Annotated in this window: 44 protein-coding genes and 1 pseudogene; 24 read left to right on the top strand and 21 right to left on the bottom strand. The window is 72.5% G+C overall.

The window, feature by feature from the left end; genetic code table 11:
- Positions 1-45: 45 nt before the first annotated feature.
- Together ACIBEC_RS29720 and ACIBEC_RS29715 are read right to left on the bottom strand one after the other, a co-directional pair.
- A complete protein-coding gene (locus ACIBEC_RS29720) occupies positions 46-1,608 on the bottom strand; it encodes a 4-hydroxyphenylacetate 3-hydroxylase N-terminal domain-containing protein (protein WP_360506284.1) in 1,563 nt (520 codons plus the stop codon).
- A 38-nt stretch (positions 1,609-1,646) separates the two neighbouring features.
- Positions 1,647-2,309 carry an NAD(P)H-dependent oxidoreductase gene (locus tag ACIBEC_RS29715; protein WP_360506286.1) on the bottom strand — a complete coding sequence of 221 codons (663 nt, stop codon included), beginning with the start codon at positions 2,307-2,309 and terminating at the stop codon, positions 1,647-1,649.
- Between the two features lie 323 nt (positions 2,310-2,632).
- Between ACIBEC_RS29715 and ACIBEC_RS29710 the strand changes: the two genes are divergently transcribed.
- The 3 genes from ACIBEC_RS29710 to ACIBEC_RS29700 are packed head-to-tail and all read left to right on the top strand — an operon-like array spanning position 2,633 to position 4,784.
- The gene (locus ACIBEC_RS29710; protein WP_360506289.1) at positions 2,633-3,916 is read left to right on the top strand and encodes a Rieske 2Fe-2S domain-containing protein; all 1,284 of its coding nucleotides are present in this window, start codon (positions 2,633-2,635) and stop codon (positions 3,914-3,916) included.
- Between the two features lie 35 nt (positions 3,917-3,951).
- A complete protein-coding gene (locus ACIBEC_RS29705) occupies positions 3,952-4,437 on the top strand; it encodes a nuclear transport factor 2 family protein (RefSeq protein WP_360506292.1) in 486 nt (161 codons plus the stop codon).
- On the top strand, positions 4,437-4,784 hold the full coding sequence (locus tag ACIBEC_RS29700) for a ferredoxin (RefSeq protein WP_360506295.1): 348 nt from the start codon (positions 4,437-4,439) through the stop codon (positions 4,782-4,784). Before ACIBEC_RS29705 ends, ACIBEC_RS29700 begins: the two co-directional genes overlap by 1 nt.
- A gap of 62 nt (positions 4,785-4,846) precedes the next feature.
- On the opposite strand, the gene ACIBEC_RS29695 is transcribed toward ACIBEC_RS29700, so the two are convergent.
- Positions 4,847-5,902 (bottom strand): alpha/beta hydrolase, encoded by a 1,056-nt coding sequence (locus ACIBEC_RS29695; protein ID WP_360506298.1) that lies wholly within the window; start codon positions 5,900-5,902, stop codon positions 4,847-4,849.
- A 457-nt stretch (positions 5,903-6,359) separates the two neighbouring features.
- Here ACIBEC_RS29695 and ACIBEC_RS29690 point away from each other — a divergent pair, with 457 nt between their 5' ends.
- The 3 genes from ACIBEC_RS29690 (at position 6,360) to ACIBEC_RS29680 (ending at position 8,961) form a co-directional block, all read left to right on the top strand.
- Positions 6,360-7,109, top strand: a complete 750-nt coding sequence (locus tag ACIBEC_RS29690; protein ID WP_360506301.1) for a maleylpyruvate isomerase family mycothiol-dependent enzyme — start codon at positions 6,360-6,362, stop codon at positions 7,107-7,109.
- A 210-nt stretch (positions 7,110-7,319) separates the two neighbouring features.
- Positions 7,320-8,006, top strand: a complete 687-nt coding sequence (locus ACIBEC_RS29685; protein WP_396289272.1) for an AAA family ATPase — start codon at positions 7,320-7,322, stop codon at positions 8,004-8,006.
- Between the two features lie 43 nt (positions 8,007-8,049).
- Positions 8,050-8,961 carry an NAD-dependent protein deacetylase gene (locus tag ACIBEC_RS29680; RefSeq protein ID WP_360506306.1) on the top strand — a complete coding sequence of 304 codons (912 nt, stop codon included), beginning with the start codon at positions 8,050-8,052 and terminating at the stop codon, positions 8,959-8,961.
- 32 nt (positions 8,962-8,993) lie between these two features.
- Here ACIBEC_RS29680 and ACIBEC_RS29675 read toward each other — a convergent pair whose 3' ends face one another.
- Entirely contained in the window at positions 8,994-9,689 is a 696-nt protein-coding gene (locus ACIBEC_RS29675; RefSeq protein WP_360506309.1) for a hypothetical protein, read from the bottom strand.
- A gap of 462 nt (positions 9,690-10,151) precedes the next feature.
- Entirely contained in the window at positions 10,152-10,568 is a 417-nt protein-coding gene (locus tag ACIBEC_RS29670; RefSeq protein ID WP_360506312.1) for a DUF3291 domain-containing protein, read from the bottom strand.
- 133 nt (positions 10,569-10,701) lie between these two features.
- Between ACIBEC_RS29670 and ACIBEC_RS29665 the strand changes: the two genes are divergently transcribed.
- The gene (locus ACIBEC_RS29665) at positions 10,702-11,319 is read left to right on the top strand and encodes a MerR family transcriptional regulator (RefSeq protein ID WP_360506315.1); all 618 of its coding nucleotides are present in this window, start codon (positions 10,702-10,704) and stop codon (positions 11,317-11,319) included.
- Between the two features lie 154 nt (positions 11,320-11,473).
- Positions 11,474-12,316, top strand: coding sequence for a hypothetical protein (locus tag ACIBEC_RS29660; protein WP_360506318.1), 843 nt, complete (start codon positions 11,474-11,476; stop codon positions 12,314-12,316).
- Between the two features lie 128 nt (positions 12,317-12,444).
- Here ACIBEC_RS29660 and ACIBEC_RS29655 read toward each other — a convergent pair whose 3' ends face one another.
- The 4 genes from ACIBEC_RS29655 to ACIBEC_RS29640 form a co-directional block, all read right to left on the bottom strand.
- Complete coding sequence (locus ACIBEC_RS29655; protein ID WP_360506321.1) at positions 12,445-12,642, bottom strand: hypothetical protein; 198 nt, start codon at positions 12,640-12,642, stop codon at positions 12,445-12,447.
- The gene (locus ACIBEC_RS29650; protein WP_360506324.1) at positions 12,639-13,088 is read right to left on the bottom strand and encodes a hypothetical protein; all 450 of its coding nucleotides are present in this window, start codon (positions 13,086-13,088) and stop codon (positions 12,639-12,641) included. The genes ACIBEC_RS29655 and ACIBEC_RS29650 overlap by 4 nt, the downstream gene beginning before the upstream one ends.
- A gap of 212 nt (positions 13,089-13,300) precedes the next feature.
- On the bottom strand, positions 13,301-14,788 hold the full coding sequence (locus ACIBEC_RS29645) for a HAMP domain-containing sensor histidine kinase (protein ID WP_360506327.1): 1,488 nt from the start codon (positions 14,786-14,788) through the stop codon (positions 13,301-13,303).
- An 8-nt stretch (positions 14,789-14,796) separates the two neighbouring features.
- Positions 14,797-15,546, bottom strand: a complete 750-nt coding sequence (locus tag ACIBEC_RS29640) for a response regulator transcription factor (protein WP_360506329.1) — start codon at positions 15,544-15,546, stop codon at positions 14,797-14,799.
- A gap of 186 nt (positions 15,547-15,732) precedes the next feature.
- Between ACIBEC_RS29640 and ACIBEC_RS29635 the strand changes: the two genes are divergently transcribed.
- Positions 15,733-16,167 (top strand): SRPBCC family protein, encoded by a 435-nt coding sequence (locus tag ACIBEC_RS29635; RefSeq protein ID WP_360506332.1) that lies wholly within the window; start codon positions 15,733-15,735, stop codon positions 16,165-16,167.
- A 319-nt stretch (positions 16,168-16,486) separates the two neighbouring features.
- On the top strand, positions 16,487-16,882 hold the full coding sequence (locus ACIBEC_RS29630) for an SsgA family sporulation/cell division regulator (protein ID WP_360506334.1): 396 nt from the start codon (positions 16,487-16,489) through the stop codon (positions 16,880-16,882).
- Between the two features lie 11 nt (positions 16,883-16,893).
- Here ACIBEC_RS29630 and ACIBEC_RS29625 read toward each other — a convergent pair whose 3' ends face one another.
- The gene (locus ACIBEC_RS29625; RefSeq protein WP_360506337.1) at positions 16,894-17,778 is read right to left on the bottom strand and encodes a winged helix-turn-helix transcriptional regulator; all 885 of its coding nucleotides are present in this window, start codon (positions 17,776-17,778) and stop codon (positions 16,894-16,896) included.
- A gap of 109 nt (positions 17,779-17,887) precedes the next feature.
- Between ACIBEC_RS29625 and ACIBEC_RS29620 the strand changes: the two genes are divergently transcribed.
- Positions 17,888-19,165: an MFS transporter gene (locus tag ACIBEC_RS29620; RefSeq protein ID WP_360506340.1), complete on the top strand. Its 1,278-nt coding sequence runs from the start codon at positions 17,888-17,890 to the stop codon at positions 19,163-19,165.
- 151 nt (positions 19,166-19,316) lie between these two features.
- Here ACIBEC_RS29620 and ACIBEC_RS29615 read toward each other — a convergent pair whose 3' ends face one another.
- On the bottom strand, positions 19,317-19,898 hold the full coding sequence (locus tag ACIBEC_RS29615) for a response regulator transcription factor (protein WP_360506343.1): 582 nt from the start codon (positions 19,896-19,898) through the stop codon (positions 19,317-19,319).
- Between ACIBEC_RS29615 and ACIBEC_RS29610 the strand changes: the two genes are divergently transcribed.
- Positions 19,845-21,512 carry a hypothetical protein gene (locus ACIBEC_RS29610; RefSeq protein ID WP_360506346.1) on the top strand — a complete coding sequence of 556 codons (1,668 nt, stop codon included), beginning with the start codon at positions 19,845-19,847 and terminating at the stop codon, positions 21,510-21,512. The two genes, ACIBEC_RS29615 and ACIBEC_RS29610, sit on opposite strands and share 54 nt — an antisense overlap.
- 168 nt (positions 21,513-21,680) lie before the next feature.
- Here ACIBEC_RS29610 and ACIBEC_RS29605 read toward each other — a convergent pair whose 3' ends face one another.
- The 5 genes from ACIBEC_RS29605 to ACIBEC_RS29585 all read right to left on the bottom strand — a co-directional run bounded on the left by ACIBEC_RS29605 (position 21,681) and on the right by ACIBEC_RS29585 (position 26,034).
- Positions 21,681-21,968 (bottom strand): SHOCT domain-containing protein, encoded by a 288-nt coding sequence (locus tag ACIBEC_RS29605; RefSeq protein ID WP_360506349.1) that lies wholly within the window; start codon positions 21,966-21,968, stop codon positions 21,681-21,683.
- Positions 21,969-22,023: 55 nt separating this feature from the next.
- Positions 22,024-22,488, bottom strand: coding sequence for a DUF6325 family protein (locus ACIBEC_RS29600; protein ID WP_360506352.1), 465 nt, complete (start codon positions 22,486-22,488; stop codon positions 22,024-22,026).
- A gap of 108 nt (positions 22,489-22,596) precedes the next feature.
- Positions 22,597-24,174, bottom strand: a complete 1,578-nt coding sequence (locus tag ACIBEC_RS29595) for an MFS transporter (RefSeq protein WP_360506355.1) — start codon at positions 24,172-24,174, stop codon at positions 22,597-22,599.
- An 80-nt stretch (positions 24,175-24,254) separates the two neighbouring features.
- Positions 24,255-25,592: a DUF2252 domain-containing protein gene (locus tag ACIBEC_RS29590; protein ID WP_360506412.1), complete on the bottom strand. Its 1,338-nt coding sequence runs from the start codon at positions 25,590-25,592 to the stop codon at positions 24,255-24,257.
- An 88-nt stretch (positions 25,593-25,680) separates the two neighbouring features.
- Positions 25,681-26,034: a hypothetical protein gene (locus tag ACIBEC_RS29585; protein ID WP_360506358.1), complete on the bottom strand. Its 354-nt coding sequence runs from the start codon at positions 26,032-26,034 to the stop codon at positions 25,681-25,683.
- 328 nt (positions 26,035-26,362) lie between these two features.
- On the opposite strand from ACIBEC_RS29585, the gene ACIBEC_RS29580 reads away from it, so the two are divergent.
- Entirely contained in the window at positions 26,363-26,695 is a 333-nt protein-coding gene (locus tag ACIBEC_RS29580; protein ID WP_360506361.1) for an STAS domain-containing protein, read from the top strand.
- Positions 26,696-26,847: 152 nt separating this feature from the next.
- On the opposite strand, the gene ACIBEC_RS29575 is transcribed toward ACIBEC_RS29580, so the two are convergent.
- Complete coding sequence (locus ACIBEC_RS29575; RefSeq protein ID WP_360506364.1) at positions 26,848-27,675, bottom strand: YhjD/YihY/BrkB family envelope integrity protein; 828 nt, start codon at positions 27,673-27,675, stop codon at positions 26,848-26,850.
- A 387-nt stretch (positions 27,676-28,062) separates the two neighbouring features.
- On the opposite strand from ACIBEC_RS29575, the gene ACIBEC_RS29570 reads away from it, so the two are divergent.
- The 7 genes from ACIBEC_RS29570 to ACIBEC_RS29540 all read left to right on the top strand — a co-directional run bounded on the left by ACIBEC_RS29570 (position 28,063) and on the right by ACIBEC_RS29540 (position 35,247).
- Positions 28,063-29,376, top strand: a complete 1,314-nt coding sequence (locus ACIBEC_RS29570; RefSeq protein ID WP_360506366.1) for a hypothetical protein — start codon at positions 28,063-28,065, stop codon at positions 29,374-29,376.
- Entirely contained in the window at positions 29,369-30,676 is a 1,308-nt protein-coding gene (locus tag ACIBEC_RS29565) for a cation:proton antiporter (protein ID WP_360506369.1), read from the top strand. Before ACIBEC_RS29570 ends, ACIBEC_RS29565 begins: the two co-directional genes overlap by 8 nt.
- Positions 30,677-30,801: 125 nt before the next feature.
- The gene (locus ACIBEC_RS29560) at positions 30,802-32,412 is read left to right on the top strand and encodes a sulfatase-like hydrolase/transferase (protein ID WP_360506372.1); all 1,611 of its coding nucleotides are present in this window, start codon (positions 30,802-30,804) and stop codon (positions 32,410-32,412) included.
- A gap of 34 nt (positions 32,413-32,446) precedes the next feature.
- The gene (locus ACIBEC_RS29555; RefSeq protein WP_360506375.1) at positions 32,447-32,896 is read left to right on the top strand and encodes an SHOCT domain-containing protein; all 450 of its coding nucleotides are present in this window, start codon (positions 32,447-32,449) and stop codon (positions 32,894-32,896) included.
- A 255-nt stretch (positions 32,897-33,151) separates the two neighbouring features.
- Positions 33,152-33,829: a response regulator transcription factor gene (locus tag ACIBEC_RS29550; protein WP_360506378.1), complete on the top strand. Its 678-nt coding sequence runs from the start codon at positions 33,152-33,154 to the stop codon at positions 33,827-33,829.
- A gap of 124 nt (positions 33,830-33,953) precedes the next feature.
- Positions 33,954-34,238, top strand: coding sequence for an SHOCT domain-containing protein (locus ACIBEC_RS29545; protein ID WP_360506381.1), 285 nt, complete (start codon positions 33,954-33,956; stop codon positions 34,236-34,238).
- 16 nt (positions 34,239-34,254) lie between these two features.
- Positions 34,255-35,247, top strand: a complete 993-nt coding sequence (locus tag ACIBEC_RS29540) for an Acg family FMN-binding oxidoreductase (protein ID WP_360506384.1) — start codon at positions 34,255-34,257, stop codon at positions 35,245-35,247.
- Between the two features lie 146 nt (positions 35,248-35,393).
- Here ACIBEC_RS29540 and ACIBEC_RS29535 read toward each other — a convergent pair whose 3' ends face one another.
- From ACIBEC_RS29535 to ACIBEC_RS29520, 4 genes and pseudogenes are all read right to left on the bottom strand, one after another.
- Positions 35,394-37,175, bottom strand: coding sequence for a GAF domain-containing protein (locus ACIBEC_RS29535; RefSeq protein ID WP_360506386.1), 1,782 nt, complete (start codon positions 37,173-37,175; stop codon positions 35,394-35,396).
- A gap of 990 nt (positions 37,176-38,165) precedes the next feature.
- Positions 38,166-39,353 (bottom strand): NAD(P)/FAD-dependent oxidoreductase, encoded by a 1,188-nt coding sequence (locus ACIBEC_RS29530; protein WP_360506392.1) that lies wholly within the window; start codon positions 39,351-39,353, stop codon positions 38,166-38,168.
- A 41-nt stretch (positions 39,354-39,394) separates the two neighbouring features.
- Positions 39,395-39,466 (bottom strand): annotated as a pseudogene (locus ACIBEC_RS29525) (hypothetical protein); the annotation flags it as partial.
- Between the two features lie 473 nt (positions 39,467-39,939).
- A complete protein-coding gene (locus ACIBEC_RS29520; RefSeq protein WP_360506395.1) occupies positions 39,940-40,938 on the bottom strand; it encodes an alpha/beta hydrolase in 999 nt (332 codons plus the stop codon).
- A 211-nt stretch (positions 40,939-41,149) separates the two neighbouring features.
- Between ACIBEC_RS29520 and ACIBEC_RS29515 the strand changes: the two genes are divergently transcribed.
- The 4 genes from ACIBEC_RS29515 to ACIBEC_RS29500 all read left to right on the top strand — a co-directional run bounded on the left by ACIBEC_RS29515 (position 41,150) and on the right by ACIBEC_RS29500 (position 45,523).
- Positions 41,150-41,911 (top strand): helix-turn-helix domain-containing protein, encoded by a 762-nt coding sequence (locus ACIBEC_RS29515; protein WP_360506398.1) that lies wholly within the window; start codon positions 41,150-41,152, stop codon positions 41,909-41,911.
- Between the two features lie 737 nt (positions 41,912-42,648).
- On the top strand, positions 42,649-44,064 hold the full coding sequence (locus ACIBEC_RS29510) for a glycoside hydrolase family 16 protein (protein WP_360506401.1): 1,416 nt from the start codon (positions 42,649-42,651) through the stop codon (positions 44,062-44,064).
- Between the two features lie 341 nt (positions 44,065-44,405).
- Complete coding sequence (locus ACIBEC_RS29505) at positions 44,406-44,732, top strand: hypothetical protein (RefSeq protein ID WP_360506404.1); 327 nt, start codon at positions 44,406-44,408, stop codon at positions 44,730-44,732.
- A complete protein-coding gene (locus tag ACIBEC_RS29500; RefSeq protein ID WP_360506407.1) occupies positions 44,729-45,523 on the top strand; it encodes a hypothetical protein in 795 nt (264 codons plus the stop codon). The genes ACIBEC_RS29505 and ACIBEC_RS29500 overlap by 4 nt, the downstream gene beginning before the upstream one ends.
- Positions 45,524-46,029: the final 506 nt, after the last annotated feature.

Here is a 46,029-nt window from a genome sequence, read left to right as displayed (position 1 = left end):
GGTGTGCGAGTGGGGAGATTCCCCGCTCGCACACCGCCACGGCCGCTACGACGACGGCTGGCTCTTTGCCGGGTACATCCCGGTGAGCGGCTTGGTCGGCGCGGGAGGGGGCGCCATGTGAAGCACCTCCGGCGAGAGCGGGATGTCCAGGCTCCGGTCCGAGCCGGCCAGCGCCCGCTCGACCGTGCGGTGGATCTCCGTCTTGTCCGAGCCCAGGTAGAGCCCGGCGGTCAGCCGCACCGGGTCGCCGCTGTAGTAGTTCACGTACTGCATGAGCCGCTGGCCGAACCCGTCGCCGGCCACGTCCCAGGCGAGCTTGAACAGCCGGACCCGCTCCTCGGCCGAGACGCCCGGGCGACCCCGCACGAACCGGTCGATGAGCGGGCGCAGTTCCTCGTTGGCGAAGTCCCCGCCGGACGGCGCGTAGAAGAAGTTGCCCGCCGCCAGGATCTGGATGACCTCGACCATCCGGCGGTGCGTCGGCGCGGTCTGCATGAGGAACGCCATCATCCCCGGCAGGTACGGCACCCAGGTGCCGTCCGGCAGCGGGGCGGCCAGGGCCTCGGCGCCGTAGAACAGGGTCCGCAGGGTGTCGAGCCGGGAGATGAGGTCGCCGAGCTTCTCCTGGACGTGCAGGAACTCGTCGATCCCGGTCGCGTCGGCGACCTTCGTCGCGATGCCGCACAGCAGTTCCATCGAGGCCAGGCTCCGAGCGCCGTTGACCACCAGGACGCTCGGGTCGTTGCCGAGCACCCGGTTGACCAGGTCGCGGCTGCCGGGCCGGCCGTCGACGACGACCCGGTCCCACGGGACCAGCACGTCGTCGAAGACGGCGATGCAGTCCATCTCCTCGAACCGGCTGCTGAGCGGGTGGTCGAACTCCGTCCGGCCGGCCGGTGCCACCGGCTCGCGGCAGATGAACTTCAACCCCGGTGTGTCGGTGGGGATCGCGAACACCACCGCGTAGTCGTCGTCTCCCGGGGCGATGCCCCCGAAGGGGACGACCACGAGCTCCTCCGCGAACGGCGCCATGGTGCTGAGCATCTTCGCGCCACGGACGACGATGCCCTCGTCGGTCTCGCGCACCTTCCCCAGGTGCAGGAACGGGTCCTCCTGCTGGGACGAGGTCTTCGACCGGTCGATCGCCGGGTTGATCAGGACGTGCGTCAGGAAGAGGTCGTTGTCCCGTACGTGCTCGTAGTACCGGCGGGCGTTCCGGCCGAAGCGCTCGTCCAGTTCGCCGAACACCGGGGCGTTGGTGTTCCAGCCCAGGACGAACGCGTTCATGAAGTCCGGCGACCGGCCCATCATCCCGAAGGTGTGGTCGGCGCGGAGCTTGAAGTGCCGCCGCTTGGCGACCAGGTCCTCCTTGCTCCGGCACGGCTGGAACGAGCGCGACAGCCGTTCACCCGTCGTGGGGTCCGCGTAGGTGCAGATGTCGACGTACCGCGGGTCCAGTTGGAGGTCGTACTGCTCCGCGACGGTCCGCAGCGGGCCGGCGAAGACCGGCTCCTCGGTGACGTGGGTGATGCGGCGGCCGTTGAGGTAGATCTCGGGCTGGAGCGACGTCAGGTTGTCCAGGTACTGCTTCCCGGTGCGTGCGGGCACGGTGTCCTCCTTGTCGGGCGGTGGGCGGGAGTTGAGGCTCAGCCGAGGACGGCGCTCTCGCGCCGGGCGAGGTCCCGGCCCGCCGCGCGGGCCTGTTCCTCGGCGGCGATCCGGGTGCGCGCGGCCAGCTCGGTGAACCGGTCCAGTGCCGGATCGATCCCAACGAGGGTCAACTCCCGTTCCACTACGGTGAGTTGTAGCTTCCACACATCGTCGAACATGCGACGCATCCAGCCGATGGCGTGGTCCCAGCCGTCCCGCGGCGTCCCCGGCCCGTAGGTGCCGCCCCGGGCGGTCACCAGCACCGCCGGCTTGCCCGCCAGCGGTCTCTCCCCGCCCGGGGCCATCCGCGGATCGGTGAGGACGAGGTCCACCCAGGCCTTCAGGTGCTGGGAGACACCGAAGTTGTAGAGCGGCGCCGCGACGATCACGGCGTCGGCGGCGACCAGTTCGTCGGTCAGCGACGAGGCCAGTGCCAGGGCGTCCCGCTGCTCGGACGTGTGCCGCTCCGGGGGAGTGAACCGGGTCGCCACCGCGGCGGCCCAGGCGGTCGGCGGCAACGGGGCCTCGCCGAGGTGGCGCCGGACCACCACCGGCGCGTCCGGGGTCGCGGCGCGCCACTCCCGCTCCACGAGGTCGGCGAGCACGGCGGTGCTGGATCGGGGGCCGAGGATGCTGGTGTCCAGCCGTAGGAGAGTCATCACGAACTCCGGAGGTGGGGTGGGGTGGGGGCGGCGCCGGGAGCATCAGCGCCCCCGTGTGCGGCGTCCTCGAACGGCCGGAGGCGGCTGGTCGGCGTTTTCCTGCGCGGGTCGATGCCCCGTCCGAGGGTCATCGGGAATCCGCCGCCTGTCAATGACGCGGGGAAAGGTTCCGGGGGTTTGTCCGACTGGGGATTCTCCCCAGTCGGACAAGGGCGCCGGCGCCGCGCTGATCGTTGACGATGAACTCGCTCGGTTGTCACAATCGTCGCGAATCTTGAGCGGGCAGGGCGGCGTTCGCGTGCCCCTAGGGAGGTTGCCCCATGAAGTTGAGCCCGGATTTCGGCACCGATCTCGCCACCGGGGTGGTGGACCGGGAAATCTACACCAGCGAGAAGATCTTCGCACTGGAACAGGAAAGGATATTCACCCGGACCTGGCACTACGCCTGCCTGACTCGCGATCTGAAGAAGCCGGGTGATTACTTCACGGTTTCCATCGCCAACCAGCCGGTGCTCGTGGTGCGGGGCAACGACGGTGAGATCCGCGCGTTCCACAATGCCTGCACCCACCGCGGCGCGATCCTGACCGGCGAGCGGTGCGGCAACCAGGGCCAGGTCCTCAAGTGCATGTACCACGCCTGGGCGTTCAACCTGAAGGGTGAGCTCACCGGCGTGCCCTACGAGGAGGGCTACGGACCGGACTTCGACCGCGGCGCCCTCGGCCTGAAGCCGGTGCACTGCGACACCTTCCACGACCTGGTCTTCGTCGCGATCCGGCCGACGGTGCCGTCGCTCACCGACTTCCTCGGCGAGATGACCGACCACCTCGCGCCGTACGTGCAGGGCATCGAGCCGATCGGCCGCAACAGCTGGATCTACGAGGGCAACTGGAAGTTCTGGCACGAGAACTTCCGGGACGACTACCACGCCGAGTTCACCCACCGCAGCATCCGCGACCTGCTGGTCGGCACCGCCGCACGGGGCTGGAACTGGGGCGCGGCGCCCGGGCATTCGGTCCTCCAGTGGGCCTTCCCTCCGCTCGACCCGCCGAAGTACGCCCGCGCCCTCCAGCGCTTCAGCGGGGTGGACTTCTCGGACGGCACCATGCCGGTCGGCTGGAACAGCATGCTCGCCCAGGGACCGCCCGGCCCGCCGGACGGCTTCGAGGGCTTCGGGGGCGGCGAACCACCGGAGATCCGGCAGGAAGTGCTCGCGCTCTTCCCCAACCTCGACATCCAGCCCGGCCCCAAGGACACCCCGCGCGGCATGAAAGCGGGGTACATCCAGACGGTCACCCCGCTCGGCGTCGATCGGGCCCGGGTCGACATCACCGTCTACTCGGACGTCGAGGACGACGAGGCCGCGCGGCAGGAGGTGCTGGAGAACCTCGCCGACACCCAGGGCTCGTGGGGCAAGATCAGCTGCGACGACACCGAGGCCGCCGCCCGCTGCCAGATCGGCGTGCGCGGCGAGGGCGGCCGGTACAACCTCTTCACCCGCGGGACCGAGCCCGGCCGGGGCGGCGAGGACGCCGACGTCCGGGACGAGTACTCGCAGCGCGAGTTCTTCCGGGTCTACCAGCAGTACCTCCAGGACGAGTCGTGAGCGGCCCGACGACGGAAGGAAGGCGCGACACCGCCATGTCCACAGTGGTCATGACCTCTCCCGGCCTGCGCAGCGAGGTCGAGGACCATTACGTGTCCTACGCCCTGGCGATGGACGACAAGCGCCCCAACGCCTGGGTCGACCTGTTCCTCGACACCGGTCTGTACGCGGTCGGCACGCACAACAACGTCTCGACGACCGGCATGTGGTGGTACACCGACCGGGGCCTCGGCGCACTGAAGGAGCGCGCCGCCTACATGAACGGCTATCTGCGCCACAACCCGACCCGGACCCTGCACACCGTCACCAACGTGCGCGCCCGGGAGACCGAGGACGGCCGGATCAAGGCCGAGGCGTACGTCGTCCTGTACATCGCCGACCGCGTCGAACCGTCCCGCTTCCACGTCTGCGGCCGCTACGACGACATCCTCACGCGGACGGCCGGCGGGCTGCGCTTCGTCGAGCACCGCGTCGTCCTCGACGCCGAGACCATGCCCGGCAACATGGGCGTCCTGCTCTGATGCCGCTGCGGCAGGAGCGGGGCGGGAAGGCCCGGGTGGCGCGCGTCGAGGTGGACCTGACCCGCTGCGCCGGCTACGGCCACTGCGTGGACGCCGCTCCCGCGGTCTTCCGGATGAGCGACGTCGCGGAGGTCGCCGAGGTGCTGCTTCCCGAGCCCGGACCCGAACTGGCCGACTCCGTACGCGAAGCGGCGCGGGTCTGCCCGGCCAACGCCGTGTTCCTGTTCAAGGACCGGTCGCCGGGCCCGGACGGGGTCACGCCGAACGCGGTCGCGTCGGACGGGGTCGCGTCGGACGGGGTGGAGCCGGGCGGAGACGAGCCGGGCGGAGGCGGGCCGGCCGCTTGAGCGGGTGACGTCACGTCGTGCCCGATGGCACCCTCACGGGGCCATCGGGCACTCGTGTGCCGTCAGCAGTGTCCGACCACCCGGTTCAGCCAGGCCGCGGCCGCCGTGTGGAGGACCCCGGTGTTCGGCGCCAGGTTCAGGCCGTGCCCGGCGTTCGGGAGCAGCAGCACGTCGAAGCTGGGCGCGGAGCTCCAGAACGGCGCCTCCTGGGCGCGCAGGGCCGCCGCCGACGTGCAGTCCTCGTAGCCGGCACCGCACATCAGCGGGTCGTGGTCGCCGAGGGCGAACATGACCGGGACATTGATCGCCTTGCTGACCGAGGGATCGGTGATGAGCGGGTCGCTCGCCTCCATGAAGACGTCGACGTCCTTGGTGAGTTCGTCCATCAGGAGCACGCCCGGGTCCATCGGCTGGTCGGCGTAGAAGACGGTCGCCCGGCTGCCCGGCCTGGTGGTGGCGTAGCCGGCGTCGTACGGGTACCGGCCCCCGGTCACCGGGTCGGTGTTCGGGTCCTGCCCGTTCGCGATGATCGCCTGCGTGCCCGCCGGGTTGTTGTAGTGGCCCAGGGCGGTGACCAGCAGCGCGTCGACGTCGTGGTACGTCGACGCCTCGATCTCCGACACCGCGGACCCGAGGGAGTAGCCGGCCAGCACCACCTTGTGGAAGCCGGTGCCCCCTATTCGGCCGGCCCGCAGGTCCTGTACGACCTTGTGGATGTGGCCGGCCTCGACGGCCAGGGTCAGCTGGGAGCTCGGCGGGACGGTGCTGTTGCCGGTGCCGAGCCGGTCGACGACGAAGGTGGCGTACCCGGCCCGGTTCAGCATCCGGCTGAACGAGTAGGTGTCCGGCTCGTACGGGAAGTCCCAGTAGTTGTGGTTGTAGGTCGCGCCGTGCACCATCGTCACCACGGTGCTCGGCGAGGACCCGGCCGGACGGCACAGCTCGCCCCACAGCCGGCCGGTGCCCGAGCCCAGCGGGACGTCGACGGTGGTGGCCTGGCAGATCGGGGTGGTGAGGTCGGCGGCGGGAGCGGAACCCGCGACGCCGACCGACAGGAGCGTCGCCGCGGCGCACATCGCCGCGAGGCGCCGTAATGCGGAAACGGTCCGATTCTTCATCACGTTCGTCCTCACTTCGTCGAATCTGTCGCGACTGGTGGCCGGGCACCGATCGGATCGATCGGGCCATTGCCGTTATCGCTGTCCCGTATTCGGAGAAATGGAGGGGGCGCCCGGAATTCCGGATCCGGTGGCGTCCGTGGCGTGGCTCGGCGCCGGCGCGAAATCCCCGTCGTGCTGCGCGGAACCGCGTGCGAGCAGGAACGGGTGAAGGGGCCGCGCGCGTTGATCCCCCCTGGGTCAGCCGCGATCGGGCAGGTGATACTGCGCGAGCATAACCGCCCGATGTCGTACCGGTACACCCTTCCCCGCGACCGTTGTCCGGCCGCCGGGAACGCGCTGACTTTCCGTCAACCGGAGGCGAGTGGTTCGGCCACGCCGCCGCCGGCGAGAATCCGCGCATGGTTCCGAGCCCACGCCCAGGGGGTGGGCTCGGTCGGCCGTAGAGTACGTGCCCGTGACCCACACCGCCGACCCCGCCGGCGCCCGACCGGCCGTCCTGCTCGCCGATGTCCGCGACTCCGCCGAGCGCCTCGTGGCCGACCTGGGTGGCCTGACCGACCGGCAGGCCCGTGAACCGTCCGCGCTGCCCGGCTGGAGCCGCGCCCACGTCATCACCCACCTCGCGCGCAGCGCCGACGTGTACCGCTGGCTGCTGGCGCTCGCCCGCACCGGCACCGAGCCCGGCCCGCGGGCCGACGCGACCGCGCTGGACCGCGCGCTGCGCGAAGGGGCCGAGCGCGGTGCGGCCGACCTCGTCACGGACCTGCGGCGCAGTCTGGACGGGCTGTTCGACGAGGCGGCGGCGATGCCGGTCGAGCGCTGGCCCGCGCTGGTGCCGGCCCTCGCGGGGTGGCGCCACCCCGCCTGGTTCACCCTCCACCGCGCCCGGCGCGAACTCGAGACCCACCACGTCGACCTCAACCTCGGCCGCACCAGCGCCGATTGGCCCACCGGCTACGTCACCTGGGCGCTCGACACGACCGCCGCCACCCTGGCCGCGCGGGACTTCCCCGTCGCCCGGCTGGAGGCCACCGACCTCGGCCGCACCTGGACCCTCGCCGCCACCGGCCCCGCCGTCAGCGGCCCCGGGCATGTCCTGCTCGCCTGGCTCGTCGGCCGCGGCCCGGCCCCGGAGACCCCCGCCGGCGGCCCGCTGCCGACCCCGCCGGCGTGGCCGCTGCCGCCGGTGCCCGGCTGGGGCTGAGAGCGGGGGCCGGCTCGGGGGGTGCTTCGAGGCCGCCGGTCGGCTGTACACCGGCGGCGCGGTTTCGTACACCGGCGGTCCCTCCGAGTACACCTCGATGTCGGGCGGTGACAGCTGGGAGAAGGTCGACCGGACCGACCCACCATCGGCCGTCCGTCACCCACCGGGGAGGTGGCGGACGGCGGCGGCCCGGGCGCAGAATCCGGTGGCATGACCTCACGCGGCACGACCCGACGTCCGACCCTGGTTGTCGTCAGCGGCCCGCCCGGGGCGGGCAAGACCACACTGGCGCACGCCCTGGCGGACGCGCTCGGCTGGCCGGTGGTCTGCCGGGACGAGCTCAAGGAGCGCATGGCCGCAGGCGGCGCCGATCCCGGCAAAGCCGCTGATCCCGGCAAAGCCGCTGATCCCGGCAAAGCCGCTGATCCCGGGAACGTCGCTGATCCCGGGAACGTCGCTGATCCCGGGAACGTCGCTGATCCCGGGAACGTCGCTGATCCCGGGAACGACCTGGACCTGAGGACGCTGGAGGCGTTCTTCCGCGCGATCGGTGCACTCGTCGCGGCCGGGACGAGCCTGGTGGCGGAGGCGGCCTTCCAGGACCGCCTGTGGCGTCCGGGCCTGGAGCCGCTCGCCGACCTTGCCGGCATCCGCGTCGTGCGCTGCGTCGTCGACCCGGAGCTCGCCCGCCGGCGCATCGCGCGCCGTGCCGCCGACCTGCCCTCGCGGGCCGTGCACGCGGACGCCGCACTCCTGCGCCGCATCGAGGCGGGGGAGCGGCCGATCGAGTCGTGGGCGCCGATCGCGCTCGACGTCCCCTGCCTGCTCGTGGACACCGCCGACGGCTGGCAGCCGTCCCTCGCGCGGATCGTCGCGTTCGCCACGGGGGACGCATAGCCGCCCGGCGAAGTTGCCCGGCGGCGGGGTTACCCTCGGCGGTATGGACGCGTCGGAAGCCACCGCACCGCAACCGCCGGAGAGCTCGGCGGGTCCGGCGGGTTCGACCGTCCTCGCGGGTCCGACGGTTCTCACGGGCCTCACGGGCCTCGTCCGGCTGCTGGACCGGCGCGGTGCGGTCGTGCTCAGCGGCGCCGGACTGTCCACCGAGTCCGGCATCCCCGACTACCGCGGCGCCACCGGCCGCCGCCGCACCGGCACCCCGATGACCTACCAGGAGTTCACCGGCAGCGAGGCCGCTCGGCGCCGCTACTGGGCCCGCAGCCACACCGGCTGGCCCGCCTTCGCCCGGGCCCGGCCCAACGCCGGCCACCGCGCGGTGGAACGGCTGCGCCGCTCGGGTCACGTCGCGGCGGTCATCACCCAGAACGTCGACGGCCTCCACCACGCGGCCGGCACCCGCGAGGCCGTGGAACTGCACGGCGGCCTCGACCGGGTGGTCTGCCTCGACTGCCGGCGCACCAGCTCCCGGGCCGAACTCGACCAGCGCCTGGACGAGTTGAACCGGGGCTTCCGCCGCCCAGGCGCCACGCTGCGCCCGGACGGCGACGCGCAGCTGCCGCAGGAGCTGGTGGAGGGATTCCGCGTGGCGCCCTGCGCGGACTGCGGCGGCGTGCTCAAGCCGGACGTGGTCTTCTTCGGCGAGAACGTGCCCGCCGCCCGGGTCGACCACTGCTACGAACTGGTCGACACCGCACGCTCGTTGGTGGTCCTCGGCTCCTCGCTCGCGGTCCTGTCGGGCCTGCGCTTCGTGCGGCGCGCCGCCCGTGCGCAGCTGCCCGTCGCCATCGTCAACCAGGGCCCCACCCGTGGCGACGACCTCGCCGAGCTGCGCCTCGACCTCGCCCTCGGCCCGGCCATGACCGAGGCCGCCCGACTCCTGGGCGCTTCCTGACCCGGTCGGCGCCCAGGAGTCGGGCGGCCTCGTCAGCCCGCCGGCTGCCAGGGCCGCCCCGGCACCCACAGCGGTACGGGTCCGCCGCGCGGCATGGCGCGTGCCGCGTCCTCCTCCAGCCACCGGCACACCCGCTCCGGATCGGCATCGCACAGCTCGACCAGCGCGGCCGCGGCGATCCGGGTGCAGCCCAGTACCAGCGCGAGGGTGTCCTGGCGGCGGTGCCGCTCCCGTACGTACGCCTCGATCCGCTCGTCCATGCGTTCCGCGCTGCGCCTGCCGTGGTACGGCGTGTCCGGTTCATCTGGTCCATCCGGTTCGTCCCCGGTGGCCAGGGCCTGGACGCCGTGCCAGACCAGGGTCAGCGCGCAGGGCTCGGCCGGGTGCGACACGTCGTCCCGCCGCGCCTGCTCGCGGGCCTCCGCCGACCGCTGCCCCAGCCATTCCAGGGCCGTCGGCTCGTCCCCCGCGCAGGACTCGACGACCAGCTTCGCCGCTCGTTCGGCGACCGCCCGCAGCACCGCCGTGGCCGGCGCCCGTAGCCCGGGCGCCGCCGGGTCGCCGAACGCCAGCCAGGCGTCCGCGAAGGAGGCCGCCCGCAGGCCGCCCACCCAGGCCGGTGCCACGCCCGCCCTGCCCAGCCACTCCTGCGCGCCCAGTCGGACCAGTCCGACGGCGACCAGGTACGCCGCGTCCCCGTCGAGCCCTGACAGTCGTCCGTTGCGCATCACACACACCACCCCCACCAGCGGTCATCACCCCGTGACGGCACATCCCATCACACCGGGACGGGAACGAACTAGACAGGGCCACGTCACAAAATGGGGTTGGTGCGGACCGCCGGGACGCGCCCGACCGTGCGGGCGGGGCGACCGACCGGGGGATGTAGCCGTGGATGCGACGGTCGATCGGGGGTGACGCGCGGTCAGGGGTGTTCTGCTGGCGGGCAGGCGACCGTCGCCGCCCCGTCGATCAAGTCGATCAAGTCGATCAAGGAGAGACCATGTCCCGCCTGCTCCGGCCAGCCCGCCGCTCGCCCGGCTCGCCCCGAACACCCCGCACACCCCGCACGGGCAGGGCCGCCGGCCTCGTCCCCGCGGCCTACCGGCCTACCGGCCAGCCGAGCGGCCGAGCGGCCGGACGCCCGCCGCCGCACCCGCGTGCGGCGGCGGGCGGTGTCACGCCGGCAGTCAGATGGCATCCGAGGCCGCGGCCCCGGCGCGCTCGGCATCGAGGCGGGCGTGGGCGTCGGCCCAGGGGATCGGGAGCTGCTCGACGGGCGTCGGCCAGAAGGTGAAGGTGGCCTCCTTCGTGGTGTCGCGCAGGCCCCTCATGACCGAGCGGTGGGGCTCGGCGGCCGCGAACGCGTTGAGGGCCTCGCGGCTCTCCCAGGCGGACAGCGTGTAGAAGGTCCGCCGCAGCGGCCGGGCGATCAGGGAGGCGCCGAGGGCGCCGGGGGCGCGGCGCAGCTGTCGCCAGACGGCCAGCGACTTGACGAAAAAGCGCGGCACGTCGGCGAGCGACCGCACCTCGAAGCGGGAGGCCATGACGACCGCCGAGGTGCCGGGGGTGGCCGGGTTCGGGGTGATCCAGGGCAGCGTGGGCATGGCTGACACTCCTCGTCGGGGAAACGGCGTCCGGGACGGCGCGGGGACGGCGCCGTATTGGGTAGTGGCACTATCTATGTTAGACAGTGCTGGTATCCAATTGCCAGACCCAGCGAGAAGGAAAGCGGGAGCAGTGCGCATCTCCGAACTGAGCCGCCGCAGCGGGGTCCCCACCGCGACGATCAAGTACTACCTGCGCGAGGGACTGCTGCAGCCCGGCCGCGCCACCGCCGCCACCCAGGCCGACTACGACGAGACCCACCTGCGCCGCCTGCGCCTGGTCCGCGCACTGATCGGCGTCCGGGGCCTCAGCGTCAGCGCCACCAAGGAGGTCCTCGGCGCGGTCGCCGCCCACGCCGGAGAACGCCACCAGGTCCTCGGACTGGTCCTCGGCGCCCGCCCGGTCGACGACGACACCGAACCGACCCCCGTACCCGGCGGCGCCGAAGTCGACGCCCTGATCGGCGAACTCGGCTGGCAGGTCTCCGAACACGCCCCATCCCGCGCCGTCCTCGGCGAGACCCTCGAGACCCTCCGCTCCCTCGGCGAGGAGATCTCCCACGACGCCCTCCTCGGCTACGCCGCCCTCGCCGAGCGCACCGCCGTCCTCGACCTCGACCAGCTCGACCCGCACGCCGACCCCGTCGACCAGGCCGAGAGCGCCCTCCTCCGCACCGTCCTGCTCGAACCCGCCCTCCTCGCCCTGCGCCGCCTGGCCCAGGAACACGAGTCCGCCCGCCGCAACACCTGAGCCCGCGGGCTCGGGGACGGCCCGGCTGCCCTCCCCCGGCCCGGGCCGGTTGCGGCGCTTCGTCCTGGCCCCGGCCGCGGTCGTCCGTAGGTCGGGCCGGGGCCGGCGGCGTGCCAGGCGATCGCGCGGGGGCCGGGGGTCGTACCGTCGGGCCATGCTCATCGGCCTGCTGTCCGCCCTTCTGGCCGCGCTGCTCACCGGGTCGGCCACCGTGCTGCAGGCGGTCGGCGCCCGGCGTGCCGCCGGCGCGGGCTCACCGGCGGGGGAGGCCGCCGCGTTGGCCGGGGCGCTGCGCGAGTGGCCGTTCCTGGTGGGCGTGGGGATGGACATGTGCGGCTTCGCCGCCGAACTCGTCGCCCTGGAGCGGCTGCCGCTCTACGTGGTCGAGGCGGCGCTGGCCTCCGCGCTCGCCGTGACGGCCGTCGGGGCGGCCCGCGTGCTGCGGGTGCGGCTGCGGCGCAGCGAGTGGGCCGGGGTGGTGGCGGTCTGCGCGGGGCTGTTGCTGCTGGCGCTCACCGCCGGGCGGGACGGCCACGGCACGGGCGACGACGCGCTGCGGCTGGGGGTGCTGCTGGTCGCGGTGGCCCTGCTCGGCGCGGGCTGGGCGGCAGTGCGGTACGGCGGTGCCCGTCGGGCCCCGCTGCTGGGGTTGGTGGCGGGCCTTCAGTTCGGGGTGGTCGGGGTGGCGGTGCGGGTGCTGCCGGAACCACGGCTGCCGCAGCTGCTGGCCGAACCCTCGGCGTACGCGGTCGCGGTGGCGGGGATCGGCGGGTTCGCCGCGCTGACCTGGGCGATGCAGCACGGATCGGTGACCTCCGCGACGGCCGCGATGGTGCTGGGGGAGACGCTCGGCCCGGCCCTGGTCGGGGTGCTCGCCCTCGGCGACCGTACCCGGCACGACCTGACCCCGGTCGCCGTCATCGGCTTCCTGGCCGCCGTGGTCGGCGCTCTGACCCTGGCCCGCTTCGGCGACGCCGAACAGCCCGCCGCCGGCTGAGGACGGGCCCAGGAGGCGGCGGCCCGCCGGGGGACGATCACGCCCAGGACGCTTGGCGTCGAGCGGTGGTTCGGCACCGGCGGGCGAGCGGACACCGCTCGCTGAGCAGGTCGGCGAGCGGTGGCGCGTCAGTTGTCGTCGGCTGCCGCGTCGCTGTCGGCTTGGGCGGCCGCGCTCTCGGCAGCGTCGAGCTTGTGCTGCATGTCCTGGACCTGGCTGGTGTCCGCGGCTCCGGGAGCCGGGTGCCCGGTGGGGCCGCAGGCGGTGAGGAGGGCGACCCCGGCGAGGAGCAGGGCGGCGAGGACGGCGGGCGGGCGGCGGGTCACTTGGAGGCGCCCTGGTTGTGGGCGGTGCACCAGGTGGCGACGGAAGTGAGGTCGTTCTGCCGGGTCTGCAGGGTAGTGACCAGGCCCTTGCGGGCGGTGAGGCGGTCGTTGAGGAGCGTCTCGATCTCGGTGTGGCCGGCGGCCTTGGCGTTGCCGGCCCGCTGCTGCAGGCGGGCGACCGACCCGGACACGGTGGCGTCGCCGTTCAGCCGGGTGAGCGCCTTGGTGACGCGCTGCTCGGTCTTCGGCAGTCGCTTGCAGATGGCCTTCGCGCCGTCGCCCGTGGGCGTGGACCCGGCGGACGGGGCGGCGGAGGGAGAGCCGGCCGCACCGTCCGCCTGGGCGGGGACGGTGGCGAGCAGCGAGCCGGCGAGGGCGAGCGCGCCGAGGGCGGCGGCCCGGCGGCTGACGACCCTGCGGCGGACGGACGTGCGGTTGGCGGACATGGGCGTCCCTTTCTGCCGTGGACGGTGTCGAAACCGGGCCGGTGGGTGCGGGCCCGGTCCGGCCCGGTTGCCGGGAGCGTAGGACGACTTCTTGTGGATTCCCTGTGGAACGCGGAGCTGTGGAACGGAGAGCCGTGGAACGGAGAGCTGCGCAACGGCGAGTCGCGGAGCGGAGAGCTGCGGAGCGCGAGCCGGGGGCCGGCGCTCGGCGCTCAGCGTTCCTCGCCCGCGATCCAGTCCCGCCGCGCCGGGAGCCGTAGGGTCGGCGCGTCGGCGTCGGGCAGCGGCAGGCGGACCTCCACCCGGCACCCGGTTCCGCCGGGCGGCTCGGTGATCCGGACGGTGCCCCGGTGCAGCGCGGCCTGCTGGGCGACGAGGGTGAGCCCGAGCCCCGAGCCGGGGCTGTCGCGTCGGCGGTGGAAGCGGTGGAAGACCGCCTCGCGTTCGCCCGGCGCGACACCGGGCCCGGCGTCGTCGACGGTGAGCAGCGCGACCCCACCGGCCGGGGCGAGCCGGACCGTCACCCGGGCCGGTTCGGTCCGTGCCGTCCCGCCGCGCCCGTGCACGGCGGCGTTGACCAGCAGGTTGACGAGCATGATCCGCAGCCCGGGCTCCCACCCGAACACCCTGAGTTCCGGCGGGAGTTCGACGGTGATGTCGGCCGCGGGGTGCCGGCGCCGGGCGTCGGCGGCGGCCGCGTCGGCGAGTTCGGCGAGGTCGACCGGGCCGAAGGAGTCGACCTCGACGAGGTCGCCGCGCGCGAGCGTGCCGAGCGCGGTGAGCAGATCCAGCAGCCGGGCGTGGTCGTCGCGCAACTCGGCGACGATCTCCGCCCGTTCGCCGGGCGGGAGGTCCTGGTGGGCGGCCAGCACGTCCAGGTTGGTGCGCAGACTCATCAGCGGTGTCCGCAGCTCGTGCGAGGCGGCGGACGAGAACGATCGTGCGGTCTCCAGGGCTTGGGCGGTGCGCAGCGCCTGCTCGTCGTAGCGGGAGAGCAACAGGGCCAGGGCGGCGGCGAGTTCGTCCACCTCGGCGGTGCCGCTACGCTCCGCCGCGAAGGGGGTGCCGCGCTCGGTGCCGGGGGACGGCGGGGCCGCCGGGTCGAGTTCCGCGGCGCGCCGGCTGAGCCGGCGCAGCGGTGCGGTGGCGCGCTCGGCGAGGGCGAAGCCGATCAGGGCGGAGAGCGGTGCGGCGACCGCCGCCACGAGCAGGACCCGGCGGCGTACCGCCGCCGTCTGGCTGCCGGCCAGGCCGCCGGGCTCGGTGACCCAGAGCGTGCCGCTGCCGCCGTTCGCCCCGCTGCCGGCGACGTGGACGGTCAGCACCCGCCAGGCCGCGCCGTGGTCGCGGACGGTGGCCGGCCCGCCCGGTGCGGCGGGGAAGGCCTGGTCGTCAGCGGGCTGCGGCCCGACCGACAGCAGCACCGTGCCGTCCTCGGCGGTGACCCGCACGCCCGAGTCCAGGGCGGCGTCCAGCACCTTGCGCTGCTGGTTCTGCTCGACCTTGGGACGGCCCCGGGTGTCGGCCGCCACCAGCGCGCGCACGCTCGGCAGGACGGCGGACGCCCGGTCGGCCAGCCGGGCGTCCTGCTGGTGCCGCAGGTCCCGGCCGACCAGCGGCAGCAGGAGCAGCCCGGCCAGCACCACCAGCAGCGGCACCACGGCGGCGGCCCACAGGGCGATCCGGGTGGAGAGTCTCACGGCGGCCGCTACCCGTTCCCGCCGGGCAGCCGCAGCACGAAGCCCACGCCCCGGACGGTGTGGATCAGCCGGGGCCGGCCGTCGGCCTCCAGCTTGCGCCGCAGGTAGCTGACGAAGGTGTCCACGGCGTCGCTGCGCACCTCGAAGTCGTACCCCCAGACCCGTTCCAGCAGCAGCTCGCGGGAGAGCACGATGCCGGTGTTCCTGGCGAGTTGCGTGAGCAGCTCGAACTCCCGCCGGGTGAGCCGCAGTTCACGGCCGTCGAGGTGGGCCTGCCGGGTCGCCGGGTCGATCGCCAGCGGTCCCGCCAGGATGCGGTCGGTGGGCTGAGGCGGGCGGCGGCGCAGCAGGGCGCGCAGCCGCAGCACCAACTCCTCCAGGGCGAACGGCTTCACCAGGTAGTCGTCCGCCCCGGCCTGCAGGCCGGCCACCCGGTCGGCGGGCTCGTCCAGCGCCGAGAGCATCAGGACCGGGAGGTCGTCGCCCCGGGCGCGCAGGGTCCGGCAGACCTCGGCGCCGCTGATTCCGGGCATCGAGACGTCGAGCACCAGGACGTCCGTCGCGGCCGGCGGCAGGGCGTCCGGGGTGGCGGGCAGCAGACGGGCGAGCGCCGTCTCGCCGTCCTCGGCCAGCGCGACGGTGAACCCGCTCAGCCGCAGACCGCGTTCCAGGGTGCGCCGGATCGCCGCGTCGTCGTCCACCACCAGGACCCGGCCGCCGCCGGGGCCGTCCGCGCCCGCGGGCCCGTTCCCGTGCATCGGCTTCTCCTCGTGTTCGGGCCGCCGACTCTCTCACACCATCGTTCTCCGGCCGCCGCAGGGGGTGCCGTGAAGGCGCCGCGGGGGATGTCGTGCAGGGTCGGTGCATACAGGACGGGGATCGGGGCACGCGGACAGCACGGGCCGCCGCCGGGCGTGGCGGGGCCCGGGAGACGAGGAGGAACGATGGGAAGGATCGAGGAGTCGGTCGAGGTGTCGGCCCCGCTCGACACGGTGTACGAGCAGTGGGTGCGGTGCGAGGAGTTCCCGCGGTTCATGCGCGGCGTGGTGAGCGTCGACCGGGACGGTCCTGGCAGCAGCGCCTGGGTCGTGCGGACCGCGGGCGGCCGGCGCGAGTTCGAGGCCGTGACCACGGAGGTGGTCGAGGGCGAGCGGGTGGCCTGGGACGGCGGGGACGGGCCGGTGCGGCACTCCGGGGTGGTGACCTTCCACCACGTGGACGACCGGACCACCAGGGTCATGCTCCAGCTGGAGCTCGAACCGCACGGGCTCTGGGAGCATTTGGCCGAGGCGCTCGGCTTCGTCGACCGCCGGGTCATCGACGACCTGGGCGACTTCAAGCGCCACGTCGAGGAGGTGACGGGACCGCTGGATGGCTGAGTCACCGTCAGAGTTGCTGTGGCGCAACCGACATGCGGACGGATTGGCCTCTCCGCCCACCGGAACGGCAGACTCACAGCGGCAGACGCCGCGGACGACCGCGCACCGCCGAACGCGCACCAGCGAACGAGCACCGCCGAACGAGCACCGCCGAACGAGCACCGCCGAACGAGCACCAGCGAACGCGCACCGCCGAACGCGCACCGCCGAACGAGCACCAGCGAACGAGCACCGCCGAACGAGCACCGCCGAACGAGCACCGCCGAACGAGCACCAGCGAACTCCCGAGGAAGAACTCCCGAGAAAGGGGACCCGCTCGATGGAAAGTCTCACCACCCGGATCGCCATGCGGCTGATGACCGGCGACGAACACAGCCGGGACCTGGACGTCGCCTGGTCCTACCGGCCCGACGACCCCTACGCGATAGACCTCGACTTCAGCGACTTCCAGGCCGACGCGGTGTGGACGATCTCACGCGACCTGCTGACGGCCGGTATCCACACGCCCGTGGGCGAGGGCGACGTCCACGTCGCGCCGTTCGACGACACCCGGCTGCTCATCGCGCTCGCCGGCAACGAAGGCGTCGCCCTGCTCGCGACCTCCGCCGCGGAGGTCGACCGGTTCGTCGCCGCCACCACCGAACTCGTCCCGGCCGGCTCGGAGCACACCCGGATCGACTGGGGTGGCGGTCTGGAGGACCTGCTGGCCTCCTGACCACCTTGCGGTCAGTCCGTCGTGAGCCGGTCGATGAGGGTGAGGGCGTCCTCGACGGAGCCGGCCGGGTCGACGACCGGGTAGAGCACGCCCCGTACGGTGCGGGTGGCATCGAGGACGAGGGTGAGCCGCTTGAGCCGGTCGACGCCGGCGGCCCGGAAGGTGGGCAGGCGCAGCGTGGCGGCCAGCTGCAGGTCGGCGTCGGAGAGCAGCGGGAACAGGATGCGCGCGTGCTCGGCGAACGCGGCCAGCTGGTCCGGGCGTTGGGTGCTGATGCCGTAGACGTGGGCGTCGCGGGCGGCGAACTCGGCCATCCGGTCGCGGTAGGTGCTGGACTCCAGGGTGCAGCCGGCGGCGCCCGGGATGGTGCCCCAGCCGGGCGGGTAGTCCTGGCCGCCGGGCGGGTACGCGCCGGGGTAGCAGTAGAGCACCGTCCACGCGGAGCCGGCCGCGACCGGGTCGGTGCGGTGGCCGGCGGCGGAGGTGAGCTCCAGTGGCGGCAGCCGGTGGCCGGTGAGGGCGTGTGCGCGGCGGGTCTCGGCGGAGTCGGGGGTGCTGGTGGCGGAGAGTGAGCCGTCGCCCAGGACGTAGCGCCCGCCCCAGTCCTGCAGGGCGACCAGGACGGGAAGCAGGCCGCGGCCGGTCTCGGTCAGGTGGTACTCGTAGCGCGGCGGGTGCGGGTGGTAGAGCCGCTTCTCCAGCACTCCGTCCTCGACCAGCGCCTTCAGCCGTTCGGTGAGGACGCGGCGGCTGATGCCCAGGGCGGTGCGCAGGCCGTCGAAGTGGTGGGTGCCCCCGGCGATGTCCCTGATCAGCAGGAGGGTCCAGGTGTCGCCGACCACCGTCAGGGCCTGGGAGATCGCGCAGTCGGGGTCCGCTGCTTCGGTGTACCGCATGAGTGTCGATTATAGTGAGTTCCAAAATGAGACTCACTCGTCGGAGCGGCCCGGCCGGACCGGCGCACGGGGGCCGCCGCGCCAGGTGCGGCGTGCGGAAGGGGTGGACGTGACGACGCGGACAGCGGTCCCGGCGGGGCGCGAGGCGGAACCGGAGGCCGGGCGCGAGGCGAAGCACGATGACGGGGCGGGGGTGTTCTGGCGCTACTGGAGCGCCTCCACCGTCAGCTGGTTCGGGGACGAGGTCACCCGGGTGGCGCTGCCGCTGATCGCCGTGGTCGCCCTGCACGCGACGGCACTGCAGGTCGGCCTGATCACGGCGGCGGGCTACGTCGCCTGGCTGCTGGTCGGCCTGCCCGCCGGCGTCCTGGTCCACCGGCTGCCGCTGCGCGGCACCCAGGTGGCGATGGACCTGATCCGCGGGGTGGCCGTCGCCTCGGTGCCGCTGGCGGCGGCGTTCGGGGTGCTCGGGCTGCCGCAGCTGGTGGTGGTGGCGCTGGTGATCGGCCTCGCGAGCGTGGTCTTCGACGTCGGCAACTCCACCTTCCTGCCCTCGATCGTCGCCAAGGAGCAGCTGACCGCCCGCAACAGCCTGCTCTCCGGCACCGCCGCCGCGAGCGAGCTGGCCGGGCCCTCGCTCGGCGGAGTGCTGGTCCAACTCCTGGGCGGCGCGGCCTCGATGGTGCTGGACGCGGTCAGCTACCTGGTCTCGGCCGTCCTGCTGCGCAGCCTGCCCCGGGCGGAGCAGCCCGCCGGACGGACGCCCGGCGTCGGCCTGCGCGAGCAGATCCGCGAGGGTTGGCGCTACGTCACCCGGCACCCGGTGATCAGGCCGTGCGTCGCCGACGTCACCGCGATCAACTTCGTCTGCGGCGGCCTGATGACCCTCACCCCCGTGTTCCTGGTCCGCACCCTCGGCGCGCCGGCCGCCGCCGTCGGCGCCCTGATGGCCACCGGCGGCCTCGGCAGCCTGCTCGGCGCCGCCGTCACGCCCCGCCTGGTCACCCGGATCGGCAGCGGCGGCGCCCTGCGGTGGGCGGCCCTGGCCGTCGCCCTCTTCGCCTTCCTCCTCCCGGCCGCCGGGTCCGGCTGGGCGACCCTGGTCTTCGCCGTCGGCAACGCCGGCTTCTCGGCGGGCGTCGTGGTCTCCAGCATCGTCACTCGCACCCACCGCCAGACCCAGACCCCGCCCGAACTGCTCCCCCGGGTGATGGCCACCGTCCGCTTCGTCTCCTGGGGCGCGATCCCCGTCGGTGCCCTCGCCGCCGGAGCCGCCTCCACCGCCTGGGGTCCCCGCACCGCCCTGCTGCTCCTGGCCGCCGCCAGCCTCGCCGGCCCCGCGATCCTCCTGGCCGGCCCGATCCGCCGCCTCCGCGACCTCGCCTGACCGGGGCCGCAGCGCAGGGAAGGGGGCGGCTGGGGGCGGGGGCGGCTGGGGGACGGGGGTCTCCAGCCGCCTCCGGCTGCCTCGGCTCGTGAGGCGGTGCGGCGCCTCGTCCGCCTCGCCGTGCGCCGCACGGCGGAGGGCTGGCGGTTGGTCAGCCCGCTTCGCCCCGCAGGTGCGCCAGTACGGCGAGGACGCGGCGGTTGCCCTCCGCCGGGTCGAGGTCCAGCTTCATGAAGATGTTGCTGGAGTGCTTGACCACCGACGCCTCGGTGACGCTCAACCGGGCCGCGATCGAGTGGTTGTTGTAGCCCTCGGCCATCACTGCGAGCACCTCGCGCTCGCGCGGGGTGAGCCGGCTCAGCGGCCGCGCCGCGGCATGCTGGGTCAGCAGCACCCGCACCACCTCGGGGTCGATGACGGTCTGCCCGTCGGCGACCCGGCGCAGCGTGTCCAGGAACTCGGAGACCTCGCCGACCCGGTCCTTCAGCACGTAGCCGAGGCCGCCCCTGTCCTGCCCGTCGCCACCGAGCAGTCGGGTCGCGTACGCCGTCGCCACGTACTGGGAGAGCACCAGGACGGGCAGCCGCTCGTGCCGGGCCCGCAGTTCGAGGGCCGCTCTGAGCCCCTCGTCGCGGAAACCGGGCGGCATCCGGACGTCGGTGATGACGATGTCCGGCCGGTGCTCGTCCACGGCTTCGGCGAGGGCCTGCGCGTCGCCGACCGCGGCGACCACCTGGTGGCCGCTGCGGCCGAGGATCTCGGTCAGGCCGGCGGGAGTGCCGGACGGGGCGCGCTCGGGACCGCCGGTTGGCTCGGCGCGACGGGATTCGCGGCCGCCCTCGCCGCCCTCTCCACCCTGGCGCCGCACCGCGTCTGGGGCTGGTGCGCCGCTGTCGGCTACCTGGGGGCGGCCCTCGCCGGCCGGCTGCCGGCCCGGCCGCGCCGCGCGCTGTCCGCCGGCGCGGGTTTCTCCCTCGGCTCGGCGCTGCCCGTCGGCTCGGTGCTGTCCCTCGGCTCGGCGCTGGCCGGCGCCGTCCTGGTGCCGTTCACCGTCCTGCTGGCGACCGGTCAGGCCCAGAGCGAGGTCCTGGTGATCGAGCGTTCCGCCGCGACCCTGCTGCGCAGCGGCACCCCCTACCTGGCCGACCCGCGGGCCGTGACGGACTACAACCCGTACCTGCCGGGCATGACGCTGTTCGGCATGCCCGCCCGGCTGTTCGGCGATGGCTCCGCCCCCGCCCGACTGGCCGGCGACCCCCGACTGTGGTGCGCCGCCGCCCTGGTGGCCTGCCTGGTCGCCGCGCACTCGGTGCTGCGGTGCGGTGCGACCCCGGGCGCCTCCGCCCGCCCCCTCGACGCCGGGCACGCGATCGCCGTCCTGGTCGCCTCCCCGCTGGTCGCGCTGCCGCTGTGCGTCAGCGGCGTCGACCTGCCGCTGACCGGGCTGCTCGCCCTCGCGCTCGCCCTCGCCGCCCGCCACCGGCCGGTCGCGGCCGGACTCGCCCTCGCCGCCGCCTGCTCCCTCAAGTGGACCGCCCTGCCCGCGGTCGCGGTCGCCGTCGCGCTGCTGGCGACCGGCCCGGGCCTCTTCGCCGCCGGCCCCTTCGGCGCCGACCGCCGTGCCGCCGGCCTCTTCGCCCCTGGCCGCCGTGCCGCCGTCCGGTGCATCGTCGTCTGGGCGGGCGGCACGCTCACCCTGGTCCTGCCCGCGTTGCTGGCCGCACCCGGCCCGCTGGTCGAGCAGGTGCTCCGCTTCCCGACCGGGCGGGGCGCCGTCCCCACGCCCGCCACCAGTCCGATGCCCGGCCGGCTGCTCGCCGACCTGGGGCCGACCGGCTGGTACACGGCCGTCCTGCTGCTGGTGTGCGGCGGAGCGGCCGTGGCCGTCTCGCTCGTGGTCCGGCCGCCCCGGGGCCTGGTCGCCGCCGCCGACCGGCTGGCCGCCGGCCTGTGCCTCGCCTTCCTCCTCGCCCCCGCCGGGCGGTTCGGCTACTTCGCCCTGCCGCTGCTCCTCGTCCTGTGGGCCCGGCTCGCCACCGACCGGCCCCTCGGGCACCGGTCGCCGAGCAGCCGTCCCGTCCGGCCGAGCCCGCCCGTACCACCACGACGACCTGTTCACCGCATGACGCCCCCCGCGTCCGCGCCTCCCACGTCCGCCGGGAGCCCGAGAAAGGCGGCAGCCTTGACCATGAAAACATCGTCCGACCCTGGCCACGTGGCAGGCCCAGGACCTCGACTTCGAAACGGCCAAGGTCAACGACGACCTCGTCAACTCCTGGAAGCAGCACCAGTCGGTGGGGATTCTGCACGCCCGCGACACCTTCTTCGGCTTCCACCTGGACGGTGACCGCCCCGGTCCGGCGCCTGGGGATCGTGCGGCGGGAGTGGGGCCTGTCGCTCACGGCCGGCCTGTGCGAGGTGCCCCGGCCGCGGAAGCGCGGCCGGGGCTGAGGGACGCCGGTCGGTGCGTTCGGCAGGTGCTCCCCGCTCCGGCCGTCAGCTCCGCCTCGGACGGTCAGGCGCCGAGGATCTTCGCCTTCTGGGCGGCGAACTCGGCTTCGGTCAGCACTCCCTGCTCCTTGAGGGCGGCGAGCTTCTGGAGCTGGTCGATCGTGCTGTCGGTGCTGCTGGGGGCCGCAGCCGGCGGGGGTGCCTGGTAGGTGGCGGCTGGTGCGGCTGGTGCGGCCGGCGCGTCCTGCTGGGCCCACCGGCCGGCTTGCCGCCGCGAGACGCGGTTGGAGACGGCCGTCGCCGTTCCGGCGACCACGGCGGTGCGGGCCACTCCTCGAAGCAGTCCGGGCATCGGATCCTCCTTTTTCGATGGTGCGGGATATGCGGGATATGCGGGATGTGCGGGGTCAGGCCGAACCGTCGGTGGCCTCGACGGCTTCCAGCGCCGCCAGCACGGACTGGACCGGGATCCGGCCTCCGGCGACGAACTGGGCGCCGGCGCGGCGCAGGGCGGCTGCCAGGGGAGCGGCCCACAGGTTCTCGTAGACGAGGACGGCGGCTGAGCTCCCGGGCTCCAGGGCCTTCGCCGCCTCGCTGATGTCGTCGTCGCCCAGCAGGCCCGACGAGGCCCCTTCGAACACCGTGAGGTCGAGCTGTCCGTCGCCGTCCAGGTCGGCGACCTCCAGCGCGGTGAAGGAGCCGTCCGACTCCTTCTTGACGAAGGTCAGGTCCAGGATCCGGATGATGCTTCGCTCGACCAGGTCGAGGAGCAGGGGCATGCCCTCACCGGTCAGACGGGTGCCGGGGAACTCGACGATCAGGTAGTCGATCGGGCCGAGCTCGTTGAATTCTTCGGCGGGAGAAGTGCTCATGGCAACTCCTTTGAAAGGGGGGTTGTTGAGTGTGGCCCGGGATCGCTACGGCGTGTCCCGGACTGTGGTCCAGGCCGTTCGGGCCGCGCGGTCGACGACATCGCGGCCTCACGGGGCACGGCGGGGACGCGTACCGGCGGAGCGGGCGGACGCGCCGCCGCTGATCCTGGTGGCGGGCAGCCGGCCGGTGAACGCGAAGCTGCTCAGCGTGATCCCGGCGGCGGCCAGGACCGCGACCTTCAGGCCGTCGAGCTGGGCGGCCTGGTAGGACGTGACCACGGCGGCCGCCTCGTCCGGCGGGATCGACGTCTGGGCGAGGGCAGCGGCGGCCTGGTCGGCCGGAACGAACTGGAGGCCCGATTCCATGGTGATTCCGGCCTGTTGGCGCACCGTGTCCGAGACCGCCGGGTCCTTGGCCAGCGCGGCCGTGAAGGCGCTCGCCAGGGCGCCGATCAGGATGGAGCCGATCAGCGCGGTGCCCAGGGACGAGCCGAGGTTCTGGGCGGTGTACTGCAGTCCGCCGACCTCGCTGCGATCGGCCTCGCCGACGCTGGACTGCACCACGTTGCCCAGCTGGGACGCGAGCAGGCCCATGCCGAGTCCCAGGAGTGCCATCGACAGTGCGAAGGAGAGGTCGTCGAGTTCGGGCTGGATCGTGCCGAGCAGCCACAGCGTCGCAGCGACCAGCACCAGCAGGCCGGCCCGCACCACGGTGCGCGGGGACGCGAACCTGCCCAGCAGGGGACCGCTCATCGCCGAGACGAGCATCGTGACCGACACGGGCAACAGCCTCAGTCCGGTCTCGAAGGCGTCCAGACCCAGGACCACCTGGAGATAGAGCGGAATGGCGAAGAACAGGCCCAGCAGGATGGTGTTCTGACTGAACAGCATGTACAGGCCCGAGCGCAGGCTGGGGATGCCGAACAGGCTGAACCGCACCAGCGGCTCCGCCCGGCGTACCTCCCAGGCGTGGAAGAGGACGAGCAGGGCCATGCCCAGTGCGATGACGAAGACCGTGGGGGAGAACCCGAACACCGTGAAAGGAGGGTTGCGGGGACGGAGCCACCCCCAGGAACTGCTCTGCAGGACGGCGAGCACCACCAGGGCCAGTCCCGCGACCGACAGGACCACGCCGCCGAGGTCCAGCCGTGGCCGCTGCTCCGGCAGGGGCTGCGGCTCGATCCACCGCATGAGGAGCAGGATGACCACGACGAGTACGACCTCGCCCGCGAACACCAGGCGCCAGGTCAGGTAGGTGGTCACCCACCCGCCGAGCAGGGGGCCCACGGCGATCCCCGCGCCGGAGAGGCCTCCGATGACTCCGTAGGCGATGGCCCGGTCCCGGCCCCGATAGGTGCCGGCCACCAGGGCGGCGAGCGCTGGGAGGACCAGGGCGGCCCCGAAGCCCTCGATGACGGACCAGCCGAGTGCCAGCACCCACAGCGTGGGCGCGACGGCGGTCAGCGCCGATCCGACGCCGTAGACGACGAGCCCGAGGCCGAACACGCGGCGGCGGCCGAACATGTCGCCGAGCTTCCCGCCGGTGATCATGAAGGCGGCCATGACCAGCGTGTAGAGGGTGATGACCGCCTGGATCGCCGTGACCTCGGTGTCGAAGTCGCTGACCAGTTGGCTGATCGACACGTTCATCACCGAGGCGTCCAGCACCATGAGGAACTGCGCCATGCCGAGGATGTACAGCGGCTTCCACCGGCCGGTCGCGCCTTCGGGAGGCGGCCCGGCCGACTCGGCGTGGCGTGGCCCGTTCACACCCCGGCCCGTGCGGTGATCCGACCGTCGGCGATCGCGGCGGTGAGTGCGGCGTGGTCGGAGCGGGTCTGCTCGGCGTAGGCGAGCGCGAAGTCGGCGACGGCCCGTTCGAACGCGTCGCCGGCACCCAGGTAGGCGGCGACGGCGATGCGGTCCCCGGTGCGAGCGTGGCCGCGTGCGAGAGTGCGGCCGCACAGGTCGGCGTACTGCTCCAGGAGGGACCGGGGCATGCCGTCGATCACGGCGGAGCCCTTCATGTCCCGCAGTTGCCGCCAGTAGAAGTCGCGGCCCGCCGGGCCGGTGGCCCAGCCCAGGAAGATGTCACTGGCGGCCTGGAGCCTGCGTTGTCCGTCGACCACCCGCCGCCCCTGGTGCCGGTGGAGGCTGGGCGGGAGGTGCGGCTCCAGCACCGAGCGTTCCGCCTCCTTCACCTGGAGGACGAGCGGCTCGCCGGTGAGTCGTCCCCGGAAGAGGCCGATGTAGCAGCGTGTGCCCACGCTGCCCACGCCGACCACCTTGCGGGCGGCGTCGACCAGCTCGAAGCGGTCCAGGAGCGCCGCCCGCTCGTCGGGGAGGGTGGCGCGGTAGTCCGTGAGGATCTGGTGGAGGCGGGGAATGTCCTGCGGGTCCACCGGTTCGAGCAGCGGCGGGTCGTGGACGATGCGGGGCTCTCCGTCCGGGCCCGGCTCGGTGAGCTTGGCCAGGGCCTGCAGGCTGGTGCGCCCGCGTGCCTTCGCCAGGGCGCCCTTGACGCGCTTGCGGTACTTCGGCACCTGGACCTGTGGCAGGAGGTCGGCGGTGTCGACCCGCTCGTACCAGACGTCGAGTTCGCCCAGGCTCGCGAGCCGTCGCATGGCGATCCGGTACGCCCGGGCGGATGCCAGGGCCGCGGCCCACGCGGACGCGTCCGGTTCGTCGTTCTCGCGCGCGGCCACGGCGACACTGGCGGCCAGGCGTTTGACGTCCCACTCGAACGGGCCCGGGAGGGTCTCGTCGAAGTCGTTGAGGTCGAACAGCAGAGCGCGCTCGGGCGAGGCGAAGAGACCGAAGTTGCACAGGTGCGCGTCCCCGCAGAGCTGGACGGTAAGCCCGGTGTTCGGGGAGGCGGCGAGGTCCGCGGCCAGGATGGCGGGTGCGCCCCGCAGGAAGGCGAACCGGGATGCGGCCATGCGGCCGTACCGGATCGGGACCAGCTCCGGGACGCGGGAGGCGGCCTGCTGCTCCAGGATTTCGACGGGGTCGGTTCGCTCCGGTGCAGGGGCCCAGCTCCCGAGGGCCGAGCGTGGCAGGCGCTTGCGGGCCTGCCGCCCCGCTGCGACGGAGTCGGTGGTCATCGGTTCCATCTGGCCAGTGTCGCCGCGCACCGGCCGAGCCGGGCGCCCGAGGCGGCCGATCGGGTGCATTCTCCGGGCGATGTGGGCGTCATGACCGCAGCTGCGGGTCGGTCGGGTGCACGACCGTCCTGGTGCTCTCGACGACGCGCGCGACGGCGTGCGCCATCGCGCCGACGATGACGAACAGGGTGCTGATGAGGATCCAGCCGTCCCGCTCGTTGACGTTGGAGCCGGCAGGGGGCGCGGCGCGGTCCGACCCGGACGCACGCTGGGGAGCGGGGCGCACCATGTCCTTGGTGATCGCGACGACGCCCGACAGAGCGTGCGCGACCGCGCCGGCGACGAGCGCCGAGGAACCGAGGACGAGCCAGTCGACACGTCCGAGCTCGGTGGAGCCCGGCGCGACGGTGAGACGTGATATCCGGTGGTGGATGCCGGGCATTGGTCCCGCCTCCTTCGGTGAGTGCGATGGGACGATCCTCCCTTCCGACGTTCGCAGAAGACGGCCGGGGCGCCATGGGCCGTTCGGCCCATACATCGCGGGTCGGACGGCAGTGGGACCGTGTGTGACGGTGATGCTCCAGAGCGGAGTCAAGTTCCTCACGGGTCAAGGCCGTTCGGGCCATTGATGCGGTCCGGTCGGCCCACGACCGGTTGACAGGCCCGGTCCTACGGTGGACGTAGGGCCACCGTTCCGAGGCCTTTCCATCAGCCGAGCTTCCGGGGCGATCGTGATGAGAGACGACGACCTACTCCGCACCAGGGCCAGCATGTCCCGGGACACCGCGTCGGTGTCGTTGGAAGGCGAACTCGACATAGCGACGACGGCGCTCGTGGGAGATGCCGTCGCCGGGGCCCTCGCGGCTCGTCCGCATCGGCTGGACCTCGACGTCGAGGGCCTCACCTTCTGCGACGCGGCCGGTGTGCGAGCCCTCCTCCAGGCCCGCCGGGTCTGCGGCGTCCATCACGCGGAGTTCCGTCTCATCGGCATCCGGCCGGGGTTCCAGCGCATCCTCGCCCTGCTCCGGGTCGCCGATCTCCTGTCGGCTCCACCGGCGCCGGTCCGGAGCCCGGCGGCCGCCCTCTCCCCGGAGCCCCTCTGAACCGGCTTTTCCTCTCTTCCGTCTCCCGCTTCCCGTCTCCTGTTCCGGGCCAGGTGGCCGCTACCCGAAGGAGTCCGTGTCAGGACCAGCAGCGCCACCGACGCGCCCCGCACCATCCGGGTCCCCGCACGGCCGCGGCCGTGCGGGGACCGTCATTCCTCGTCCGCCGGGCCCGGATTCGGAGTCCCCAGCAGCCGGGCCAGTCGGCCCTGGCCCGCCACCACGTACCCGCCGGCGATCCCCAGCGTGATGGCCGTGAACATCACGATGAGCCAGCTGAGCAGGGTGAAGACCATGCCGAGCGGGCCGAACTGCGCCACGCTGCGGTTCAGCGAGCGGGGGATGTAGAGCCGCGATGCCCAGGCGAGCGCCGTCAGCGCGGCACTGGTCAGCACGGCCCCCGGAAGCAGGGGGAGCCAGGGGACCCGGCCCGCGAGCAGCAGGTGCTGCGTCCACCACCAGAGAAGAGCGGCCGTGATCAGGTAGAGGACCACCCCGAGGCCGTCGCCCACCCCGAATCCGGCCCGTACCCGTCCCTGGACGGTCAGGGCGGTGAGCCACACGAGCAGCCAGGCGAGCCATCGCCATGCCGCCAGCCGCCCTGCCAGGTGGGGCAGGTGCCAGCTCCGTTCACACAGACGCTGCAGGGCACGGCTGCAACTCGTGGCCGAGAGCAGGGTCACCACGATTCCGACGGCGCCGAAGGCATCAGCGGTGGCGGTCTGGCTGGTCTGGAGCACCCTTTTCACCTCGTCGAGCGAGGCACCCTGGAGCCCCAGGACGGTGCGCAGGGAGTCCGAGACGCTGCTGCGCACCTCCTGGGGCATCAAAGCGGACAGCACGAACAGCACCGGGATGGCGGTGAGGAACGTCTGCGCCGCGAGGCGGGTGGCGGTGTCCAGGACGGTGACGTGGATCAGCTGCGCCGCGAGTCGGCGCGGGAACGGGGCGTCGCGCAGGGTGGCCGTCCGCCCCCGCATCCAGGCGGATCTGGCACGGATCCAGCGAGCGCGCCCCGGCTGACCACGCTGTTCCGCCACTGCGCAATCCCTCCGATCGCCGTCGGCACCTCCGGCCGCCGCTGCGGTCCGTTACCGGCGCCGGCACTCCGGGTTCCGTCCAACACTGGGCAGCGCGATGGCGTTCGGCATGGCGGGCGGCCCGCCGTTCGGCGAAACGGCCCCGGGGGTTCACCTGCCAGGGGCGGGTCCGGTCCCCGGGGCGCAGCCCGGTCGAGGTCTCCCGGGAGCGCGCAGCCATACGGCCGTACCTCCTCCGGACGGCCCTCCCCGGGGTGCCGGTGGCCGGGCTCTGCGGGGCAATGGTGGTCAGCGGTGCCACGGCCGCGCGGAGAGCTGGGAGATCCGATGAACGAGCCGCCAGAGCCTCCGTCCGCACGGGGGACGGGCGAGGCGGGCAACGGTGGCTCGCCCTCCGGCGCCGGGCGCCCCGCCCTGGCCGGGCGGATCGTCATGAGCACGGTCTCGGCCGTGCTGATCACGCTGACCTGCATCCTGGTGCCGGTCTCGCTGCTCACCGTCTGGGTGCACGACATCGCACTGGACACCGACCAGTACGTCGCCACGGTCGCTCCGCTGGCGACCGACCCCGCCGTCCAGGACGCCGCGGTCAACCGGCTCACCCACGCGGTGGACGTCAAGGTGGACGGCCCGGCGGTCGCCTCCGACCTGGCCGCCTGGCTGCAGTCGCAGGGCCTGCCCCCCAAGGCCGCCTCCGCCGTCAAGGCACTCGGGCCGAAACTGGACGACGCCGTCGACCAGGTGGTCACCAAGGCCGCGACGCAGGTCGTGCACAGCGACGCGTTCGCGACGGTGTGGACGCAGGCCAACCGCTCCGCCCACGCGGCCGTGGTCCACGCCCTCACCGGTCACGGCCGGGGCGCGGTCGGCGTCACCGACGGCACGGTCACCCTCGACGTCGGGACGGCCGTCGACCGGCTGAAGGAGGAGCTGGTGGCCGCGGGGGTGTCCCCGGCCGCGAAGATCCCGGACGTGAACAAGCAGCTGGTGCTCTTCCAGTCCGACAAGCTGGGCAAGATCCGCGGTGCCGCGCACGCGCTCGACGTGGTCGGCAACTGGATGCCCGTCCTCACCGTGCTGCTCGGCGCGATCGGCGTCCTGCTGGCGCGGCGCAAGCGCCGGGCCCTGGTGACCACCGCCCTCGGTGCGGCCGGCGCCTGCCTGGTGGTGGCCATCGCCCTGGTGATCGCCCGGCACTACTACCTCGACCACCTGCCCCCGGCCGTGCAGTCCCCGGCTGCGGCTGCGGCGATCTTCGACAGGCTGCTCCACTTCCTGCGGATCAGCCTGCGCACCGCGATCGTGCTCGGCGTGGTGGTGGCGCTCGGCGCGTACCTGTCCGGGGCGGGACGGTTCCCCCGTGCCGTCCGCGGCCGGGCGGACGCCGCCGCGGACTCCGCGGCCCGCTGGGGCGACGCCCACGGGGTGCGCACCGGACGGGCCGGCACCTGGACCGAGGCCCACCGCCGCTGGTTCGTCCTCGCTGCCGTGCTGGTCCTGGCCCTGGTGTTCGCCCTGTGGAACCACCCGACCGTGCTGACCGTGCTGCTGCTCGTCCTGGTGCTCCTCGCGGTGCTCGCCGTCCTGGCGCTGCTCGCCGCGTCCGGACGGGTGGGCGAAAGTCGCCGGACCGGTGAGTGACGTCGGGTGGGCAGGGGTGGCGGTGGCGGGTGTCACCGCCGCCTACGCGCTCGGCTCGCGACGGCTGGCGGGCACGCCGGTGTCCGCGGCCATCGTGTTCGTCGGGGCCGGCATCCTGCTGGGGCCGGTCGGCCTCGACCTGATCAGCGTGGGACACGACCGCGGACCGCTGCTCACACTCCTGGAAGCCGCCCTGACCCTGGTGCTGTTCACCGACGCCATGGCCGTGCGTCCCGGGGACCTGCGCACCGGCGCCGCCCTACCGGGCCGACTGCTCGGCATCGGCCTGGTGCCCAGCATCGCACTGGGCTGGCTGCTGGCCTGGCCGCTGCTGCCCGGGCTCACCGGGTGGGAGCTCGCGCTGGTAGGTGCCGTCCTCGCCCCTACCGACGCGGCGCTCGGCAGCAGCGCGATCGCCAACCCCCGGGTGCCGGGGCTGGTGCGCCAGGCACTGAACGTGGAGAGCGGGCTCAACGACGGCATGGTGCTGCCGTTCTTCGTGCTCTTCCTGGCGGCGATCCCCGGCACGCCGTACGCCGAGGAGGGGGCCGACGGGACCTTCTGGAGGGCGCTGCTGCTCAGCACCGTCCTCGGCCTGGCGGTCGGGGGTGGTGGCGGCCGGCTGCTGCGGTGGTCGCGCGAACACGGCTGGATCACCAGGGTATGGCGCCAGCTCCTCGTCCTCGCGGTGGCCGCGGCGTCCTACGGCTTGGCCACGGTCACCCACGGAAGCGGTTTCATCGCGGCCTGGGTGGCCGGGTTCGCCTTCGCGTACGCGATGCGCGGTAGCGGGCGGGCGGTGCCGGACCGTGATGACACCGCCGACCTCGCCGAGGACCTGGGCAACCTGCTGGCCCTGCTGAGCCTGCTGGTCTTCGGCGCCGTGCTGCTCGGCCCGGCACTGGAGCACCTCAGCTGGCGCATCGTCGGCTACGCCGTGCTCAGTCTCACCGTGGTCAGAATGGTCCCGGTCGCCCTCTCCCTCGCCGGAACCGGGCTGAAGGCGCCCACCGTGGCCTACGTCGGGTGGTTCGGGCCGCGAGGTCTGGCCTCGGTCGTGCTCGGGCTGCTGGTCGCGGAGCAGCACGTCCCGGGGGTGGAACTGATCGGCCGGGTGGTCGCGGTCACCGTCGGCCTCAGCGTGATCCTGCACGGGGTGTCCGCGGTGGTGCTCTCGGACCGCTACGGCCGCTGGTACGAGCGCGCCGCCGAGCGTGACCCGGGCCTGCGCGAGAGCGCTCGCAGGCCGCCCGCGATCCGGCGCCGCCGGGTCGACCCGACCGGCTCACCGGCGGGGTGAGTCCGCCGTCCGGTGTCATACCTCACCCGATCAGACCCGGTCGGCCACGTCCTGGCGATGTGCCTTCGAGTGTCGGACCTAGATTCGACGAACCGCACCATCCCGCGCGCACAGAGCAGGTGGCCATGACCCGTCGTCCGAACATCCTGCTGATCGTCACCGACGAGGAGCGGGCCGCGGTTCCGCGTCCACCGGGCTTCACCCTTCCCGCCAGGGAGCGGCTCGCCGAACGCGGCCACACCTTCGACCGGTACTACACCGCCTCGGCCATGTGCAGCTCCGCGCGGTCCGTGATCTACACCGGGCAACATCTGCCGCTGACCGAGATCTACGACAACGACAACATGCCCTACATCCGCCCGCTGAACCCTGAGCTGGGCACCCTCGGCACGATGCTGCGCCAGGCCGGCTACTACTGCACCTACCAGGGGAAGTGGCATCTCTCCAACGCGTACGTCACGCCGCAGAACCCCAAACCGACCACCGATGCCCTGGAGCCCTACGGGTTCAGTGAGTTCAACGACTGGGGAGACATCGACGGCGGCGCCTGGGCCGGGCTCAAGATCGACCCGGTGATCGCCGGCCAGGCCGTGAAGTGGCTGCGCAACCGGGCGCCGGTCGTGGCGCCCGACCGGCCCTGGTTCATGGCCGTCAACTTCGTCAACCCGCACGACATCATGAGCTTCGACTACGGGGGTTCCCCCCAGGTGCAGTTGCCCTTCGGGCTCGCGCACGCCGTGGTGGCGCGCGCGGCCGCCGAGGTCCCGATCTACCAACGCCGCTGGGAGTTCGACCTTCCTGCCAGCCTGCGGGACGATCTGTCCGGCGCGGCACCGGCGGTAGGCGAGTACGCCCGGATGCTCGACACCGTGTTCGGGCCCGTCGCCGACGACCGGCACTGGTACGACGGCCTCAACTTCTACCTGAACGCCATCCGGGACGTCGACCGCAGCATCGAACTCGTCCTCGACGCGCTGGAGGCCTCCGGCCAGGCCGACCGGACCGTGGTCGTCTTCACCTCGGACCACGGCGAGATGGCCGGGAGCCACGGCCTGCGCCAGAAGGGCAACCTGGTCTACGACGAGAACCTCCACGTTCCGTTCCTGCTCTGCCACCCCGACGTGGCGGGCGGGGGCCGCACCGAGGCGCTCGCCTCCGCGGTCGACCTGGCGCCCACCCTCCTGGAGTTCGCCGGGCTGGACCGGACCCGGTTCCCCGCCCTGCACGGTCACTCCCTGGTGCCGGCGCTGGAGGGGACGGCGGTCCGCGAGGGAGTGCTCACCGCCGTCGAGTCGATCACCACCCTGGACGCCGGGTTCTGGTTCGAGTTCGCCGACCCGCAAGCCCCTGCGCGGATCCAGTCGGGGGACCTGCGCCCGGACTGGAACAAGCGCGGATTCCTGCGCGGCTACCTCGACCAGCGCTACACCTTCGGCCGCTACTTCTCCCCGCTCAACCCCAACCGCCCCGCCAGCCCCGAAGCGCTCCACGAGCACAACGACGTGGTGCTCTACGACCGCGTGGAAGACCCCGACGAGATGCGCAACCTCGCCGCCGACCCGGCCCACCGCGACCTCGTCGCCCGCTACAGCAGCCGGCTGGAGGGCCTCATCACCGCCGAGATCGGTCCCGACACACGCGCCTGGGTCACCGAACGCCCCCGCCTGCTCGGCTGGCCCACCTGGCACGGCGACACCGACCAGCCCGCGCCCGCCGGGGCCGCGGCCCGCCCCTGACCGCAGATCCCCGACTCACGAACAGGACACGCCCATGTACACGATCCCCTACACGGCCCCGTACACGCCCACAAGCCTCGCGGCCGACTACCCCGTGCTCAACATTTTCTGGACCACCTGCCTTGTCTTCCTCTGGATCCTGTGGTTCATGCTGCTCTTCCGGGTCTTCGGCGACCTGTTCCGGGACGACTCGCTGAGCGGCTGGGCCAAGGCGGGTTGGACGGTCTTTGTGCTCGTGCTGCCCTTCCTCGGGGTCTTCATCTACCTCATCGCCCGGGGCAAGGGCATGGGCCTGCGCGAGCTGAAGGCGGCGCAGGAGCGCGAGGCGGAGTTCCGCTCGTACGTACGCGAGGCGGCCGGCAGCCCGCCGGCCCCCTCCACCTCCACCCCCACCGACGAGCTGGCCAGGCTCGCGGAACTGCACAACACCGGCAAGCTCACGGACGAGGAGTACCAGCGCGCCAAGGACAGGATCCTCGGCTGATCGATGTCGGGGAGGACGCGGTCAGCCGGCCGGCCGGTGCACGAACGACGGGTGCCGACCGGCCGGCTGCTGCTCGACCCAGGCCAGCCGGAGCACGACCGGTGCCCGGCGCGGCGCCCGGCCCGGTCACCCGGGCGGTGATCCACCGCGCCTGGTGCCCGGTCGCCGTCGTCCCGCGTGGCTGACCCGGTGCGCCCCGCGGCGCGGACGCGCAGAATCGGTGGTGTCATCGACCGCGCACACCGGGAGCGAGCCATGGACACGCCCCAGCCCGTACGGGTGTTCCTGCTGGACGACCACGAGGTCGTCCGCCGGGGCGTTCGCGACCTCCTGGAGGCGGAGGAAGACATCGAGGTCGTCGGCGAGGCCGACAGCTGCGCCCAGGCCCTCGCCCGGGTGCCCGCACTGCGTCCGGACGTCGCCGTGCTGGACGTACGGCTCCCGGACGGCGACGGGGTGACCGTCTGCCGGGAACTGCGCGACCGGATGCCCAAGTTGGTCTGCCTGATGCTGACCTCCTTCGACGACGACGACGCCCTGCTCGACGCGATCATGGCCGGGGCAGCCGGCTACGTCCTCAAACAGGTCAAGGGCGCCGACCTGGTCAGCGCCGTCCGCACGGTGGCCTCCGGCCAGTCGATGCTCGACCCGGCCACCACCCGCAAGCTGATGGAGAGCCTGCGCCACCACGAGGAGAGCGAGTCCGACGCGGCCCTCGCCGGGCTCACCCCGCGCGAGCGGGAGATCCTCGCCCTGGTGGGGGAGGGCAAGACGAACCGGCAGATCGGCCAGGAGCTGTACCTCGCCGAGAAGACCGTGAAGAACCACGTCTCGCGGCTGCTCGCCAAACTGGGCGTCGAGCGACGCCTTCAGGCCGCCGTCATCGCCGCCCACGCGGAGGAGTCAGAGCAGCACCACCAGCGCCCGCGTTGAGCCGACAGGGCCCGGACGGGGCCCGGGTGGGCCCGGAGGTAGAGCCGAACGGCCCAAGCAGTGAGCACGGTCCCGGCCGCACGGTGGAGGGGACGGACCTCCCGTCACGGCTGAGGAGACGGCGATGACGTACTGGAACGGCCACGGCATGAACGGCTGGGGAATCGGCCCGATGACTGTGGGCATGCCGCTCTTCTGGGCGCTCGTGATCCTCGGCGTGATCGCCCTGGTCCGGCACCCGGGACGGACGGCTTTGCACAGCCCGACGGCACCGGTCCCGCCGACCGCGCCGCCGCAGCGGCCCGCCCCGGAACAGCTGCTCGCCGAACGCCTCGCCCGCGGCGGGATCGACCCCGACGAGTACCGCACCCGTCCGGACACCCTGCGCGGCGGCGACCCGCCCGCCTGACGTCATGGAGGCGGTCATGACCACCCTCGCCCTCGACGCCCCCACGCTGGAGAAGCTTGTCTCCGCGGCGGTCGCCGCACCCTCGATTCACAACAGCCAGCCCTGGCGCTTCCGGCTCCAGCCGGACACCTTGACCCTGGAGGTCCGGGCTGACCGTAGCCGGGCCGTCCCGGCCGCCGACCCGCAGGGCCGGGCGCTGCACATCTCCGTCGGCGCCGCCGTCCTCAACTTGCGGGTCGCCGCACGTCACCTCGGCTGGGCCCCCGACGTGCGCCTGCTGCCCGACCCGGCCGAACCGGATCTGTTGGCCACCGTCCGGCTCGACACGCTGGCTGCCGTGCCGCTCCGGGTCGCGGACAAGCTGTACGAGGCGATCTGGCACCGCCACACCATCCGCACACCGTTCACCGGCAAGCCCGTGCCCCCGGCCGTCCTCGACGAACTCGCCGCCGACGCTCGGTCCGAGGACGCCGTGCTCCACCTGCCCGGCCCCGACGAGACCGCCCGACTGCTCCACCTCACCGCCGAGGCCGAGCGCCGCAACACCACCGACGAGGCCCGGCGCGCCGAGAGCCGCAGCTGGATCCGCACCGGCGACGCACCGCCCTACGGCATCCCGGCCGACGCGCTCGGCCCGCAGGACCTGTCCGGCCACCTGCCGATGCGTGACTTCTCCGCCCTCCACGCCGCCGAGCACCAGGCCCCCGCCACCTTCGAAGCCGAGCCCCGCATCGCCGTCCTCGCCACCGCGCACGACACGCCCCGGGACTGGCTGCGCGCCGGCCTCGCCCTGGAACACGTCCTGCTCACCGCCACCGCCCACGGCGTCCGGGCCTCCATGCTGCACCAGGCCATGGAGTGGCCCTACCTGCGCTGGGAAGCCCGCGACCCGCACCGGGGCCCCGGCTACATCCAGATCCTGATCCGCATCGGCTACGGCCCCGAGGGCGCCCCCACACCCCGACTGCCATCCGATGCCGTGATCGAGCCGAAGGCTTCGGGCTGCTAGCCAGGGCCCGGCCGACCGTTCTCGTCGGATCAGCGCGCACACCGGTCGGGGCGCGTCACGGGGCCGTGCCAACGCGCAGACAGTCGTTGACGGCGAGTGGCCCGTACCCCGCCCGCCCTGGTCGAAGATCGTTTCACCAGGTGTTCTCAGATCTTCGGCAGCGGGACCCGCCAGACCAGCTCGGTGCCGCCCTCGGGGCGGGGTCGGGCGGTGAAAGTGCCGCCCAGGGCGGCGGCGCGGTCGGCCAGGTTGGCGAGCCCGCTGCGGCGATCGCCCTCGGCAAGGCCGACGCCCTCGGGAAGGCCGACGCCTTCGGGAAGGCCGACGCCGTCGTCGGTGACGGTGAGGGTCAGGTCGGTTCCGGCGGCCACCGAGACGTCGACGACGTGGGCCCGGGCGTGGCGGGCGGCGTTGGACAGGGCCTCCTCCAGGACGGCGACGGCCGCGTCCGCGATCTCGGCGGGGACGGTGACGTCGAGCAGGCCGGTCATCCGCAGGGCCGGGGCGAAGCCGAGGGCGCGGGCGGCGCGTTCGACGACCTCGACGACGCGGGTGCGCAGGCCGCTCGCCGCCGGGCCCTTCTCCCGAAGGCGCAGGCCGAAAATGGTGGCGCGGATGGTCTTCGCGGTCTCGTCCAGGTCGTCGATCGCGCGCAGGACCCGGTCGGTGGCCTCGGGGTGCGTGATGAAGCGGGTGGCGCCCTGGAGGGTCATCCCGGTGGCGAAGAGCCGCTGGATGGCCAGGTCGTGCAGGTCGCGGGCGATCCGGTCGCGTTCTTGCAGCAACGCCACCTGCTCGGAGTCCCGGCGGCGCTCCGCGAGCTCCATCGCCACCGCCGCCTGGCCGGCGAAGCCCAGCAGCGGCCCGGCCTCGCCCTCCTCGAACAGCGGCGCACCGGCCGCCCGGGCCAGCAGCAGCACGCCCCGGATCCCGTGCGCGGTGGTGCCGATGGGGATGGCGAGGGCCGGGCCCAGGCCCTGCCAGCGCGGCGGACCGGCGGTGATCCTCGGGTCGTGCTGGACGTCGGGGCTCACCACGAGCCCGCCGGTACGGAGGGCCGCCCCCATGAGCGAGCCCTCGATGGGCAGTACCAGACCGCTGTGCTCCCGCTCGCCCAGGCCGACGGCGATCCGCACCTCCAGCTCGCCGGTCTCCGGCAGAGGCACGGCGACGACGGCAAGGTCCGCGCCGGCGATCTCGGTCGCCCGGGCGAGCAGCAGGTCCAGCACCTCCTGCTCCGCGCTGCCCGACAGCAGGGCCTTGGTCACCTCGGCACTGGCCTCCAGCCAGCGCTGCCGCCGCCGGGCCCGGTCGTAGAGCCGGGCGTTGTCGATGGCCACCCCGGCAGCGACGGCCAGGGTGGCGAGCACCGACTCGTCCTCGTCGTCGAAGTCGCCGCCGCCGCGCTTCTCGGTCAGGTAGAGGTTGCCGAACACCTTGTCGCGGATCCGGATCGGCACCCCCAGGAAGCTGCTCATCGGGGGGTGTCTTGCCGGGAACCCGTAGGACGCCGGGTGGTCGGAGATCCGGCTGAGCCGCAGCGGCTCGGGATGACGGATCAGTTCGCCGAGGATGCCATGCCCGGACGGCAGGTCACCGATCAGCTTGACCTGGTCGTCGGTGACCCCGACCGGGATGAACTGCGACAGCCGCTGGTCCTCGCCGATCACGCCGAGCGCACCGTACTCGGCGTCCACCAGGGTGACGGCCGCCTCCACGATGTGCTGCAGGGCCTGGGACAGTTCCAGGTCGCGCCCGACCGCCAGCACCGCCTCCAGCAGGCTGTGCACCCGGTCACGGGTGCCGCGGGCGGCGTCCAGCCGGGACTGCAGTTCCTCCAGGAGCTCGTCCAGTCGTAGCTTCGGCACGGGGGCGCCCGACGCCGAAGCACTGGTCTCCGACGGGCTGGTCTCCGACGCGCTGCCCAAGGGATCCTCCCTGGCTCGCCCCCGATACCCACTGACCAGCGTAGGCGCGATCGCCCCGACCGGGCGGGCGCAAGGGGCCCATCGGCCCAGCGGGAGCACCCCACCGGGCCCCTGGCGACGGCTGCGGCCCGGGAGACGCTGGAAGTGCGAGCGGAACCGCCGGATCCGCCTCGACGACCCGGACGAGCCGCAGCGGCGCTCCACCCTGCCCGGCGCCACGCCATGGGCCGGCGGCTCCCGGCCCCTGTGGGTGCGCATCCGCCCCGCCGAGGTCACCGGCCGCCGGATCGGCACGGGGTGGACCTCTCCCCGCCGACGCACCACGGCTGCGCTGCCCGCGTCGGTAGTCCCGTCCGCCGGCCCGCGGCGGGGACCGGCCCGTTCGGCTCACCGCGGGTGCCGACGCGTAGCTGCGGGGCGAGAGTGACGCCAGATCCCGTCCGCAGTCGATCTCGGGGGCGAACCTGGTGGTCATCGGCCTGATAGTGGTGGTCTTCGTGGCCGCGTTGCTGCTCCCCATCCCGCGCGGGCGGCGCGATGATGAATAGCTGGACAGGGGCGCTGCGGCGGTACGCCCTGCGGAAGCCGCCGCCGGAGAAGCTCCTCCCGGAGGCCCAGCCAGCCTACATGTCGTCGTGGATGAGCACGCCGAAGGCCTCGTACGCCTGGTGCCGAGATCTGATCGCTGCCCACCGGGCGCGGAGTGCAATGTAGAGCCGGTAATTTCCTTGCATTATCGGCGAGTTGGGAAAGATCGTGACTAATGGTTACGGTCTTCCTGTAGGGCCTGGGACCGCTCCTACGGGGTGCGGTTGTCGGCGGTGAGTCGGTGAGCGCGCTGCCGCGAGGCCGGGGGTGGAACTACTGCTCCTCCGGCGGGCCTGCCGGTACGCGGTTCAGACTGCTGTTTGGTCCAGATGTAGGTGTCCGGGATGAAGGTGTGCAGGCGCTTGACCAGCCTGCCGGCGGACCAGGGCCAGCAGAAGGTGTTCACGCCCGGGAGTCCGAAGTAGTAGCCGGAGCCGCCGGTGGTGTTGTACACGGTGCCGCGGAGTGCGTGCTGGAGGGCGTTGTGGTGTGCCTCTTCAGCCTCCGGCGTGACGTCCAGTGCGGTGTTCCCGCTGGTGTACAGGTGGTTGAGGGCGGCGGTGATGTAGCGGAGTTGTGCCTCGACGACGGTCGGGACCGCACTCGTGCCGGTGAGGATGTTCGGGCCCCGCTGATGCTTGTGCCCAGGTAGGCACGGCGGTCGTCGGCCCAGGTCCGGGCGAGGGCGGTGCCGTGGAGGCCGTGCAGGCGAGGAGCCAGGGCGAGGTCACCGACGTGGAAACCCGTGGCGAGGATGATCGCGTCCGCGGTGGTGCGGGTGCCGTCGGCTCCGATGACCTGGGAGCCGTGGACTGCGGTCACGCGGGTGGGGCGCAGCTGGACGTTGGGCTGGGTGAGGGCGGGGTAGTAGGTGCTGGAAGCGATCAGGCGGCGGCCGCCGAGGCGGTAGCGCGGGGTCAGGGCCTCGCGGAGCGCGGGGTCGGGCACGGCGGCACGCAGGTGGAGGCGGGCTACGGCTTCCAGGGGTGCCAGCACTCTCGGGTAACGCAGGGGTACACCAATCGTCTCCTGCGTCCAGTGCTGCAGGCGGCGTAGGAGGCGGCGTGCCGCCGGGCGGCGTTCGAGGAATCGGCGGAGGCGGGGGGAGTGCGGGTGGTCCGGTTTCGGCAGTACCCACTGTGGTGTGCTCTGGAAGACGTCGATGTGGGCAGCCTGTGGCTGGATCTCCGGCAGGAACTGGACGGTGGACGCTCCGGTGCCGACCACCGCGATGCGGCGTCCGGTCAGGTCGGTGCCGTGGTCCCAGTCGGCGGAGTGGAAGACAGCGCCGGGAAAGCCGTCGAGCCCGGGAATGTCGGGGTAGCGGGGACGGTGCCAGGGGCCGGTGGCGACGATGACCGCCCGGGCGGTCCAGGTGCCCGCCGTGGTGCTCAGGTGCCAGAAGTGGGTGTCCGAGTCCCAGTGACCGGCGAGGACTTCGGTGCCGTAGCGGATCGCCTTTTCGGCGCCGTGCGTTTCCGCGGTGGCTTCGAGGTAGCCGAGGATCTCGGGCTGGGTGGCAAAGGACCGGCTCCAGGAGTGGGGGCGAAGGAGTACTCGTACAGCACGGACGGCACGTCGCAGCCACATCCGGGATAGGTGTTGTCACGCCAGGTACCGCCGAGGCGGCCGGTCTTCTCCAGCAGCACGACGTCGTCGATTCCGGCCTGGTGCAGTGCGATCACGGCGGCGATTCCGGACATGCCGGCGCCGATGACGACGACCTCCGTCCGCTGACAACTGCCGTCAATTCCTTCGCCGGTCACCAAATCCCCTGCCTGCGTGGGTGAATGCCTCGGCCCGGCGCCTGCCGAGGCCGTGCGAGCTCTTTCCGATCTCTTGCTCAAGGCGTCGAAGCGTAGCTTCAAGTAGGGCCTGAGATACCGGACATGACTATGCATTGGCTCATATGAGTGACTTCGCGGGTTGGCATGATGTTCAGCGCCGATACCGTGTGATTGGCTTCCGAAGCATGACCTTTGTGCCGGAGAATCCGCCCGGATCTCGGCGGCCTCAGCACACCGCCGACGACCAGGCGACGGATCTTCCCTGCCCGGACGGCCGGATGCCGGCCTTCGAACGACGAGCCGCGCACTTCCCCATCGCCGCTTGACAGAACACAGAGGCACCGCGGGTTCGGTAGAGATCTCAGATTGTGGTGAGTGGTGATGCCGGGTCAGCGTGGCGCGGCTTCGAGGGCGAAGCCGTGCAGGAGGGCTCCGGTGGTGTCGGGGGCCTCGAACATCGGTGTGTGGCCGACACCATCGAGCATCTCGATCCGGGCGTGGGGAACCCGGCGGTAGTCCTGGGCGGAGGACGGCTGCCATCGTCGGTCCTGGGAGCCGAAGATGACCAGCGTCGGAAGGCCGAGCCCGGCGACCCGGTCGGGGATGGGCTCCTCCTTCATGTACGCGGAGGACGCCTTGTCGGTCGCGGTGAGGCTGCGGTAGGTCATGCCCCGGATATCGGTGATGATCTGGTCGGGGATCCCCACCCTACGGGTGAACGCGGTGCTCAGCGCGTCACGGATCGTGCCGTCGGTGCGCAGCCGCCAGAGCAGCTCACCTACCACCGGGGTGGTCACCAGATGGCTGGCGAAGCTGTCGCCGATGTACGCGTCCAACCGCGGGCCGGTGTCGATCAGCCCGATCGCCGCCACCAGGTCGCGGCGCTGTTCGGCCAGCGACGTGGCGACGGTGCCGCCGGTCGAATGCCCGACGACGGTCGCGTGGCGCACCCCGAGCCGATCGAGTACGGCCCCGACCCGGCGGGCCTGCTCCGCGATGCGGTAGCCATCGGCCGGTTTGGCCGATCTGCCGTGCCCTAGCAGGTCCACCCGCACCACGTGCAGGTCCCGCAATGCCGGCAGCACTGGATCCCACCATGCCGTCGAGCCGCCCAGGCCGTGCAGGAGCACCACTGTGGGCGCGTCGCGGGGCCCATCCTGCACGACGTGGATGTCCCCGCCGGGAAGGCGCACGATCTGCTCGCCGGACGCTTCGGCTGTCTCCGTGCGCACTGACACGGTGTTGCCCGCGAGGAGGATGGCCAGCAGGCCGACGGCCAGCAGTGTGATCCGCCGCCGCCTCCTTGCCCGCCGTCCGTGCGGGGCGCGCGGCGCCGGATCCGCGCGGCTGTGGGTGCGTTGGTCTTGCGGGGTGGTCGTCTCGTCCATGGCTCCTCCGTCGCTCGATCTGTGCGTGACCACCCTGCCGACGGCCGCCGCGAGGTGTCTTGGAGGAATGTCCACGCCTCGCGCATGGTTGATCCCGCCGCCGAGCCGCTCGTACAGTGGAGGCGTGCGACCGGTTAGCGGAAGGGCAGGTCCCACTGCGGCCTGGGAGATCGCGCGACCGTCGCGCCAAACCGCGCTGCCTGGTGTCGACATGGCAGGGTTCCGAATTCACGGTGACAATCCAGTCGAACTGCGAGCCATCCCCCACCCGGCCGTCACCGTGGCTGTCGAGTTCGGTGACCGCCCGTTCAGCATTCACGGTGCCGCCGGCCGAATGCGGGCGGCGAGCCTGGCCGCCGGGCTCGCCTTCAGCGCGTTCCAGGTGCGTGCCGAGGGCATCGAGTGTGTGCAGATTCGCCTGTCTCCGCTCATTGCGCACTCCGTGCTCGGGCTCCCGCTCGCGGAGTTGCGCGGGAGCGTCGTCACACTCGACGACCTGTGGGGCCGCGACACGCCGCGCCTGCGGGAGCGGCTTCACCATGCGCGAACCTGGCCGGAGCGCTTCGCGCTGATCGACACAGAACTGTTCACCCGGCTCCGTGACGGCAGGGTGGTCGATCCCGAGGTGGCCTGGGCCTGGCGTCAGATCGTCGCCGGCCGCGGTCGAACCCGCGTGAGCGATCTCGCAGCCAGGACCGGGTGGAGCCGCCAGCGCGTGTGGTCGCGTTTCGGTTCGCAGATCGGCCTGACACCCAAACGTGCCGCCATGCTCGTCCGCTTCGATCAGGCCGTTCACCGCCTAGTCCGCGGACACACCCCCGCGCAGGTCGCGGCGGACTGTGGCTATGCCGACCAGCCCCACCTTCACCACGACGTCCGCGTGTTTACCGGGACAACCCCCAGCGCTGCCGCGGACGAGCCGTGGCTGGCCGCCGACGACACAGCCTGGCCGGCACGCGGCGGCGCGGCCTGAAGGCTCGGAGGTGGCTCCCGTCGGGCCTGCGGCAGATTCGGCAGGGTCTTCGTCGTGAATCCGCAGTCGCATCTCGCTGGAGGAGGCGATGACGGGGCCTTCTCGCCGGTCCGACGGGCTTCGCCGGTGGCTCGGCTCGGTGCCGGAGCGGGCATGAGGGCTGGAGGTCGTGATGGGGTTCTTCGCCGGTCAGGTCGTGCCGCGGATCGTCAACGTCGTCTGTGGGACGAAGGAGGCCGCGCATCTCCGGCGAAGGGTCTGCGAGGGTCTTGAGGGCGATGTCCTGGAGATCGGGTTCGGCTCGGGGCTGAACGTCCCGTGCTATCCGGCGGCCGTGACCCGGGTGACCGACCGGGCCCCGCGTCGGTCGTCACGGGCAAGTGGATTACGGGGAAGCCGAATTGATGGCGTCCGGCCAGGCCTCGTGACCATGGCCGCCAGTTCGGGGCCGAAGCCGTCGAACGGCGCTTTCCGGTTGATACGGACAAATGCTGATGAAAGCCTCAATAACGACCATCTTGGTCCGGTCTTCCTGATTCGGCCATCGGCCGGCTGTGCGACATGTCACAGCCGGCCGATGGCGGTGCCTCGAAAGCCCGCCCGACCAGGGGACTTGGCCCGGGTGCGTGACCGATGTCGTCGATTCGGTGGCGGCATTGGGCTTGCATACGGACCATCCCTCCTTCAGGCTGCTGCGAGTCCACAGTCGAGGGGGGAGCGAAAGGGTCCTCCCTCGTATGGCCAAGCATTCGAAGCATCGCCGCAGCACACTCACCGGCGGGCGCCGTTTCCTCGCGCTCGGGATCGCGCTGGCTGCCACCGGGACCGGCGCGGCCGCCTGGGCCATGCCGTCCACGCAGACGGAACCGGTGGTGGTCGACTCCATCTCGATCACGCCGACCGGTCCCGGCGCCGACAGCCCGGTCACGGCCACCGCCAAGCTGCATGCCACCCGCCAGACCTCGGTCCAGGCGCTGACCATCGCGGTGCGGTCGGCCGACGGCGCCCACTACGACTTCCGCGGTGCGATCCCAGCGACGCTGACCTCTTCGGAGCTCACGTTCACACCGCAGAGCCGCACCTTCCCGGCAGGCACGTACACGTACTTCGTGGCGTATGAGAGCGCCAACCACTGGCACAACCTGAGCCCGGTGAACACCTTCACCTCGCGCCCCTCCTCGGCTCCGGCACCGAGCCCGTCGCCCACGGCTACCGGAACGGCTACCGCAACGGCCACCGCCTCGCCGACCGCGACCGGTACGCCGTCGCCGACCGCGACCGGTACGCCGTCGCCGACCACGACTGCCACGTCGTCGCCGACGGCCACCGCCACGCAGTCACCGACCGCCACGGCGACCACCTCGCCGTCGCCGACGACCACCGCGACGGCGTCCCCGTCGCCGACCGCCACCGCCACCGCCACCGCGACGCCGTCGCCGACCGCCACGACAGCCCCCACGACCGGCACCTCCGCCGGACCTCTGGGCATCTCGGGCGCCTGGCGCCCGGTCTTCGCGGACGAGTTCAACGGCAGCTCGCTCGACGCCGCCAAGTGGAATCCCAACTGGTTCGGCTGCAGCACCTGCACGACTCAGCCGGTGAACTCCCAGGAGTCCGCCGCGTACTCCCCGTCCCAGGTTTCGGTGAGCGGCGGCAGCCTGCACCTGGCGGCGGTCCAGAAGCCGGCCACCGTGAACGGCAAGACCTATCCGTACACGTCAGGTCTGATCAACACCAACGGCAAGGCCCAGTTCTCCTACGGCGCGTTCGAGGCCCGCATCTATCTGCCGCCGTCCGGCTCGCAGGTCGCCAACTGGCCCGCCTTCTGGACGGACGGTCAGAACTGGCCGACCGACGGTGAGATGGACGTGATGGAGGGTCTGGGTGGCGAGGCCTGCTACCACTTCCACTCCGACGCCGGCGGCCCGGGCGGGTGCGCGCACGGCGACTTCAGTGGATGGCACACCTACGGCGCGGAATGGGCGCCGGGCTCGGTCACGTACTACTACGACGGTGTGAAGGTCGGGCAGATCACCACCGGCATCACGGCGGCGCCGATGTACCTGATCCTCAACAACGCGGTCGATTCCAAGTACCCGGCCGTCACTCCGGCCGACATGCAGGTCGACTACGTGCGGGTCTGGCAGCACTGACCCGACCATCCCGGCAACGGCCCGGCCTCGCGGACTCCCACCGCGAGGCCGGGCCGTTGCGTTGCGCGTTGCGCGTTGCGCGTTGCGCGACCAGCGACCAGCGACCAGCGACCTGCGGGTCGCGCGGTGGCGCACCGGCGCCGCCGACGGCAACTGCCTGCCGTACCGGCCTGTTCGATCACCCAGTGAAGAGCCCGTCGTCTTGTGCTCGGCACCAGTCGCGGGCGTGTCCGGACCGCTGCTTCAATCGGCCCGTAACCCAGCGTCACGGTCTCCCGGCTCCGGCCGGCACTGCTTCTTCGCGGTTCTCCGCACGGTGAAATCTCGAGAGGACGAACTCGGTGGCAGACAAGTCCCTGTGGCGCTTCGCCGCAGGAAAGACAGTGGTCGTAGGCGCCCTTCTGGTCGTGGCGGCGCCGGGGGCCGCCTACGCCAACACGGTGGGCGTCACGGTGCGGACCCCCGGGGCCACCCTCGGGCCCGCAGGCGCCGACTCCTCGATCTCCACGAGCGCTCACTGCACCGGTGGGCTCGTCTCCGGTGGCGGCATCAACCAGGCCATCGGTACGGGCGCGGGAGTGAACGGCAACCACGTCATGGGCATCGAACCCAGCGCGGACGGTTCCGCCGAGTACACCGGTTCGACCGGATCGTCGGCACCGACGTGACGTACTCGATCGCGAAGGGCGCCAGCGGGGGGCAGGTCAACTCCTCGTTCTCCACCACCCCGTACGCGGTGTGCTTCACCAGCAGCCTGATCAACCACACCCAGGTCGTCATGAACAAGGCCAACACGCCCACCACCGCGACCACGGTGGGCCTGGTGACGGCGACCTGCCCTGCCAACACGGTCCTGCTCGGCGGCGGTGCCCTGCTGACACCGGGCAACACCGGCACCTTCAAGCCGATCGCCACCTTCCCCACCTTCAACAATGCCGCGCACGACTACGGCAGGAAGGCGGCCGCGGACAGGGAGACCAACCCCGACTCCGGGAGCGCCGTCGGCGGAATCGGCGGCGGACGCGACAGCGGCAACATGACGTACGCCTACGCGATCTGCAGCGGCGACGACGTCAACGTCCGGAACATCACCACGACCGTCCACTTCCGCGGGCTGAGCGGCCCGGAGGTCGCAGGCACCCACCAGACGGCGACGGTCGGCTGCGACGACCCGGATGGCGGGCACGGCAACGGACGGACGCACGACGTCCTGGTCAGCGGCGGTGCCGCCGTCAGCGGAGGCAAGGTGACGACGACCGACTTCAGCAAGGCGGGCTCGCAGGGCACCCACCTCACCGGGAGCTACCCCAGCGACTCCGACGGCAACCCGGTCAGTGACGGCAGCACGACGCCCGCGTACTGGATGGCCGACATCCACGTCGGTGGCTCACCCTCGCCGAACACCTACTCCGACGTTCGGGCGCTCTGTCTGAACCTCGACCGCGCAGGCGAGAGGTGACTGAGCGGGCGGTGGCCTGCCACCGCCCGCCGACGGAGCATTTTGTGTCGGGTGCGGAATAGGAGTACTGTCTCCCAGTCGCTCGACATGGGAGCACCGGACACGCATCTGCGCGGACGGTCCCGGAGCGGCCAATCCCCTGAAACACCGATTCCCGGTTCGGGCTGAGTCGTGTCTTGTCGCGACTCGGTTCTTATTCGGCGTGTTCGTTTTATCGGATTGCGGCTGGATTCGCTTTTCGGAGCGGAGGTCGGCTAGAGTTTGAAACGTCGGACAGGGCGTCAAGCCCCGGAAGACACCGGCAATTTGGATGAAGGAAGCCCCGGAAACGGAGCGGAAAACATCTGATAAGCTGGAAACACGAAAGAACGAAGCCCGGAGGGCCCGCTGGAAGGCGGCCCGAAGGAAGCATCCGTTCCTTGAGAACTCAACAGCGTGCCAAAAGTCAACGCCAGATATGTTGACATCCCCGGCCTCAGGACTTCCTGGGGTTGGAGATTCCTTTT

Origin of the sequence: Kitasatospora sp. NPDC051164, assembly GCF_044455625.1 — a bacterium.
Lineage (GTDB): Bacteria > Actinomycetota > Actinomycetes > Streptomycetales > Streptomycetaceae > Kitasatospora.
The sequence above is the reverse complement of the archived record's forward strand: the minus strand, read 5'-3'. Positions and strand labels throughout refer to the sequence as shown.

Bases quoted from the DNA above. Each gene is read 5' to 3' on its own strand.
- ACIBEC_RS29715 (WP_360506286.1), bottom strand. From the start codon at position 2,309: ATGACTCTCCTACGGCTGGACACCAGCATCCTCGGCCCCCGATCCAGC.
- ACIBEC_RS29710 (WP_360506289.1), top strand. From the start codon at position 2,633: ATGAAGTTGAGCCCGGATTTCGGCACCGATCTCGCCACCGGGGTGGTG.
- ACIBEC_RS29705 (WP_360506292.1), top strand. From the start codon at position 3,952: ATGTCCACAGTGGTCATGACCTCTCCCGGCCTGCGCAGCGAGGTCGAG.
- ACIBEC_RS29700 (WP_360506295.1), top strand. From the start codon at position 4,437: ATGCCGCTGCGGCAGGAGCGGGGCGGGAAGGCCCGGGTGGCGCGCGTC.
- ACIBEC_RS29695 (WP_360506298.1), bottom strand. From the start codon at position 5,902: ATGAAGAATCGGACCGTTTCCGCATTACGGCGCCTCGCGGCGATGTGC.
- ACIBEC_RS29685 (WP_396289272.1), top strand. From the start codon at position 7,320: ATGACCTCACGCGGCACGACCCGACGTCCGACCCTGGTTGTCGTCAGC.
- ACIBEC_RS29680 (WP_360506306.1), top strand. From the start codon at position 8,050: ATGGACGCGTCGGAAGCCACCGCACCGCAACCGCCGGAGAGCTCGGCG.
- ACIBEC_RS29675 (WP_360506309.1), bottom strand. From the start codon at position 9,689: ATGCGCAACGGACGACTGTCAGGGCTCGACGGGGACGCGGCGTACCTG.
- ACIBEC_RS29670 (WP_360506312.1), bottom strand. From the start codon at position 10,568: ATGCCCACGCTGCCCTGGATCACCCCGAACCCGGCCACCCCCGGCACC.
- ACIBEC_RS29660 (WP_360506318.1), top strand. From the start codon at position 11,474: ATGCTCATCGGCCTGCTGTCCGCCCTTCTGGCCGCGCTGCTCACCGGG.
- ACIBEC_RS29650 (WP_360506324.1), bottom strand. From the start codon at position 13,088: ATGTCCGCCAACCGCACGTCCGTCCGCCGCAGGGTCGTCAGCCGCCGG.
- ACIBEC_RS29640 (WP_360506329.1), bottom strand. From the start codon at position 15,546: ATGCACGGGAACGGGCCCGCGGGCGCGGACGGCCCCGGCGGCGGCCGG.
- ACIBEC_RS29635 (WP_360506332.1), top strand. From the start codon at position 15,733: ATGGGAAGGATCGAGGAGTCGGTCGAGGTGTCGGCCCCGCTCGACACG.
- ACIBEC_RS29630 (WP_360506334.1), top strand. From the start codon at position 16,487: ATGGAAAGTCTCACCACCCGGATCGCCATGCGGCTGATGACCGGCGAC.
- ACIBEC_RS29625 (WP_360506337.1), bottom strand. From the start codon at position 17,778: ATGCGGTACACCGAAGCAGCGGACCCCGACTGCGCGATCTCCCAGGCC.
- ACIBEC_RS29605 (WP_360506349.1), bottom strand. From the start codon at position 21,968: ATGCCCGGACTGCTTCGAGGAGTGGCCCGCACCGCCGTGGTCGCCGGA.
- ACIBEC_RS29600 (WP_360506352.1), bottom strand. From the start codon at position 22,488: ATGAGCACTTCTCCCGCCGAAGAATTCAACGAGCTCGGCCCGATCGAC.
- ACIBEC_RS29595 (WP_360506355.1), bottom strand. From the start codon at position 24,174: ATGGCGCAGTTCCTCATGGTGCTGGACGCCTCGGTGATGAACGTGTCG.
- ACIBEC_RS29590 (WP_360506412.1), bottom strand. From the start codon at position 25,592: ATGACCACCGACTCCGTCGCAGCGGGGCGGCAGGCCCGCAAGCGCCTG.
- ACIBEC_RS29585 (WP_360506358.1), bottom strand. From the start codon at position 26,034: ATGCCCGGCATCCACCACCGGATATCACGTCTCACCGTCGCGCCGGGC.
- ACIBEC_RS29580 (WP_360506361.1), top strand. From the start codon at position 26,363: ATGTCCCGGGACACCGCGTCGGTGTCGTTGGAAGGCGAACTCGACATA.
- ACIBEC_RS29575 (WP_360506364.1), bottom strand. From the start codon at position 27,675: ATGCGGGGGCGGACGGCCACCCTGCGCGACGCCCCGTTCCCGCGCCGA.
- ACIBEC_RS29570 (WP_360506366.1), top strand. From the start codon at position 28,063: ATGAACGAGCCGCCAGAGCCTCCGTCCGCACGGGGGACGGGCGAGGCG.
- ACIBEC_RS29560 (WP_360506372.1), top strand. From the start codon at position 30,802: ATGACCCGTCGTCCGAACATCCTGCTGATCGTCACCGACGAGGAGCGG.
- ACIBEC_RS29555 (WP_360506375.1), top strand. From the start codon at position 32,447: ATGTACACGATCCCCTACACGGCCCCGTACACGCCCACAAGCCTCGCG.
- ACIBEC_RS29550 (WP_360506378.1), top strand. From the start codon at position 33,152: ATGGACACGCCCCAGCCCGTACGGGTGTTCCTGCTGGACGACCACGAG.
- ACIBEC_RS29545 (WP_360506381.1), top strand. From the start codon at position 33,954: ATGACGTACTGGAACGGCCACGGCATGAACGGCTGGGGAATCGGCCCG.
- ACIBEC_RS29540 (WP_360506384.1), top strand. From the start codon at position 34,255: ATGACCACCCTCGCCCTCGACGCCCCCACGCTGGAGAAGCTTGTCTCC.
- ACIBEC_RS29530 (WP_360506392.1), bottom strand. From the start codon at position 39,353: ATGTGGCTGCGACGTGCCGTCCGTGCTGTACGAGTACTCCTTCGCCCC.
- ACIBEC_RS29520 (WP_360506395.1), bottom strand. From the start codon at position 40,938: ATGGACGAGACGACCACCCCGCAAGACCAACGCACCCACAGCCGCGCG.
- ACIBEC_RS29515 (WP_360506398.1), top strand. From the start codon at position 41,150: ATGGCAGGGTTCCGAATTCACGGTGACAATCCAGTCGAACTGCGAGCC.
- ACIBEC_RS29510 (WP_360506401.1), top strand. From the start codon at position 42,649: ATGGCCAAGCATTCGAAGCATCGCCGCAGCACACTCACCGGCGGGCGC.